This window comes from Sphingobium sp. OAS761, from assembly GCF_024168485.1.
Lineage (GTDB): Bacteria > Pseudomonadota > Alphaproteobacteria > Sphingomonadales > Sphingomonadaceae > Sphingobium.
Genome location: NZ_JALJVY010000003.1, coordinates 280,762 through 338,049 on the forward strand (window position 1 = coordinate 280,762; position 57,288 = coordinate 338,049).

Sequence of the window (57,288 nt, forward strand, 5' to 3'; positions counted from 1 at the left end):
TTCAAGGGAGAAATTGCGCATGTCCCGCTCGGAACTGCGCATCATGCCCCGAGGCATTTTCCAGCCATGCTCAAGATAGAGTTCGCGTGACAGATCGACGAGTTTGAATTTCGTGTGCGAGAGCTGGACCGCCTTCATTTCATCGGCCTTGATCCGGCTCCAGACTGCATGGGCATGTCTGCGCCCTTCCTTCTCGTGGAACACGATGGCGCGCGGCTGGCCGGTAAGGCCGAGTCGTTCTTCCGCTCGGGCAATCGTCCGCTCAAACTCTTCGGTGCTGACCTGCTGATCTATCGGCGGGTTGATGCTGAGCGAGAACAGATGCTGCTTGCAGCGCGTTCCCCGGCTGATCGCATAGCTTTCATTGAGGGCCGAGTGCAGATTGTCGGAGGCGAAGCCCCGCAGTTCATGGACCTGCACATGGTCATTCTCTTCCTTGAGCAGATGCAGCGCCAAATCCTTCGCGCCGCCGCGCTGGTTGCCGACGAGGATCATGGCGCTATTCCGGTTTCACCCCGAGCGCCCGGATCAGATCGTGCCGCATCAGCATGACATCGACGGCGGCCTGCTCCAGTGCGCCGCGCAATTCCGGTCCTGCTTCCAGTGTGCCGGTTCGGATCGCTTCGACGATGGCGGTCAGGTTTTGCTTGATGCCCGACTGGCCCAGCAGGGCCAGAATGCGCGCCAGCGCCACTTGATCCAGCTCTGGGCGCTGGCCCTTCCGGCGAGTGATCCCCGATTTATCGAAAATGCGGGAGCGGACGAAGGCGCTCAGCGTCTGGCCGCCCGCTTCCCGCTCCAAATGCGCCCGTTCCTCGGCGGTCACGCGGATCGAAATCGGGCGGGGCGGCGCTTTACGGCGTTCACGCGGCTTTGCAGCCGGGCCAAATTGGCTGTGGAGAGAAGCCGTCATATGCTTGGCCCCTCAGGATCATTTCTGTTAGTCTTCAGCGCACCAAGGAGAGCTTCGCAATGGGCGAGGTCGGCAAATATGGAGTTTAGAGTCTCTCCCTCCCTGCCCGCCAATTGCCATTACTTTAGCCGATCCCCGGTAGACCAGGCGCTAGGCGCTCAGCCTCACAATGCCGCCGGAACACATTTGCAAACCGTGCAGACCAAATCAGGGGATTAGCCGGCTGGCCGCTTCAAACGAAGCATTCAAAACAGATGGTTTGACAATGTATTATTGGGGCAACCTTTGGGTTTTGAGGACTTTCCAAGCAGAGCTTGGTTATGCCGTTCCGGCAGTTGCTCCTCCTGCAAGCAGTTGATCAAGGTTACAACAGCCACGCGAGTTCACGCATGTATCGGGCGGCGGCCAATGTGTCAGCAGATCGCCCGTCGTGCATCCAAGCTTTGCGCTTGCCCTCGGGCGCGCCGCGGCCCTTGTTCCTACGCCTCACCACCCGTTAGACATTGCGTGCGCATGAAGGATCAATGGATTCGGCTCAGTCGCATCGCCAGTCCGGCACAAATTCGCGAAGCGAGCGTCATGGCAAGGGCGCCGCTTGGGGTTTCGGCAATATGCCAGAGCAGGCTCGCGACACCCACCGGTCGCGCGGCGCGCTTTGCGAAGCTGCGCTGGTATTGCGGTGCGCCTACTCCTTTCAGGTAGCTTTGCGCCGCCGCCTTTCCACTAGCGAGCGCGATGGCCATTCCTTCCCCCGCAAGGGATGGGATGACAGCGGCCTGATCACCCAGGCGATACACACCTTCTTCGGTTTCCTGCGCAATCCATCCGTAGGGAATCGCGCCGATCGTATCGACTGACAGCGGCGCTTCTGCGCAAGCCATGCGGCACGCGAAATGCGGATTTTCCCGCCCCACCGCCTGCAACATTTCCCACGGGTCACCACCCGCATCGGCCAGCGCGGACTTGCGCAGCGCGAGACAGACGTTGGCGCTGCCGCCTTCCTGTAGCACGATGCCGGCATAGCCGCCGGGAAACAGATGCAATTCGATCGCGGCGCCGATCAGCCGTTCGAGTTCTGCCGAAGGGGGCAGGCGAACGCGGACGCCGAGCGCCGGGTTGACCATGTCGCGCGGACGCCTTTCCCCGCGTACATCATGCTTGCCCGTGGCCAAAAAGATCGCAGGGCTCTCCCAGCGTCGGCGCTCGCCTTCGATAATGCCCGGCGCGACGCTTCGTGCGCGATCAATTTCCAGTCGTGCTCCTTTGGCGATTGCGAGTTGCCGAAGCGCGCTGTCGAGACCATGGCGGGAGAGGCCATACGCCTTTTCAGGCAACGCAGCTTCCGCCGTGCGCCGCTTGGCAAAAAGCCGAAGCCGCGTTACCGGCATGGCGCCAAGTGCCGCTGGATCGCAGCCCAGTTGCCGCAATCCCTCGACGGTGCGCCAACTCAGGAATCCACCGCAAATCGCATCGCCCACTTCGGCATCGCGATCGATCAGAATCGGCTCGGACCCGCCTTCGGCCAGCATCAGGGCCGCCATGCTTCCGGCAGGGCCCGCGCCCAGCACGATCGGGCGAGTCATTTAAGGCGCTCGACGCACAATCGGAAAGGGAAACGGCGCTCGACCCTCGCAGCCTCGACGCCCGCTTCGGCGAGAATGGGCGTCCATTCCTCCGGTCGATAGGAACGTGCTATCGATAGTCGCCCATCCTGCCGCACGATCGGGTGCCAGCCCGCCATTCGGGCCAGTATCGGATAGCCGACATAGGCAACGCCATGCCGGTGCAAATCGTTGACGTACCAGCCCTCAGTGGCCTGGCTTTCCATGAAGCGCACGAAGGCCACCAGCTGCTGGCGGGTCATGTGATGTGCGACGAGGCTGGATATAACGCAGTCAAAGCCTTTACCGGCCAAGTCGGCGTAATCCCCGGTGCGATATTCGATCGACTCGCCGATTCGCGTTTTGGCCCTGGCGATTGGCTCGCTGCGTGGATTGAGGTCGATGCCCACCAGCCGCGCCGACTTGCCCCGTTCCCGCGCCCAACGCACTATAGCGCGCAGCATGTCGCCGTCACCGAAACCGACATCCAGCAGCGAGAATTCAACTCGTCGCCCGATCGCCCGTCCTAGAAAGTCCAGCGTCGGACGACGCGCGCCGGTTATCGTATTGACCTTTGCCAAATCGCCCAGGACCGCAGCATAGACCTCCGCGTCGAGCGCAGGATCGTCCATGATTTCATCGGCTTGAGCTCTTTCAGCGAGCATCGCGCCACCCGAAGCGGAAACCTTCCATCGCGAGCCCCGGCCCGAAAGCCAGCGCGACGCCGCTTTCCGGCCGATCTCGCATGAACCGTTCGAGGACAAACATCAGCGTGGACGAGGACATGTTGCCGAATTCGCGGAGCACCGCACGCGAATGATCGAGGCTATGCTCGTCCAGTTCGAGCCCTTCAGCGACCGCGTCAAGAATAGAGCGGCCACCCGCATGCACGGCATAGACCGCGGGCTTGTCACCGTCACTGAGCACGCGTTTGCGTACGTCGTCACGCTTAAGCGCGAGACTGATCCGGCCCGGCACTTTGCCCGAAAGCCGCATCTTGAAGCCTGTGTCGCCGATTTGCCAGGTGATGAGTTCGTCGCTTTCCTCCAGCGCCGCAGTTATTCCGGTTCCGATCGAAAGCCCCTCGCCGCTGCCGCTGACGATCGCCGCGGCCGCACCGTCGCCGAATTGCGCGCCCGCCAGCAACGGCTCGATATCGACAGTCTGCTGATGATGCAGGGTCGACAATTCCACCGTCACCACCAGCACGCGGGAGTGGGGTTGGGAACGAACGATATGGCGTGCTGTCCGCAATGCAGTGACGGCCGCGTAGCACCCCATGAAACCTATCAAAACACGCTCCACATCATCGGCAAGACCCAATCGACGCGCGATGATCTGATCGATCCCCGGGGCGACGAAGCCCGTGCAACTGGCCACTATGAAATGCGTGATCGGGCCGAGTTCCCCCAGCTTCTTGATCGCTGCCAGGGCAAGCTTGGGCGCCTCCTCGGCATAGATTGTCATCCTTTGCGCGGTCGAAGGGGCCTCGGCCGAATAGAAGCCATCTCCTTCGTCGAGCCTGGCATCCCTTTCCGACAGCACCGACCATCGATGGTCGATTCCCGAGCGCTCGGCCATGCGGGCAAATAGCTTTGCGTCGCGTCGCCCTTCCAGCTGGCGCATGGCCCAAGCACGGTAATCCTGTTCAAAATCGCAATCCGGAACAGCGGTAGCAAGCCGGTTAATTATTGCCGTCATTTTGCTGGAAATCCTGGTTTCGATCAGTCAACCGTTTCGATTGGCCATCGTTCCACAACGGTCAACTCCCACGCGCCCCGCCGTCGCTCCCGCTGACAAAGGGAGTATGGCCACAAGTGAAGCTGTACAGGCTTCGTGGCGGATCGATTTGCGCAGCAGTATGGGGTAGGGCCGGTACACAGACATGGTGGATTGGTTTTGACATTCGAGGAGACTTGGCCTCGAATGGTATCGAATGTCAGAACCGGATCACTAGCCAGACTGGCCGGGGTAAAGCAATCGCAGGGACGTCGGAGCATGGCACTGGCGGATAGCGTCCTCGACATGGCGCGCGCGTTCGGCCTTCAGCGATGTGGAGGTCAGCGCATGGCGCCGTTCGCGCTCTATCTCGTCGGCGGTAAATGGCCGCGCGTTGCGTGGTGCGCTGTCTCCGCCAAGGGCGAACACGACGAAGTTCATGAGGTCCGCAAGCTGCTGATTATCGGTAACCCGGCTGTGCGCGACATTGGGCAGGCGGATGAGATAGGCGCGGGCCTGCGGAGTGCACAGGAACCAGCCGACCCGCCCGCGCAGTTCGGGCAAACGGGCAGGCGCCGTGCTACCCCCCACACCATGGCAGCCGCCGCATTGTTCGACATAGTCGGCGCGTGCCTGCACGGGATCGGCGAGGCTATCGGGCACGGTGCCGAGCGGCGGCAGGGCAGCACGAACGGCGGCGGTGCCCAACAGCAGTGCGGACGCGGCCAGTGCCCGTCGTCCCATCGACGACATGGCGCTAGCTCGCCGCGCCGACCATCACGGCGGTGGAGCAATGATAGTCCATGCTGCTGGTACCGAAGCACCAGATGACGTCATTGTTGAGTTGCGGCACGTAAAGCTGTGTCTCGCGGTCGGTATTGTCGCAGAAGCACTGACCGCAGGTCGGCTTGCCGCAGCAATCGCGATAAGCGATCAGATAGGCCTTGCCGTCGTCGGGATTGATGCAGGTGCCGACCCATGACACCGGCGAGGGTTCGGAACCGGGCGGGCAACTGTGGATGCCGCCGCCGCAACAGGTGCACAGCGCCCCGTCGATCGCGCAATAGCGCCAATAATCGCACTTCCCGTCATCCTTCGTCTGGGCCGATCGGGCGAATGCGGTCTTTGCTTCGGGCGACCGGTCGGGCTTGGCCGCTTCGGCGCGGCTGACCGGCAGCAGCGGGAACACCGGCGCGGCGACCAGCGCGGCACCCAGGCGCGACAACAGGGAACGGCGTGAACTGCCCCCGGCAAAGCGCCGCAGCAGCTTTTCCCCCATGGCGTCGAATCCCATCATGACTTGCCCCTTGCTGTGCATTGCGTTCAGGCCGCCTGCGCCTTCAGCCCGCCGATATAATCCTGCACCGTACGCACGCCCATTTCATGCGCGACGATGAGGCTTTCGAGATGTTCGCGGCTGTTGACCAGCCCCTTGGAAAGGATCGTCCCGTCCGCGTCCAGCATCACGGCGAAGGGCAGCTTGGCGACGCCGAACGCCTGCCCCACGTCAGGCCCGTTGACGAAACCATAGCCTTCCAGCCCGTGCTGCGCGATCATCGCGCGTTGCGCGTCCTCCGCGTCGTCGCCCACAAAAGTCAGCGTCACCCGTTCCGCCCGCGCAAAGCTGGTCGCCATGGGTATCACCGCCTTGCACAAAGGACATTGGGCGGACACGAAAAGCAGCAGGCGGAGCGCGCCCGGTGCGGCGCCACCGATCATCACAGACTGCCCGTCGAGCGTTCGGGCGTGGATAGGGGCGGTGACCGACCCTACCGCCGGGCCGCTGGCCGGCGACAGCGCGCCGGCCGGAGCGACGCGGATGTGCAGCACGCCGACCTGGCGCGCCAGCGCAAGCAGCGCGACGCCCATGGCCAGGATGACCGCCCAGGAAAGCATCTGCGAGACAAGAAGCGCGGTCAGCATGAAACTATCTCCGATGGAGCGGTGAGGTGGCAAGGGCGACGATGGACTGGGACAGCCAGACCAGCAGCGCTATCGCTATGCCGCCGGCCGTAGCGGTCAGAAGGTCGGTCGCGCCGAGGGCCGGCGCCGGTGCCAGCGCGGGCGCGAGCAAAGCGGCAAGCACCATGTTGCGCACGACCAGTCCCGCCCCGATGGGATGCGCCAGCGCGCCATGGCCGCAGCCGCAATCGATATGATCGCGGCCGCGCCGGATGTTGATCGCCATCGCAGCGGCGAACAGCAGCAGCAGGGCGATGCCCGCGATCGGCGCGAAGGGGCGCAGGCCAGCGGCAAGAGCTGCGCCGGTCAACAGTTCAGCAAGTGGCAGCAGCAGCGCGGCGACCGGCACCATGGCGACGGGCAGCAGTCTGTAATTGGCGATAATGCCCGGCATCATTGCCCGGTGCCGCCATTGCGCCGTCGCCGCCGCGAGAAAGACGATGCCGATGCCGATGGTCGCCGTCCGCCCGGCGACCGCGAGCAGGGCAGGCAATATCCCGCTCATGATGCCGGTACGGAGATGATGCCGCCGCCGGCATTTTCGATCTTGTGCTTCTCCTCGCCCGTGGCCGCATCCAGAATAACGCCATCGCCCTTTTCGTCATTCAGGAACAGCAACGGCTTGTCGGTCTGCGTCACTTCGACGTTGTTCATCGCTTCTTTCAGCACGAATCGCTTCACGACTTTCTGCGTGGCGAGGTCCACCTGCCACAATTCCGATCCGGACGCCTTGTGCGACCAATATTCGCCCATGTGCATCAGAACGAAAAGCTGGCCGGTCGCGCGGTGCAGCGCAAGCGGCTGACGTCCGCCCGGATACCAGTTGAGTTCCAGCGGCTTGGTTTCGCCAGGGCGGATACCCGCCGCCGCCTGGATCGAGAAAGGCGCCGACACCGTTGGCGTCGGGCCGATCTTCGCCGTGTAGATCTGCCCCGTATAGGTCAGGAAAACGCTTTCCTTCTTCGCCCGATCATAGGCGAAATTGTCGAAGATCGGGTCGTCACTCGCGGCGAAGAAGGGAGCGGTATGCGTGATGTCGGCCTTCGCCCCCCTGACCGCCACGGTGGCGAGCGATCCGTCCGAGCACAGGGCGGAAAAGCCCACGCCGGGATTGGGAATCAGGCTGGCACAGCCGGGGAGCTCGACCGCCGTCACGAACTTGCGCTTGCTCAGGTCGACGACATTGACCGCGGAGGTCGGACTGAAATCATATATGTAACCGAACCGGCCATCGTCGCTGACGATGAAGTTATTTTTGCGCGATCCGATGAGGATGCGGCCGGGCAGAGCAATTTCGGTGACGAGATTCAGCGTCTTGCTGTCATAGACCGACACCATGTCCTGCCGCGTGCCGCGGTCGACCTTGGACCAGATCGTTTCCGAAACATAATAATATCGGCCGTTGGGATCGATCGCCATGTCCGCCAGGCGGCGGGTTTCGACCATCCCCTTCATCTTGCCGGTTTCGCCGTCGAATATGCTGGTCCCCGGCATGTCCCATCCGCCGTCGACGAAGAACCATGTCGGAACCGGCGACGGCAGGGTCATCGTGTCGGATATTTCCGCCTCCACCTCTGCCGGAGGAGGAGTCTGGGCGGCGGCTGCGGCGGTGGCGAACACAATGGCCAGGCCGGCGGCGAAAATGCTGCGGACGGTGCGCGACATGCTGGCTTGTCCCCTGTTGCCTGCTGCGCAAGCGAGGTTGGACATATGTCAAGGATTGGTCAAGAGCCTGAAACGGGTCGGCACAAATTTCCTGTGCGCCGCGAGAAAATCAGGCCGGTTCGACTTCCCGCGCCAGTTCGGCGATGTCGTGCGACGAGGCATTGTGCGCCAGGGCGATCAGCGACTGGACCGCCAGCGCGGTGAAGGCCGGCCGCTTGTGCGCCCAGGGCTTGCCGTGTCCCAGAAACGGGGTGGCGCCTTCCATCGACGCGCTGATGAAAAGGGCCACGGACTGCACATCGTCGGCAGGCAGGCCGGGATTGATTGCCGCGACGCAATCTCCGATCACGCCATGCACCTGTGCGTAGAAGGCGCCCACCCGTTCGGCGACCGCTTCATTATGGTTGGCCAGCGCCCACAGCTCGGTAAAAAGGCGGGTCGTCCGCTTCGACCCGATGTCGTCAAGGCACAGGATGATCACCTGCTTCAACCGGTCGTCGGGGGAAAGATCGGCGCGACTGGCGACGTTCTCCAGCAACTTTCCATATGTGTTGACCAGTTCGTCCAGAAGGATCTGGATCAGCATTTCCTTGCGGGGGAAATGATAGCTGACATTGCCCACTTTCATGTCGCATCGCGTGGCGATCCGGCGAATGGTGAAGCCTTCCGCACCTTCGTCTATGAGCACGTCGAGCGCGGCCTTCAATATGGCGTCGACCGTTTCGGTGCCGCGGATATAAATGCCCGGCCGGGTAGGGGAATCCGTCTTAGTCATTCGTTTCACATATCTTATGCCCATCCAATAGCAGACACAGATGCCATCGGCCACCCTTGGCGTTCGGTATCCTTAACTGGGCAGGGTAAATCTGGTCCGGAACGGAGGCATGCGCCGCTTGCCGGGTTGGGATCACGCGTCTTTCAGGATGAGAGGCAGGCCGGCGGCAATGAAGACGACTTCTTCGGCCACGGCGGCAACAGCCTGGTTGCACCGTCCAGCCTCATCGCGAAACCGGCGCGCCAGCGCATTGTCCGGCACGATACCCAGGCCGACCTCGTTCGCCACGAGCGCGACGGGAACCGGGCATTCGCGCACCACGGCAACAAGGTCACGGATCATCGCCTCCACGTCATGGTCGGCCAGGATCAGGTTGGAAAGCCACAAGGTAAGGCAGTCGACCAGCACGGCGTCGGCGGACCGCCCGGCCCTGTCGATAGCGGCCGGCAGGTCGATGGGCGCGTCCAGCACCGTCCAACGTGGGCCGCGATCCGCACGATGCCGGGCGATGCGTTCGGCCATTTCCGCGTCGAATGCCTGCGCAGTGGCGATGAAGGCCAGTCGCCCGGGCAGCGCCTCGATCCGCGTCTGGGCGTGGCGACTCTTTCCCGATCGCGCGCCCCCCAGGACGAACAACCGGTTCACGCGCCTGCCCGCCCGGCCAGTGCGAGCAACCCGTCAAGGTCCAGATGAGCCTCCAGCCCCGCCGCCAGATCGTCCAGCGCGGCATCGACCAGCGCGCCGTGATCACGCCGGTTGCCGCGCATCCCGATGCGGCCGAGCAGCGCCGCGCGCAGCCCGCCCGACGAGAGCAGGCCATGACAATAGGTGCCCATGACCAGGCCGTCCGACGACAGGCCGCCATCGGGCCGCTCGCCGTCCAGCATTGCGAACGGGCGGTCCTTCGGCGGCCCGGATGTCTCGCCCATGTGCATCTCATAGCCGTCGAACCGGGCATCCAGCGCGATACCCGATATGTGCCTCAGCGTCTTTCGCGGACCCAGCACCGTCTCATGGTGCAACAGGCCCAGTCCCGTCGTCTCTCCCGGTGGTCCTTCGATCCCGAGCGGATCGGCGATGCGACGGCCGAGCATCTGATATCCAGCGCAAATGCCAAGGATCGCCCCGCCCCGACGGTGATGGCCAAGGATGTCGATGTCCCACCCCTGCGCCCGCAAGAAGGCCATGTCGGCGATCGTTGCCTTCGATCCCGGAAGGACGATCAGCGCGGCGTCGGACGGGATCGGCTCGCCCGGAGGAACCATCGCCACCTGCACGCCGCCTTCCGCGCGCAGCGGGTCGAGGTCGTCGAAATTGGCGATGCGCGGCAGCATCGGGCAGGCGACAATGGCCTTGCCATTCCGACTGGCCATGCCACGTTCCAGAATGACGGCGTCCTCGCTGGGCAGGCGGGCCACAGCCTCCAGCCACGGCACGACACCGAAGCCGCGCCAGCCGGTCAGCCGCTCCACGGCGGCATAGCCGTCCTCGAACAATGCGGGATCGCCCCGGAACTTGTTGATGATGAAGCCCCGGATCATCGCGGCGTCGGCAGCGTCGAGCACCGCCCGCGTACCTGCCAGCGCCGCGATCACCCCGCCCCGGTCGATATCGCCGACCAGCACCACCGGTATGTCGACGGCGCGCGCGAAACCCATATTGGCGATGTCCCCCGCCCGCAGGTTGATTTCGGCCGGCGATCCCGCGCCTTCCACGATCACCAGATCGCATCGCCCCGAAAGTCGATGCCAGCTTTCCAGCACCTCTTTCATCAACGCCCCGCGATCCTGACGGAAATTGGCCGCGCCCAACGTACCGCGCACCATGCCGTGGACGATGATCTGGGATGTCCGATCGGCCTGGGGCTTGAGCAGGACGGGGTTCATGTCGGTATGCGGTTCGGCCCGGGCCGCAAGCGCCTGAAGCGCCTGTGCCCGCCCGATTTCGCCTCCGTCGGCGGTGACCGCGGCATTGTTGGACATGTTCTGCGGCTTGAAAGGTAGGACAGTCAGCCCCCGGTTCGACAGGGCACGACACAGGCCGGCGACCAGCACCGACTTGCCGACGTCCGATCCGGTTCCCTGCACCATCAGGCCAGCCATGCCACGCCTCCCACCCCTATCCAGGCCAGTGCGCAGGCACGCAGATATACGCGCCCCGCCCGGTCCATCGCGTCGCCGTCCGGGTCAGCCCCGCTACCGATCCATGCCTTGGGCGACACCTGCCCATCATATTGCACCGGGCCGGCAAGGCGAATGTGGAGCGCACCGGCCATCGCCGCTTCGGGCCAACCGGCATTGGGCGACGCATGGCTGCCATGGTCGCGCCAGGCGACGCGCCAACCGCCCATGCCGGCAAGGCATAGCAGGATCGCACTCAACCGCGCAGGAATGAAATTCGCCCCGTCGTCGATGCGCGCTGCGGCCCAGCCATAGGCACGCAAGGGTTCCTCGGGATGACCGATCAGGCTGTCGGCGGTGTTGATCGCCTTGTACATCCAGAGGCCCGGCAGACCGAGCAGCATCAGCCAGAAAAGCGGCGCGATCACGCCGTCGCAAAAGCTTTCCGCCAGGCTTTCGATCGCGGCGCGCGCCACGCCGCGCGCGTCGAGCCTGTCGGTATCGCGCCCCACGATCTTGGCCACGGCGGTTCGCGCCGCCGGCAGGTCGTTCCGCATCAGTGCCCTTCGCACAGGTTGGAAATGGGCATGAAGGCTTCGTTGCGCCAGCCCCGGCCAGGCGGCGAAGGCGATCGGCAGCCACGCCCACGGCCCGGCAAGCATGCGAGCGGCATATTCGCACATAAGGCCGATGCCGCCGCTGACGATCAGCAGCGCCAGCATGGCGATCGACCCAAGGTAGCGCCGGGTGAGGTCGGCATAATCCGTGCGATTCCAGCGTCGCTCGCCGGCAGCGATCAGCTGCGCGAAGCAGCCTACGGGATGCCCCACCCGCCGATACAACCAGCCCGGCCAGCCTATAGCGGCATCGAGCGCCAGCGCGGTCAGGGCGGCGGCCTCAATCATGCGCCGACCATGCGCTTAGCGCATCGTCCAGCCGTGCCAGGGCGGCCGCGTCGGCGGGCAGCCCAAAACGCAGCACATCGGGCTGCGCGGCGAAGGGACGCGTCAATATATGCGCGCGGGCGAGAATGGCGAACAAATCCGCCGATCCCGCGTCCGTCAGCCGGAACAGCGGACAGGCTCCCCTGGCCGGCAATCCGTGGCGCGCTAGCACGGTGTCGAGCGCCGCCGCGCGCTCGCCCAAGGCGATGCGGGTCCGTCCGATCCAGTCAAGGTCCGCATAGGCGCCACTGCCGAACGCCAGTGCGGCGGAACAGAGGGGCCAATCACCCAGCATCCGTTTTATTTCTCTCAGCAGGTACAGGGGCGCGAGGACGAAACCCAGCCTTGCTCCGGCGAGGCCAAAAAACTTGCCGAACGAACGGGTGACGATCAGGGATCGGCTCTCGCCGACCAGCGCCGCGATGCTGCTATCCGGATGGCAATCGGTAAAGGCTTCGTCGACCAGCAGCCAGCCGCCCGCCCGTTCCTGCTCCTCCAGCACGGCGACCAGCGTCTCACGCGGGTAAAGGCGGCCATCAGGATTGTTGGGATTGGCCAGGATCTGCACTGCAGGGCCATCATGACTGGCGCATGCGCGGTCGAAGGCTTGCGCGTAGCTTCCATAGGTCAAACCGGGAAAGCGGGCCGGCAGGCTGAGAATGCGGGAGAGCGCTCGCAGACCTGCCTCGCTGCCCGGAACGGCGCAGCACAGGGCGGGGTCGACCCCGAAAAAGTCCGCTGCGGTCACCTCCAGACGCCGCAGGGCGTGCGGATCGGGCAAGACGCGCCAGTCCGGACGGATATCGCGGGCGCCCGGCCACGGGCAGGGATTGATTCCCGTCGACAGGTCTATCCAACCGGAAGCATCGCCTCCGAAATGCGCCAGTGCCTCCTCCATCCGGCCGCCATGAACCGCGAACCCCGTCATTGCAGCAGGACCAGCGCCACCAGAGTCGCGGTTTCGACCAGTTCGATGCCCGCGCCATGACCATCGCCCGAAATGCCCCCGATCCGCCGATGAACCCACAGCGCCCAGATTAGCATGGCCGGGACGGCGAGCAGCAATGCGGCGTCGATCCACCATGCGCCAACGCCCAGCAGGCCCATCCAGATCAGGCAGACCACCCGGTTCGCACCGGCGCCAAAGCGGGTGCCCATGCCTTGGTGCAGCGGCGGCAGGATCAGGGCCCAGAGGACCGGTCCGATCCGTGCCGCGACCGGCACGGCGATCAGCGCCGCCGGGGGGATTGTCCCGACTGCCAGACGCAGCAGGACCAGCTTGGCAATGAGTTGCAGGCCGATCGCCGTCACGCCGAAGCTGCCGATATGCGGATCGGCAAGCACCGCCGATATTTTCGTCCGGTCACCATGCGCGGCGCCGGCGGCGTCGGCAATGTCGCCCAGCCCGTCTAGATGAAGCGCGCCCGTGATCGCCACCCAGACCAGAAGGGCGGCCAGGGCTCCCGCCCAGGGATCATGGCCCAGCCCTGCATGTCCGGCGACCGAGACGCACAGGCCGACAACTGCGCCGGCAAGCGGAAACCAGCCGATCGCGCGCGCCATGTCGCGATCGCTCGCGGCAAGCCGGGGCAGCGGCAGGCGCGTGAGGAGTTGGAGGGCAAGGAGCAAAGCGGTCACGCCGGATCGGCCGTTTCGAGGCGTATGATCTGGCCGGACAGCGCTTCTCCGGGCCAGATCCGCACCGACACCAGCGCACGATAGGGCAGGTCGAGCGCCCACACGCCGCGATGATCGATGCCGGTCAGCACGGACAGGGCGGCGCGCACCGTGCCGGCATGGGTGATGAGCAACGTCCCGTCCGCCACCTCGGCAAGGGCGGACCGCACCCGTCGACACAGATCGAACCAGCGCTCCCCGCGTGGCGGCGGGGATGCGTCGGGATCGTCCCAGAAACGCGACAGCGCGCCATTGTCGATGTCATCGGGCGAGAGGCCCTCCCAGTCACCGAAATCCAGTTCGCGCCAGCGCGGGTCGTGATGCAGCGGGACGCTCAGCCGACGCGCAAGAGATGCCGCCTGCGCGCTGGTGCGAAGCAGGTCGGAACTGACGATCCGGCCGATCGGCACGGTCCGGACCCGCCGCAGCATCACCGGACAATCGGCCACGCGTGGCGGTTCGTCCAGATGACCCAGTAACAGGCCGGTCCGCAACGGCGGTCCATGCCGCAGCATATGGATGACGCGCGGGGTCATCGCGCGGACGACACGGCGGCTTCGGCAAATGTCGCCATTTCGTTATGCGCGGCCAGCGCTGATCGCACAAGCGGGACCGCGACCGCCGCGCCCGAGCCTTCCCCCAGGCGCATGTCCAGCCGAAGCAGCGGGTCCAGCCCAAAATGGGCGAGCAGGCGGCCGTGCGCCGCCTCGGCCGAACAATGCGCGGCGAGACAATGGTCGATAAATCCGCATTGCGCCGCCACCAGCGGAGCAATCGCGGCACAGGCGATGAACCCGTCCAGCAGCACCGGGATGCGCAGCAAGCGGGCGGCCAGGATCGCACCCGCCATGGCGGCAATTTCCCGCCCGCCAAGGCGAGCCAGCGCCTCGAACGGGTCCGCGCAACAGGGCCGGTGCAAGGCCAGCGCCTGCTCCACAACCTCTACCTTGCGCGCGACTCCGACGTCGTCGATGCCCGACCCGCGCCCGCACCAGTTCGCAGCATCTCCCCCGAAGGCGGCGGCACAAAGGGCGGCGGCCGGCGTGGTGTTGCCGATGCCCATTTCGCCAACGAACAGCAGATGCGTGCCCGTCACGACGGACGCCGCGCCGGCGTTGAGCGCTGCGAGACAGTCCGCTTCGGTCATCGCCGGTTCCCGGCCGATATCGCCGGTCGGACGATCCAGGTCGAGCGGCACAACCCTCAGGCTGGCCCCGCAGGCGCATGCCAGGGCGTTGATTGCTGCCCCCCCAGCCTGGAAATTGCCTACCATTTGCGCGGTCACCTCTACCGGAAAAGCGCTGACGCCGCGCGCCGCCACGCCATGATTGCCGGCGAAGACGACCGCTTGCACCCGATCCAACAGGGGACGCTGGGTCCGCTGCCAGCCCGCGATGAATACAGCGATGTCCTCCAGCCGCCCCAGCGCACCGGCCGGCTTGGTCAGTGCTGCCTGGCGGGCGCGGGCGGATGCCACAGCATCGGCGTCAGGGCCCGGCAGAGCGGCGAGGGCATCGGCAAAGGCCGACCGATCGGGAAAGCGGATCATGTGCAGACATGTCCTTCTGGCGGAGTGCGGGTGATGAAATGCCCCTTCACGCCGTCCGGCCAGTCGGCATAGCGCACCGCGCCTTCCGCACTGGCGGCATGGCGGACGGCATATTCCAATATGGCCCGCGCGGCGTCGGCGCCGGGAAGGAAATCCCCCAGCACATAGCCGATCTTGCCCGGCGCGCGGATATGGACGGCGCAGTGGCGGGCGCAGGCGAACAGGCAGGGCATGTCCTGCACCGCCACGACCGCGAGTTCCGGTTCCAGCGCCTGCACCGCGCGCATCGTGTCGGTGAGCAGCGCACCGCCGCGCCGCCCCCTTTCATCCTCGCGCGCGTCCGCGCTGAAGCGGCAGGTGGAGCACACCACGACCGCCGGCCCCGCCCCGACTGCGCGCAGCATCAGAACCGGCTCCTGAGGCCGAGATAGAAGGTCCGCCCGAGCGAGCCGTAGCCATTGGCCGTCTGGTAATCCTTATCGGTCAGATTCTCTACGCGGGCCTGAAACGTCAGCCCGTCGATCACGGGCCATTGCATCCGGGCGTCGAACAGCCAGTAGTCTTCCAGCACCCGGTTGCTGCTGGCACTGTCGAAAGTCCTGCCGGCATAGCGCGCGGCAACGCTAGCCCGCAGACCGGACGGCAGTTGGAACCCCGCCTCGGCATTGGCCAGATGACGCGGCACGCGGGCCAGTTGCCGGCCGTAATTGCCGCTGGCGGGCGTGCGATCCTCCGCCGATATCCAGCTGTAATTAGCCTGGGCGAAGAGGATGGACCAGCGTGCCGAGGCGGCAAGTTCGATGCCCTGCGCATGGCTGCGGTCGATGTTCGCATAATAGCCGAAGCGGGTGGTGGTGGTGCCCGGCACATAACAGATGTCGGGCAGCGTCCCGTCGGTCGGACAGTAGGCGAAGTTGATCAGATTGTCGGTATCGCGTTCGAACCAGGTCGCGGACACTGTGAGCAGGTCGCCGATCTTCTGCTCCCCGCCCACTTCCCATCCGCGCGCCTTTTCCGGACCCAGGTTCGCCGCGCCATAGGCGCTGAACAACTGATACAGCGACGGAGCCTTATAACCCTCGCTATAGTTCGCGCGCACGATCGTCGCGCCGTCATTGGGGGTATAGACGGCGCCGCCGCTGGCCACCACATTGCCGCCGAAGCGCGATTGACGGTCGTAGCGCAGCCCGCCGTCGAGTGTCAGGCCCGCGACGGGGGTCAGGCGGAGCTGGCCGTAGACGCTGCTGGTATGGGCCTTGTACGGGGTCCGGGCATAGGCATCCGTGCTGTTGGAAGGCGAGGCGGTGGTCATCCGCTGATCTTCGCGCTCCGCGCCGAACAACAGCTGGACCGCGTCGGAAAAGCGATAGGCGCCCTGATACTCGATCCGGCGGACCCGGCCATGGGCGTCGAAGGTCAGCGGACGGATGCTGCGCGCGGGGTCGTAATTCTCCCGGTCGGTCATGGATTGCAGCACCGCCACGCGATTGGTGAAGCGTCCGTCCAGCAGCGCCATGTTCAGCCCCGCATAACCCGACCATTCGCGGGTCAGGCCATAGCTGTACGAATCGCCCGATGAGGCGTCGAAATCATTGCGGGCGTCCGAATAATATCCCCGCAGGTCGAGCGAGACATTCGGAGCGAGGCGCACTGTCGCGGTACCGCTTGCCGCGTTGCGGCGATAGCCGTCCGCCTCGGTTCCGTTCGCACGCGCCGATATGCCGTCGGTGGTAAAGGTCGACCCCGCCAGCCGCCAGTCGACGGACGCGCTGGTGCCGCCCACTCCGGCGCGGGCCGAAAAGCTATCGTGCGTGCCGCCTTCAACCGCGAAACTGCCCTCCAGCGGCTTTTCGGGCCTGCGCGTGGAAACGTTCACGACCCCGCCAATGGCGTCGCTGCCCCACAGGATCGACTGCGGCCCGCGCAGTATCTCGATGCGCTCGGCATCGTCGAGCAGGAGATTGGCGAAACCGAAGCCGCCAGCGGTGGACGACGGATCGGAAAGACGCATGCCATCCAGCACCATCACGGTCTGGCCACTGTCGGCGCCACGGATGCGCAGCGACGTCGCCATGCCATAGCCGCCGTTACGGGACAGGCTGATACCCGGTGTCCGCAACAATATGTCGGTCAGCGCGACGGGCTGCGCGTCGGTGATCGCGGCTTGGTCGAGGATGGTGACGGTGGACGACACACGGTCCTGCGCGACCGGGGTGCGCAATGCGGTGACGACAATGCCGTCGCCGGGCGCCTCGTCGGCCTGCGCCGGAACGGACAGGGTAAGGAGCAGCGCCGGAGCGGCGGAAAAACGGATCATATGGGGCATGGGACAGGACCCTTCATGCAAACGGCTCATGCCCGCCGGTTGCAGCGCCGCGAAGGGACGGTCCGCGCAGCCCTTCCGTGAACGAACGGGCACGACATCTCGCCCCTCGCACGGCGCTGGCCGGCAAGGCGGTGGCTGTCGTTGCGCGAGGGATGACCTCGCTCTGGAGCGAGGCCCTCGAACACCCGGTGCACCCTGCCCGGATGAAGAACGACCGCGTCAGGCAGGTCTCCTGGCTCGCGGGTCTGGGCCGGTCCGGCCGCCTTCTCAGGACATGACGGTCCCAATGGCGTGATGGCCGGACGGCTCGCCGCTTACAGTTGCAGGGGCAGCCCGGGTCTTTCACCCGGTTCCCTTTTGATCCCGTTTCGGGGAACCTGTCGCGGCGCCGCAACTATCGTGCGGCCTGCCATTGTGCAAGCGCAATATGCTTGCGGTGCACGGCGGCCTACCCTATGGCGGCGGGTGTATCGGGTGCCCGAAAGGGCTTAATCGGGAAGTCCGGACGGCGGCTGACGTCGCCAAGGCCGGCACTGCTCCCGCAACTGTGACCGGTGAGCGCATCGCCACATGCCATTGGGGGCAATCCCCGAGAAGGCGGCGAAACGCGCGGCGAACCGGAAGTCAGGAAACCGGCCCGATGCCGTCGTTCCTTCGCGCGGGCGGGATGAACCGGGCGGACGAGGGCCTCGCTTCAGGGCGGGGACATCCCTTGGCGGACGACATTCGTGTGTCGCGTCGAAGGGGAGCCTGCATCATCATGCTGCATTGCTGAACTGCCGGGGAATTTCCCCACCGGCTCCCGCACGCCGCGCCCGCGCGGCGTCGACGCATTCCTTCAGACCCAGATCCGGAGAACCGACGATGATTCGTTCCGCCGCCCTGCACTCCAGCCGCTTTCAAATGGCGGTTTTCGGCATCCTTGCCGCCGTCATGCTGCTCACCCGATCGCACGCCCTGACGCACATGGTCCATATCCCGAGCACGGCGCTCGCCAGCTATTTCGTGCTGGGTTATTTCATACGCCGCTTCGCCGGTTTTGTCGGCCTGTTCGTTCTCGGATACGCCATCGATGTCGTGTCGATCTCGATCCTGGGGACCTCCGACTTCTGCTACACCCCGGCATACGCCATGCTGATTCCGGCTTATGCGGTGATGTGGATGGCGGGCCGTCGAACCGCGCGCCTGCCCGAAAAGCCAGGATCGCTGCCGGCCGTCACGCTGTTGCTGGCGGGCGCCACCCTGGTGTCGCACCTGTTCGCCAGCGGCGGCTTCTACTTTCTTGGCGGGCGCTTCGCCGATCCGACCATCGCGGGTTTCCTGCCGCGCCTGGCGCGCTATTTTCCCTTCGTCCTGATGTCGAGCCTGTTGTGGTCGGGCGTCGCCGTGGCGTTATGGGCGCTCGTGACGATGGCCCGCCCCGATCTGCGCCGCGCCCGCGCACAATGACCGGGCTGACCGAGGAAGAGCGCCGGCATAAGGAGCGCACGCAGAAGCACAAGGCAGTGGTGGACGCCAAGATCGCCGCCGCGAAGGTCGACAAGGGTCTGGTGCTGGTGCTGACCGGCAATGGCAAGGGCAAGTCCTCCAGCGCGTTCGGCATGGTTGCGCGCACGCTGGGCTATGGCCGGACGGCTGCGGTGTTTCAGTTCATCAAGGGCAAGGCGGACGTGGGCGAAAGGGCCTTTCTGTCGCGCCAGCCGAGCGTCCGCTGGGAAAATTGCGGCGAGGGGTTCACGTGGGAAACCCAGGACCGGCGGCGCGACATCGCCATGGCTCGGGCCGGGTGGGAAAAGGCGAAGCAGGCACTGGCCGACCCGGCGGTCGCGTTGGTGGTGCTGGACGAACTGACCTACCTCGTCAACTACCGCTACCTGTCGCTGGAAGACATATTGCCGCCGATCCTGGCCAGGCCGCCGATGCAGCATGTGGTGATCACCGGTCGTGCCGCCCATGCCGACCTGATCGCGCTGGCCGACACGGTCAGCGCGATCCGCGATGAAAAGCACGCGTTCCGCGCCGGGGTGCGTGCGCAGGTCGGGATCGACCTGTAGGTGCCATTACCGGCGTACATGGAACATGCCGGCGCCGGCCCGACTGGCGTCGGCGCCGGCGTGGAGCCAGGTCGCGACCCGGCTATGTGCACGCGGGCGGAGGGATATCCGTTGACCGGGCGCCACTGGACGTTGAAACTGCGCGGCCTATATAGGGTCGGTCATGATGAAGGATTCCCTCGCTCCCGCCTGCCCCGCCGCTCCGGCGCGCGGAAGGCCGCGCGAGTTCAACCCGGACGAGGCGCTCGCCGCGGCTTTGCGCGTGTTCTGGGAGCATGGATATGAGGGTGCATCGCTCGCGGAACTGACCGAGGCAATGGGCATCGCCAAGCCCAGCCTCTACGCCTGCTTCGGAAACAAGGAAGCGCTTTTCCGGCAAGCCCTCGATCTCTACGAGCGGGAAAAGCTGCGCTATGTCCGTACTGCGCTGCAGGCACCCACCGCGCGCGAGGTTGCGGAACGGATGTTGCGCGGCGCGATCGACAATATCTGTAGCGCGAACGACCCGACCGGCTGCCTGGGCGTGATCAGCAGCATGACTTGCGGAACCGAGGCGCGCGCGGTTCGCGGGGAAATCATCGCCCGTCGGGCCTCGTCGCAGGCCGCGCTCGTCGAGCGGCTGGCGCAGGCCAAGGCATCCGGGGACCTGCCCGCCGACGCCGACCCGGAAGCGCTGGCCGAGTTCCTCACCGCCGTCCTGCAGGGTTTGTCGCTCAAGGCAGCCGATGGCGTCGGACGCAATGTGCTGGAAGGCATCGTCAGGACAACCCTTACGTGCTGGCCGTCGCACTGATCGGCCGCGCCGGAATATTTTTCATTCATTTATAATTCATCTCTTGAAATCGGCCGCGCAGACATAATCTACCGGGCGGTACAGAAGAGATTGACAGTTTCGCTGCATCGCAATATATACCGATCAGTATAAAAGGCGGGAGACTTAGTCTGATCGGTGCGGGCCAATCCATCCGGATCGGCAGGCTGCTCGTTCGAGCGTCACCCGCATTCACGACATTTCATGCGTCGGATTTCATCGAATCCGGCGGGTGCCAACACATCAGTCCCGCCGGATGTCCCTGCTCCGGCGAGCGCCCGCGCTCGCATCCTTTCCCCAGGGATGCGGGCGCGCGCAATACCGATCGGAGGACAGTATGACCTATCACGATACATCGTCCCTGACGGCGACTGCCCGCGTCATGCCGCGCGACGCCCTGCGCTGGCTGAACATGCTGCCCGCGAAGGACAATGCGGCGCAGGCGCTGACCCCCCTGGAATGGCAGGTGATAGACCTTGCCCGGCAGGACGGACTGTCAAGCCTTGAGCCCGGCCGACCCCGGTCGCGTCTGGTGCGCTTCCTGCTCGGTCCGCCGCCGCCCAGCAAGACCCTGGCAGACGCGCGCCTCGAGGCACTTCGGCACCTGGCGGTGCACGGCTGGCATCGTGGCTATGTTGTCCCGCCATCCGCCATTCGCCAGGCGCAGGATGCCGGCTTCAGCGAAGCCCAGATCGGCGACGTTCTCGACCATATCGGCGCGCGCAAGGCCGCCTTGCGGAAGGCCATGACATGAATCGTCCCGTTTTTCCCCATGAAATCAATCCATCACAGGACGTTACGCCGATGAAGCGCAGTCGCCCCGCCACATTTCCGCTCGTCATCGGAGCGGCCGTCGTCCTGGCCGCTGCGGGTGCTGGCTGGGTATATTTCGGTCGCAGCGCGCCAGCCGCGGCCGCCATGCCGGCGCCGACGGTTCAGGCGACATATCCGATTACGCGGCAGGTCACGCAGTGGGACGATTATGTCGGCCGCTTCGCACCGATCCGGTCCGTCGAGGTCCGGCCGCGCGTGTCCGGTGCCATCACCGCCATCCATTTCCGCGATGGCGATCATGTCCGGTCCGGCCAACCCTTGTTCACGATCGACCCCCGCCCCTATCGCGCCGCACTGGCAGAAGCGCAGGCCGACGTCGCGTCGGCCAGCAGCGCGTTGCAGCTCGCGCGGGCGGATTACGCCCGTGTGGCGGGCCTGACCGGTGACGAGGCGATTGCCGATGCCGAAGTGGACGCGCGCCGCGCCCGCGTGCGGTCGGCCTCCGCCGCACTCGCTTCTGCCCAGGCCCGCGTTCGCAGCCGTGCACTCGACGTCGAGTTCGCGACCGTGCGCGCTCCTATTTCCGGTCGGATCTCGGACCGCCGGATCGACGCGGGCAATCTGGTCAGCGGTGAAGGGGGCGCCAACGCCACCTTGCTGACGACGATCAACGCGCTGGACCCCATTTATTTCGACTTCGATGCGTCGGAGGCGCTGTTCCTCAAGGCGCAGCGCGACCGGAAGGAAGGTCGCGCGCCCGCCGCCGTGCAAGTCCGGCTTCAGGACGAGACCGGTTATGCGCATGAAGGAACGCTCGACTTTACCGACAACGGGCTCGACCCCCGGTCCGGTACCATCCGCGTGCGCGCGCGCTTCGCCAATCCCGACGGATTCCTGACCCCCGGCATGTTCGGAAACATGCGTCTGGCGACCGGCGGCACTGTCAAGGCACTGCTCGTACCGGATGCGGCGGTGCACGCGGATCAGGCCCGCCGCATCGTGCTGACCGTCGGCAAGGACGGAACCGTCGCCGCCAAACCGGTAGAGGTCGGACCGCTGGTCGATGGCCTGCGCGTCATACGATCGGGCCTGTCCGCCCAGGACATGGTGGTGCTGTCCAATTTCCAGATGGCTGCCCCCGGCACGAAGGTTCAGGTCCGGCGCGGAACGATCAAGCCCTCGGCCACGCCAAAGCCCGCGACCGACTCCATTCCCATGGCCGCACAGGCAACGCTCGCCAACTGAGCGCCGCCGTTCCGACCAGCCCATGAACAGGGGCCAAACAGATGCGCTTTTCCCGATTTTTCATTGATCGGCCGATCTTTGCCGGCGTGATCGCGGTGATCATCACGGTCGTCGGCCTGCTGGCCTATGTCGGCCTTCCGATCAGCCAGTATCCCGACGTGGTGCCGCCCACCGTCACCGTGTCGGCACAATATCCCGGCGCGTCCGCCGAAACCGTCGCGGAAACCGTCGCGGCACCGATCGAGCAGGAGATCAACGGCGTCGACGACATGCTCTACATGGGCTCCCAGTCGACCGGCGACGGCAAGACCGTCATCACCGTCACGTTCAAGATCGGTACCGACCTGGACGCCGCGCAGGTGCTGGTGCAGAATCGCGTCGCCGTCGCGACGCCGCGCCTGCCCGAGGAAGTCCAGCGGTTCGGGGTCGTCACGCGCAAATCGTCGCCCGACTTTCTGATGGTCGTCAACCTGCAATCCCCGGACGGCAGTTTCGACCGGAACTATCTGTCCAACTATGCCTTGACCCAGGTCAAGGACCGGCTGGCGCGGATCGAGGGCGTGGGTGACGTGCAGCTGTTCGGTGCGCGCGATTTCGGCATGCGCATCTGGATAGACCCGGGCCGTGCTGCGGCGCTGAACCTGACCGCGGGCGAGATCCTGTCCGCATTGCGGGCGCAGAATGTTCAGGTATCCTCCGGCGCGTTGGGTCAGCCGCCCTACGACACGGGCAGCGCCTATCAGGTCGGTGTCGAGATGCAGGGCCGGCTGGCCGATCCCGAACAATTTGCGGACATCGTCGTACGTACCGACGCCGACGGGCGGCAGGTCCGCGTGCGTGACGTCGCGCGCGTCGAACTGGGCGCGCAGGATTACAACATCAACACCTATCTGTCGGGCAAGCCGACCGTCGTGCTCGCCGTGCTCCAGCGGCCGGGGTCGAACGCCTTGCAGGCAGCCCAGGCCGTCCGCGCGGAAATGGATTCGCTTGCGACCAAATTCCCGAGGGGACTGGAATATTCGGTCATCTACAATCCCACCGAATTCATCGGCCAGTCGATCGACGCCGTCTACGAGACGCTGTTCGAGGCGGTGATTCTGGTGGTGCTGGTCATTCTGGTGTTCCTGCAGAACTGGCGCGCCGCGATCATTCCGATCCTGGCGATTCCGGTGTCGCTGATCGGCACTGCGGTCATGCTGGCGGCGCTGGGCTACTCGCTCAACAACCTGTCCCTGTTCGGGCTGGTGCTGGCGATCGGCATCGTGGTCGACGACGCTATCGTCGTGGTCGAGAATGTGGAGCGGTATATCGAGGAGGGCCTGTCTCCGCTGGAGGCCGCGCGCACGTCGATGGACGAAGTGTCGGGCGCGCTGATCGCCATCGTGCTGGTTCTGTGCGCGGTGTTCGTCCCTACGGTGTTCATCACGGGCATTTCGGGCGCCTTCTACCGGCAGTTCGCCGTGACCATCTCTACTGCGACGGTCATTTCGCTGCTGCTGTCGCTCACCCTTTCGCCGGCTCTGGCCGCGATCCTGTTGCGCCACAGGTCGGCACCCGCGCAAGATGCGCGGCGCTGGAAACTGTGGCTGCATGGCGCGGGCGAACGGTTCAACCGGGGCTTTGAACGCCTGTCGGACGGTTATTCGCGGCTGACCCACCGGCTGGTGGTGAGACCGCTGCGCATGATGGCGACCTATGGCGCGCTGATCCTGGCCACTGTCGCCGTTTTCTGGGTAACCCCGGCCGGGTTCGTACCGCAGCAGGACCAGGGCTATTTCCTCGCCGCCGCTTTCCTGCCGCCGGGTTCCTCGCTGGAGCGGACCGACGAGGTCACGCGTGAGATCGCGCAGCGGCTGCTGCCCATCAAGGGCATTCGCGGTGCGGTGATGTTCGCGGGCTTCCATGGGCCCTCGCGCACGGCAGCACCGGATTCAGCCGCCATCTACCTACCCTTCGACAGCTTCGAGGAGCGCAAGAAGCTGGGCGTTACCTATGCCAGCATCATGGCCGAGGCACAAAAGGCCGTCGCCGGCTACGACAAGGCGATGATCCTGCTGCTGCCGCCGCCGACGATCAATGGCATCGTTCCGCCGGGCGGCTACCGCATGATGGTGGAGGACCGCGAGGGCCACAGCTATACCGAGCTGGCCCAGGCGGCCGGCGGCCTGATCGCCAAGGGTAACCAGCAGAAGGACATGACGCAGGTCTATACCCTCTACAACGAGGCTACCCCGCGCATCTTCACCGATGTCGACCGGCGCAAGGCGGAAATGCTGGGCGTTCCCCCGCAGCGCGTGTTCGAGGCCTTGCAGGTCTATCTGGGGTCGTCGTTCGTCAACGACTTCAACCTGCTGGGCCGGACGTTCAGGGTCACCGCGCAGGCGGACGCGCCTTATCGCGGAACGGTGGCGGACATCGCCAATCTGAAGACCCGGTCGGATTCGGGCGCGATGGTCCCGATCGGATCGGTCGCCACCTTCCAGGACAAGACCGGCCCCTATCGCGTCGTCCGCTACAATCTGCGCCGCGCGATCGAGGTCGACGGCAACACGCCGCCGGGATATTCCTCGGGCCAGTCGCTGGCGACGATGGAAAAGATCGCCGACGAAACGCTGCCGGAGGGCTACGCCCATGAATGGACAGGCATCGCCTACCAGCAGGTCACGGCCGGCAACACGGCGGGCATCGTGTTTGGCATGGCGGTATTGTTCGTGTTCCTGGTGCTGGCGGCGCAATATGAAAGCCTGGCGCTGCCGCTCGCGATCATCCTGATCGTGCCGATGTGCCTGTTCGCCGCCATGCTGGGCGTCAATATCCGGGGCATGGACAATAACATCCTGACCCAGATCGGCCTGGTGGTGCTGATCGCGCTGGCGGCGAAGAATGCGATCCTGGTTGTCGAATTCGCCCGCGCGGCGGAAATCGACCGTGGCATGTCGCCGGTGGAAGCGGCCGTCTATGCGGCGCGGACCAGGCTCCGCCCGATCCTGATGACCAGCTTCGCCTTCATTCTGGGCGCGGTCCCGCTGGTCATCGCCAGCGGTGCCGGGGCGGAGCTCCGCCAGGCGCTGGGCACGGCGGTGTTCTTCGGCATGGCTGGCGTCACCGGTTTCGGCCTGCTCTTCACGCCGACCTTCTACGTGGTGTGCCGGGCGCTCGCCGACCGGCTTCGCCGCCAGCGCCCGACGCGCGGCGGGGACGACAGCCCGGCCCTGCAACCGGCCGAATAAGGAGTATCGATATGTTCGCACGCACTGCGATCGCGGCGCTGCTGGCCGCGACGGCGCTGACCGCCTGCACCGCAGGCCCGGACTATGCCCGGCCACGGATACAGGCGGAAGCGGCCGCGCCCTTCATCGGCACGGACAAGTCCGATGCCGTGACGGCCGCCCAGCCGATCGCGCAATGGTGGCGGCAATATGATGACCCGCTGCTCGATCGGCTGGTGGCCGATGCACTCGCCGCCAATACCGACATCCGCATCGCGCTCGCGCGCATCGAAAAGGCGCGATCGTCGCTGCGCGGCGCGAAGTCGGACCGGTCGCCCTCGACCGACCTGCAAGGCTCCGCCACCTATGGCCGCGTACCCGAAAGCCAGGCGCCCGCAGGCGTGGACCGGGAAGGACGTACTGTCGATGCCGGCATCAGCATCGGCTATGAAGTCGACCTGTTCGGTCGGGTCCGCCGGGGGGTGGAAGCGGCGCGCGGCGACTATGAGGCGGCGCAGGCCGATGCCGACGCTACGCGCCTGACGATCGCGGCCGATACGGTGCGCGCCTATTTCGACGCCACCACAGCCTCTGAAAGCGCGGCGGTCGCCCGGCGCACCGTTGCTTTGCTCGACGACAATATGCGCATTACCGGCGCGCGCGAACGGCGCGGTCTTGCCGACCGGATCGACGTCATTCGCGTGATGCAGTTGCGCGAACGGCAGGCGGCGGACATTCCGACCTACGACGCCGCACGCGACGCCGCGCTGTTCCGCATCGCGACGCTGACCGGCCGCACGCCCCGGCAATTGCCAGCCGAACTGACGGGCGCGGTAACGACCCCTGCCCTCTCCTCCCCCTTACCGGTAGGCGACGGCCAGTCGTTGCTGGCGCGCCGTCCCGACATACGCGCCGCCGAGCGCCGGCTGGCCGCTGATACTGCCCGCATCGGCGTCGCCACCGCCGACCTCTACCCGCGCATCACGCTGGGCGGATCGGTGGGCACGACGGCGGTGGGCGCCACCGACATCTTCTCGGGCGGTCCGTTCCGCTGGCTGCTGGGGCCGCTCATCTCGTGGGCTTTCCCCAATCAGGAGGCGATCCGCGCCCGGATAGACAGCGCGACGGCGGACAGTCATGCCGACCTCGCCGCGTTCGACGGCGCGGTGCTGGGCGCGCTGGAGGAAACGGAAACGGCCCTGTCCGCCTATCGCAACGCCATGCGCCGCGAAGTCGTGCTGGGCCAGGCCCGCGACGCGGCCGAGCGCGCCGCCAAGGCCAGTCGTGCCCGCCAGCGTGTCGGCGAGATCGACTTTCTTGCCGTGCTGGACGCCGAACGCACCCTGGCCGCCGCCCAGAGCGACCATATTGCCGCCCGTCGCGCGACCGCCTTTGCCCAGGTCGACCTGTTCCGCGCACTGGCGGGGGGATGGGAAGCGGAATGAGGGCGGCTGGCATCCCCGCCGTCCCCCACGCATGGGATCGATATGTGGGGTCGGCCTAGCCAAGCCCGCAGCGTCGATCCCAAGCCTCAATCATGGTCGCGCCCGCCCGCGCCCATATAGAGTTCGCTGCCGGTTTCCTTGAACAGCCTGCTCATTTCCTCCATGCCCTTGAGCGCGGCGGCCTTGCTGGCTTCGGCCACTTCCGCGCCCGTGAGGCCGGCTTCCAGGAAGCCGTCGGCGGGCTGGTTCTTCCTGGCGGCAAAATCTCGCACTTCCTGCGAGATCTTCATCGAACAGAATTTGGGCCCGCACATCGAACAGAAATGGGCCGTTTTCGCGCCTTCGGCTGGCAGGGTCTGGTCATGATATTGTTCTGCGGTATCGGGATCGAGCGACAGGTTGAACTGGTCGCGCCAGCGGAACTCGAACCGCGCGCGCGACAGGGCATCGTCGCGGACCTGGGCCGCCGGATGGCCCTTGGCCAGGTCGGCGGCATGGGCGGCCAGCTTGTAGGTGACGACGCCGACCTTCACGTCATCCCGGTCCGGCAGGCCCAGATGCTCCTTGGGCGTGACATAGCAGAGCATCGCCGTGCCGTACCAGCCGATCTGCGCCGCTCCGATGCCGCTGGTGATATGGTCGTAACCCGGCGCGATGTCGGTGGTGAGCGGCCCCAGAGTGTAGAAGGGCGCCTCGCCGCAGACCTGCAGCTGCTTTTCCATATTCTCCTTGATCTTGTGCATCGGCACATGGCCGGGGCCTTCGATCATCACCTGAACATCCTGTTTCCAGGCGCGGTGGGTCAGTTCGCCCAGCGTATAGAGTTCGCTGAACTGGGCTTCGTCATTGGCGTCGGCGATGGAGCCGGGGCGCAGGCCGTCGCCCAGTGAATAGGCGATGTCATAGGCCTTCATGATCTCGGTGATCTCGTCGAAATGTTCGTAGAGGAACGACTCCTTGTGGTGCGCGAGGCACCATTTCGCCATGATCGACCCGCCGCGCGAGACGATGCCGGTAACGCGCTTCGCCGCCATCGGAATATAGGCCAGGCGGACGCCCGCATGGATGGTGAAATAATCCACGCCCTGTTCGGCCTGCTCGATCAGCGTGTCGCGGAAAATCTCCCACGTCAGGTCCTCGGCGATGCCGCCGACCTTCTCGAGCGCCTGGTAGATCGGCACGGTGCCGATCGGGACGGGCGAATTGCGCAGGATCCATTCGCGCGTGTCGTGGATGTTGCGGCCGGTCGACAGGTCCATAACCGTGTCCGCGCCCCAGCGGATCGACCAAACCAGCTTGTCGACTTCGGACGCAACGTCTGAAGCGACGGCGCTGTTGCCGATGTTAGCATTGATCTTCACCAGGAAATTGCGGCCGATCGCCATCGGCTCGCTTTCCGGATGGTTGATGTTCGACGGAATGATGGCGCGGCCGCGCGCGATCTCGTCGCGCACGAATTCCGGCGTCACATAATCGGGGATCGACGCCCCCCAGCTTTCGCCGTCGCGGACATATTCGGCCAGGCGGGCGCGACCCAGATTCTCGCGCTCGGCCACATATTCCATTTCCGGCGTGATGATGCCGCGACGGGCGTAGTGCATCTGCGACACGTTACCGCCCGCTTTCGCGCGCAACGGGCGCTTCACGATATTGGGAAAGGGCTGGACACCGCCGGAACGGTCCGGCCCCTTGATGCCGTTATCCTCCGGCTTCACGGTGCGGGCGTCATAGGCCTCCACATCGCCGCGTTCCATGATCCAGTCGCGGCGCAGGGCCGGCAGGCCGGCCATGATGTCGATCCGCGCGTCCGGGTCGGTATAGGGGCCGGACGTATCGTAGACGCGCACAGGCGGTTCGCCGCTGGAGGGCTCCAGGTCGATCTCGCGCATCGCGACCTTTCGTGGCCCGACATGAATCTTGCGCGACCCGCGAATGGGGCCGGTCGTGACGCGCATTTCGGTACGGGCGGGGACGTCTGCCATGTAACTCTCCTTCGGGCGGAGAGAGAATGCGGGCGGTTTGACGGCTCGCTCCCTCCCTACGCCGGTGTCAGCCGGATCAGGTTCAGCGGGTCGCAGCCACATCAGCTGCCTCTCAACCGCCTGTGAGCGGTCCCCCGGGGATGCTGGACAGGATAGGAGCTTGGCGGCACAAGGTCCAGCAGCTTATGACCGATCCCCATCTCCCTGACCTGGGCACCAAGGCCGGACGCAAGGCGTTTCGCCACGAAATGCGCATGGTTGCGGTACGGCCGCGCCGTTGGGGACTGTGGTTTCTGACCGGTGGCGCCCTGCTGATGATATTGCCCTCCGCACTCGACATGCATGATATTTTCGGGTGGTCGCCCAGCCTTTTGGGGATCATGCTGATCGCCGCGGCGTTACCCCTGCTTGTCGCCGGAGCGCTGCTGCGGCGGCGCTACCGGCGGGCGCGCCTGATGCCCGTCAGGGGGGATGGACCGACATGAAAAGGATTTTGAGCTTGGTTTCCGCTGCCCTGCTGACCGGCGCCGGCGCACCGCCGATCGCCCCCGCCGACGACCCATATATCTGGCTGGAGGACTGGACCGGTCCGCGCGCGATGGAGTGGGTGGAAGCGGAGAACAAGGCGACCGAGGCCGCGTTCCGGAACGACCGGCGCTATTCCGGCTATTATGAGCAGGCGCTCGCCATCGCGTCGGCCAAGGACCGGATCGCGATGCCGATGATGATCCACGGACGCATCTATAATTTCTGGCGCGACGCCGACCATCCGCAGGGAATCTGGCGGTGGACGAGCCAAGCCGATTATGCGTCCGACGCGCCCCGATGGACGACGGTGCTGGACCTTGACGCCCTGTCGAAGGCGGAAGGGACGAAATGGGTGTGGAAAGGCGCATCCATCCTCGATCCCGACGAAAAGCGGGCACTCGTCAACCTGTCGGACGGCGGCGAGGATGCCGTCAGCCTGCGGGAATTCGATCTTGGGACGGGACATTTCGTCGAAGGCGGATTCAACATCCCCACGTCCAAGCAGAATGAAGGCTGGCTGGACCGCGACACCATCCTGCTTGCCCGGGACTGGGGCGAAGGCACTCTGACGAAATCGGGCTATCCCTTTGTCGTCAAGACGTTGCGGCGCGGTCAACCCTTGAGCGCGGCGCAGGAAATCTATCGCGGCGAACCGGACGATCAGGTCGGCACATTCCCGATAATCCTGTCGGACGGGTCGGGCAATCGCGCGGCCTTCCTCTACCGCGGCGTGACCTTCTTCGGCAACGAGACCTATCTCGTCACCCCGCAGGGCGTGAAGAAGTTGCCGCTGCCCGCGAAAAGCAACCTGCAAGGCATGGTCGATGGCCAGGTGCTGATCCAGACCAGCGAAGAATGGACGAGCAGCGGCGTTACCGTGCCCGCCGGTTCCCTCGCCGCCGTGCCGCTGAAGGCATTGCAATCGGGCGAAACGCTCAAGCCGCAAATCCTGTTCGCGCCGACCGCGCGTCAGTCGATCGACGGCGTGGCGGCGACCAGGGGGCATGTCATCCTCGCCTATAACGACAATGTGCGCGGCAGGGTGCTAGTGCTGACGCCCGGCGCGCGCGGCTGGACCGGTCGACCGGCGGACCTGCCCGACAACGCCACCATTTCGATCGCGTCGGCGACCGGCAAGAGCGATCAGACTTATCTCGCGGTCGCAGGCTTTCTGGCGCCCACGACGCTCTGGGCGATGGATGCAGCCGACCCGGCCCCGCGCCAGGTCAAGGCGATGCCCGCCCGCTTCGATGCTGCGGGCCTGGTGGTCGAACAGTTCGAGGCGACATCCACCGACGGCACGAGAATTCCCTATTTCATCGTCCATCGCACCGACATGAAGAAGGATGGCGCGACGCCGACGATCATGACCGCTTATGGCGGGTTCGAAGTGCCGATGACGCCAAGCTATGCCGCCATCACCGGAAAGCTGTGGCTGGAACGGGGCAACAGCTTCGTCCTGGCCAACATCCGCGGCGGCGGCGAATTCGGCCCGGCCTGGCACGAAGCCGGTCTCAAGACCAAAAGGCAGGTCATCTATGACGATTTCGCAGCCGTCGCGCAGGATATTTTCGCGCGCAAGCTGTCGTCGCCCGAAAAATTCGGCATCTATGGCGGATCGAACGAGGGCCTGTTGATGGGGGTGGAATTCAACCAGCATCCCGACCTCTGGAACGCGGTCGTGATCCAGGTGCCGCTGCTCGACATGATCCGCTACGAAAAGATTGCGGCCGGCGCGTCATGGGTCGATGAATATGGCAGCGTGTCGGTTCCTGAAGAAAGGGCGTTTCTCGAAAAGATCTCGCCCTATGCCAATATCCGCAGGGGCGTCTCCTATCCTCCGCCCTATGTCTGGACGACGACCAAGGACGACCGGGTCGGCCCGCAGCATGCCCGAAAGTTCGCCGCGCGGCTGAAGGAATATGGCATCCCCTATCATTTCTACGAGGATATCGCAGGCGGCCATTCGGGCGACGCGGACATCGCGCAGGGCGCGCGCCTGCAGGCGATGCAGATGGTCTATTTCAGCCAGCGTCTCGAGGGAAAATAGCCCGATCCGGCGCGGCGACGGCTGGAATCTTGCACGCGAAACGATTTACACATTGCATTGCAGCAAGGCGTGGCGTTTGATCGTGTCATGCTCAAAGCCGCCCTGCACCACCTCACCGCCTACCGCTATAGCCGTCCGATCCGGCTGGGCCCCCAGGTCATCCGGCTCCGCCCCGCGCCCCATAGCCGAACGAAGGTGCCCAACTACGCCCTGAAGATCGAACCGGCGAATCATTTTCTGAACTGGCAGCAGGACCCGCACGGCAACTGGCTGGCCCGGATCGTCTTTCCCGATCCGGTCGATCATTTCAGTATCGAAGTCGACCTGCTGGCCGATCTCGACATCATCAACCCTTTCGATTTCTTCGTCGAACCCTACGCCGAAAATTATCCGTTCGCTTATGACGAGCAATTGAAGACGGATCTCGCCGCATATTTCGACGTGGAGGAACAGGGACCGCTATTCGATGCGCTGGTCGCCGAATATGACGGGCACGAAAGCCGCACGGTCGATTTTCTGGTCGAGGTCAATCGCCGCCTGCAACAGCGCGTGGGCTATGTGATCCGCATGGAAGCGGGCGTGCAGGCGCCCGAGGAAACGCTGGAGATCGGCACCGGCTCCTGTCGCGATTCGGGCTGGTTGCTGGTGCAGCTGTTGCGGCGACTGGGTTTTGCGGCACGGTTCGTGTCGGGCTATTCGATACAGCTCGTCGCCGATGTCGAGCCGCTGGAAGGCCCCAAGGGCGTGACGCAGGACGTCGTCGACCTGCACGCCTGGGCCGAAGCCTATGTGCCCGGCGCGGGCTGGGTCGCGCTGGACGCGACCAGCGGCATGTTCGCGGGCGAAGGCCATATCCCGCTCTGCGCCACGCCCCATTATCGCTCCGCTGCTCCCATCAGCGGCATGGCGGAACCGGCGGAAGTCGATTTCGCCTTCGAGATGTCGGTGAGCCGCATAGCCGAGGCGGTCCGGATCACCAAGCCGTTTACCGACGCGCGCTGGGACGCCGTGATGACGCTGGGCGCGCAGGTCGACGCCGATCTCGCCGCGCAGGATGTGCGCCTGACCACCGGCGGGGAACCCACCTTCGTGGCGGAAAATGGAGGCGATGCCGGGGAATGGAACGGTGACGCGGTCGGGCCGACGAAAGCGGGCTATGCCGACCGGCTGATCCGTAAGCTGCGCGCCGAATTCGCAACCGGCGGCCTGCTGCACCACGGCCAGGGCAAATGGTATCCGGGCGAAAGCCTGCCGCGCTGGGCCTATGCCGTCTACTGGCGCAAGGACGGCGTGCCGCTGTGGCGCGACGCAGACCTGATCGCCACCGACGAACCGCCGCCGGGGGCGCGGACGGTCGGCGCGGACGACGCCCGAGCGTTTCTGGCGGCGATGGCCGGCAATATGGGCTTTTCCGCCGACTATACCCATCCTGTCTATGAAGACCCGGCCATATGGGCGATCAAGGAATCGGACCTGCCGGTCAACGCCACGCCGGACGATCCCAAGATCGCCGATCCGGAAGCTCGAGCGCGGATGGTAAAGGCCTTCTCACGCGGTCTCGACCAGCCGGTAGGATATGTACTGCCGGTGCAGCGGTGGCAGAGCCAGGCGACCACCCCGCGCTGGCAGAGCGAAATATGGCAGCTTCGCCGCGGCAAGCTCTATGCGGTTCCGGGCGATTCCTCGCTTGGATACCGTCTGCCGCTCGGTTCCCTGCCGCATGTGCCAGAGGCTTCCTATCCCTATATTCACCCCCGCGACACCAGCGAACCGCGCGGGCCGTTGCCCGATTTTCGCGCGCAGGTGAGCGAACCCGCCACGCGGGAGGAGACACAGGCCCAGCCTGTGCGGCGGGTCGGCGAGGCAGAGGGCGGTGCCGCGCCACAGCAGCGGGTCGAACAGGTGCTGATAGAGGGCGCGGTGCGCACCGCCGTCACGATCGAACCGCAGAACCATTATCTGTCGGTCTTCCTGCCGCCGGTTCAGATGCTGGAAGATTATCTGGAACTGATCGCCGAGGTCGAGCGGGTGGCCGAGGCGATGCGCATCCCGGTACGGATCGAAGGCTATGCGCCGCCCCCCGATCCGCGACTGGACGTTCTGAAGGTCACGCCCGACCCCGGCGTGATCGAGGTGAATGTACAACCCGCCGCGAGCTGGGACGAGACGGTCCGCATCAGCGAGCGGCTATACGCGCTGGCCCGCGAATGCGACCTGACCGCCGACAAATTCATGGTCGACGGCCGGTCGGTCGGCACGGGCGGAGGCAATCATATCGTGCTGGGCGGGCCCAGCCTCGACGATTCGCCCTTCATCCGGCGGCCCGACCTGCTCAAGAGCTTCATTCTCTACTGGCAGCGGCATCCTTCGCTTTCCTATCTCTTTTCCGGCCTTGTCATAGGGCCGACCAGCCAGGCGCCGCGCATCGACGAGGCGCGGCATGACGGGCTTTACGAACTGGAAATTGCACTGGCACAGGTGCCCGATCCGGTGACGGAGGGCGTGGACAAGCTGCCCCCGCCATGGCTGGTCGACCGGCTGTTCCGTAACCTGCTTGTCGACGTGACTGGCAATACCCACCGCACCGAAATCTGCATCGACAAGATGTTTTCGCCCGATGGTCCCACCGGACGGCTCGGCCTGCTGGAATTTCGCGGTTTCGAAATGCCGCCGGAAGCGAAGATGAGCCTGGCCCAGCAATTGCTGATCCGCGCGCTCACCGCATGGTTCTGGCGCCAGCCGCAGCAGGGCGGCCTGGTGCGTTGGGGAACGGCACTGCACGACCGCTTCATGCTGCCGCATTTTGTCTGGGCCGATTTCCTGGAAGTGCTGTCCGACCTGCACGGCGCGGGCTATGATTTCGACCCCAACTGGTTCGAGGCGCAGCGGCAGTTCCGTTTCCCCATCCACGGCGAAGTGGATGCCGGCGGCGTGGCGCTGGAAATCACCCACGCGCTCGAACCATGGAACGTGCTGGGCGAAACCGGCGCGATCGGTGGCACGGTACGCTATGTCGACAGTTCGACGGAACGGTTGCAGGTGCGTGCGACCGGACTCATCGCCGGGCGCCACGTCATCGCCTGCAATGGTCGCCGCATCCCCATGACGCCGACCGCCGTGCCGGGCGAAGCCGTGGGCGGGGTACGGTACAAGGCATGGGCGCCGGCCAATTGCCTGCATCCCAACCTGCCCGTCAACGCGCCGCTGACCTTCGACGTGCTCGACAGCTGGAGCGGGCGTTCGCTCGGCGGCTGCGTCTATCATGTCGCGCATCCGGGTGGGCGCAATTACGACACGCTGCCGATCAACGGCTATGAAGCGGAATCGCGGCGCAAGGCGCGCTTCCAGGATCATGGGCATACGCCCGGCCCCGTCGACATGCCGCCCGCCGAAATGCCCGGCGAATTTCCGATGACGCTCGATCTGCGCTTCAAGCATCCGGTCGGCTGATGGCGACGGACGCCCTGGCGTCGCCGGTCGCGGGCAAGGGATGGGCCGATGCCTATCTGGCGGCAGCGTCGCGCGGCGATCTGTTCGCGGACGCAACCCCCGCCATGGCGACGCACTGGCATATGATGCTGGAGCGGCTTTCCACGCAGGTTCAGGGCGATCCGGCGGTGCTGGCCGACCATGTCGCGCGTCAGGCGACAGCCCTTGGCATGGCTTTTCGCCTGACCGGGGACGAGCAGGAACGCGCCTGGCCGCTGGGTCCCGTCCCGCTGCTGATCGGGGCGGAAGAATGGACCCATATCGAACGCGGCCTGACGCAGCGCGCCGAATTGCTGGATCGCGTTGTCGCCGACATCTATTCCACCCAATCGCTGGTGCGCGAGGGCAAGCTGCCCGCCAGCATAGTGACCGGAAGCCCGCATTACTGGCGCGTGATGACGGGCACGGCGCCGCCGCACGGCCATTATCTCCATTTCTACGCCGCGGACATCTGCCGCGGTCCCAATGGCGAGTGGCGGGTACTGGCCGACCGGGTGCGCACGCCGGTCGGTGTAGGCTATGCGCTGGAAAACAGGCTTGCCTTGTCGCGTGCCACCGGCGACCTGCTCGGCGCCATGAATACGCGGCGGCTGGCGCCGTTTTTCACCGACCTGCGCGGCGGGCTGGCCGCCGACTGCGTCCGGTCCGAACCGCGCATCGGTCTGCTGACACCTGGGCGGTTCAACCAGAGCTATGCAGAGCAAGCCCATCTCGCGCGCTATCTGGGCCTGCTTCTGGTCGAGGGTGACGATCTGATCGTGTCGGACGGCCGGCTGTTCGTGCGCACGATTCAGGGGCTCAAGCGCGTCGACGGCCTGTGGCGGTGGATGGACACGCGCTTCATGGACCCGCTTGCCTTTGACGGGGGATCGCGCATCGGCGTGCCCGACCTGTATGACGCCTGCGCGCGGGGCGGGTTGATGATCGGCAATTGGCCGGGCGCGGGCGTGATCGAATCGCGCGCGCTGGCCGCCTTCCTGCCCAAGCTCGCCCGCGCGATGCTTGGCGCCGACCTCATCCTGCCCAATATCGCGACATGGTGGTGTGGCCAGCCGCGCGAGCGCGCCTATGTGCGTGACCGGATCGACCAGCTGGTGATCGGTTCCGCCTTCGGCCAGAGCGCGGCCGGACTTGCCGGCGGCCATGGGGTGCCGGGCGCGACCCTGGACGCGACCTCGCGGGCCACGCTGATGGAGGCGATGACGCGGCGACCGATGGATTATGTCGGACAGGAAATGGTGCGCCTGTCCACCACGCCGGCGGTGATAGACGGGCGGCTGGCTCCCTTGCCCTTCAGCCTGCGGGTTTTCGTCGCCCGCGATGCACAGGGCCAGTGGCGGGTCATGCCCGGTGCCTTCGCGCGGCTGGCGGGCCATGACGATATTCGCGCCGCGCTGATGGGGGAAGGCGACATGTCCGCCGACATGTGCGTGGTCGACGCACGGCCGGTGCCGCCAGACAGCCTGCTGGGCGGCGCACCCGCCATCCGGCGGGTCGGTGGGATGTTGCCCGCCAAGGCGGCAGACAATCTGTTCTGGCTGGGACGCTATATCGAACGGACGGAAATGGTGTTGCGGATGATCCGTACCATTGTCGGCGGATCGATCGAGGCCGACCTGGGCCCTTCGCTGGCTTCGCCGGCAATGGCCCGTCTGGTTAACGAACTGGCGCTATGGCACGCCGTGCCCGGGAGCGGCGGGGCGGTGGGATCGCTGTGCGCACAGGCGCTGGGCGACGCGCGACAGCCCGGAAGCGTGCGCGCGCTGATGGGCGTGGTCGCCAATATCGGCGAAGGATTGCGTGACCGGCTGGCGAGCGATTTCTGGCGGCTGGTGCGCCTGCCCCTGCCGCGTTTCGATGAAGCTGCGACGGAGACGCTGCTCGACGCCTCGTCGCGGATGATCGAGCGGATTTCGGCGCTGTCCGGGCTGGCGGCGGAAAATATGGGCCGGACGGAAGGTTGGCGGTTCCACGACATGGGACGGCGGATGGAGCGTGCCATCAATGGCTGCCGGCTCGTCTCGCTGTTTGGCGGCGATGACGCATCGGCGGACGACCTTACCGTATTGCTCGACCTGACCGACAGCCAGATCAGCTATCGCACGCGCTATCTGACCGGCCCGGCGCTGGCTCCGGTGCGCGACCTGGTTGCGCTGGAACCACAAAATCCGCGAGCGATCGTCTGGCAGGCGCAGCGCCTTGCCGACCATATCGCTTCGCTGCCGACGTTGCGGAACGACGGCATGCCCGAAGAGCCGCGCCGCCTGGCCGACGCGCTCGCCGCGCGGCTTTCGCCCCTGACCGGCGACACGCTGACCATGGCGGACATCGCCGATGCCGAACATCGTCTGACGGCCCTGTCTGACGCGATCGGCCAGCGCTATTTCCTGCAGGTGCGCAAGACGCAGAGCACGGACTTGCTGGCATGATCTACCATGTCCGCCATCGGACGATTCTCCATTATGCCGCGCCGGTGCGACTTGCGCGCTTCAATCTGCGGTTGAAGCCCGCGCCGTGGGCGGGACAATGGTGCGCCGACTATCGGCTTTCGGTCGATCCCGCTCCATCGGTCATACAATCGCGGCCGGGCGGCTGGCCGGTCGATGTGGCCCGGCTGGTCATCGAAAGCCCGATCGATACGCTATCCATCGAAACCAGTTTCCGCGCCGGCGTACAAGGCGGCGGAATCACGCCGCAGCCCGACGACCCGACGATAGGCACAGTGGCGAAGGCGGCCCTGATCGACCGGGACATGGGGCCTTCGGCACCGGCCCACTATCTCTACGCATCCAGCCGTGCGCCGCTGCTGCCCGCCATCGGCGCCTGGGCCGGCGACCTGCTGGGGCCGGACCGGCCGGTCATCGTCGCCGCGCTCGACCTTGCGCGGCGCATCCACAGCATGTTCAGCTATCAGCCGGGTGTCACCGACGCGGGCACGCCGGTCGCCGAGGCTTTCGCCGCACGACACGGCGTATGCCAGGATTTCGCGCATGTCATGGTGGTCGCCCTTCGGCTCGTGGGCCTGCCCGCCGCCTATGTCAGCGGCTATCTGCGCACCGATCCCCCGCCCGGCATGGCGCGGCTGATCGGCGCGGACGCGATGCACGCCTGGGTCATGCTGTGGTGCGGACCGACGCGGGGCTGGATCGGTTTCGATCCAACCAATGGCTGCATCACCGGGGACGGCCACCTGTTCGTGGCGATGGGCCGCGATTATGCCGACGTGGCGCCGATGGACGGACTGTTTGTGGGCGGGGCCGGCCAGAGCGTACAGGTGATGGTGGACGTCGCGCCCGAACAGGAAACTGCACTCAGCTGACGGGATCGAACATCAGCCACATGCCCTTGCGCGGGCGCACGGTCAGGCGGCTGATCGGTTCCGGCTTGTAACCCGGCCGCACCGACAGGCGATAGCGACGCAGCGTCGCCGCGATTACCGTCATCACCTCCTGCTGGGCGAAACCTGCGCCAACGCACACGCGCGGGCCGCGACTGAACGGGAACCATGCCTGGCGCGCCATGTCGGCATTGGCCGGATCGTCGAACCGGTCGGGGTCGAAACTGTGCGGACAGGCCCAATTGTCCTTGTTCCGCTGGGTTAGCCAGGGGGCCACGACCAGCATCGCGCCGGGCACGAGTTGCTTGTCGCGCATCTGCATCGGGCACGGCACCTCGCGCGGGAAAAAGGCGAGCGGCGGGTAGAGGCGCAGGGTTTCCTTGAATATGTTGCGCACCAGCGTCATGTCCTTGAGCATCGCGGGGGTCAACGGCGCATCGCCGACGATCCGCGCCACCTCTTCGCGCGCGCGCTGCTGGATATGATCGCATTCCGACAGGATATAGAGCGCCCATGTCATGGTGCTGGCCGATGTTTCGTGGCCCGCCAGGAAAATCGTCGCCACCTGGTCCATCACCGCCTTGAGCGTGAAATGCTCGCCCGTCTCGGGACTCTTCGCCTCGACGAGGGACTGGAGGATATCCTTGTGCGTCACCGGATCGCCCGCATGAAAGGCGTCGTAGCGCGCCTTGACGATGGGCGCGAAAACACCGCGGATGGTTTCGGCCGGGGCGACGGTCCGCCGGTCGAACCAGCCGGTCGGCAGACCGTAGAGCCCAAGCATGGATGAACTGTGCGACATCCTCTGGAACCGGCCGAACGCGCGGTGGATCACCAGCGACCGTTTCGCGTCCAGCGTCTGGCCGAAGAGCGTGCGGAAGATGATATCGGCCGCGACATGCGTCATCATCGGATCGATATTGATCGGCTTTCGCCGGTCCATGCCCGCGATGCGATCCAGAAATGCGTCGACCGCCGCGACCATCATCGGCATCGTCTTGTTCATCGCGGTATGGGCAAAAGCGGGGTTGATCATCGCCCGCTGATTTTCCCAATCCTCTCCGTTGGCGGAAAAGACGCCATTGCCGATCAGGGGCGACAACCCGCGCACCAGTTCGCGATGCTTGGGAAACTCCGTCCCGCCTTTCAGGATGCGCTCCACCAGCGGCAGTTCGTTGGCGATATACATAAGCTGGCCCTTGCCCCTGATCTCGCCCATCTTCATCGTGTAGCTTTTTTCGAACAGCACATGGATCCAGCTGTGCCAGCCGATGAAGAAACGGCGCATCATCGTGCGTTTGTTGCGCGTGGGTTGGGGAAAGGGCGGGGTAAAGAGCGGGTCCGTCATGGCAGGCTCCGAAAGGCGGCGACGGACTCATCGAGCGTAAGCCCTCCGGCGGTCAGGCTGATGAAATCCACCGGCGACAGGCGGTCGCCGACACGCAGATAGTCGAAATGCGCCTCATATTTGTGCGCCCAGCCGCTATGGTTATTTTCCGGCTTGTAGAAGAGGTGAAAGCGCGGCGACATAATGTCGACCCGCGCCACGAAATGATCGGCCGCGAGCAACAGCGGATTGACGCTGAAATAGGCGGCGCCGTCCGGCGGATAGGACAAGTCGACATAACGGAAATGCTTGTCCGCCAGCGCCTTGAGGTCGGCATGATACCATTTCGCGTCGGTGCGCAGCGCCACCACCGGCACCACCTGTCCCAGCCCCACCATCGCGAAATGCGGCGGCAGTGTATCGCCGCGCAGCTCGAACAGCCGGCGCATCACCGACATGCCCAGGATGGTGCCCGCACTATGGGTGATGAACAATATCTCGTTCCAGTCCCCGTCCATCTCCTCCGCCATGCGCCGGGCAAAGGCGTCCAGCCGGGCGTCGAGCGCCTCGCCAGGACCGCTCGCCGCCAAACTATGATGGTAATAGGTGAACCGTAGCAGCCAGGGCACCACCAGCTTGTTGAGCCGCTTGCCCACGGTCAGGGCGCTGATCGCAATGCCGATGAGCGCGGCCGCCCAGAAGGGCAGGACGATCCACAGCAGCAGCGCGGGAATGAGCGCGTAGAGGATGGGCAGCACCACCGCCAGAAAAGGCGGGTAGCAGATGGTGAAGACCGGACCGGGGCGCAGTTTCTTCATGCGGGCGAACTGCATGAAACGGGCGTGACCGACATAGGTGGCGATGGAACGCCAGGCCAGGATCAGCGGATTGCGAATCCACACCTTGCTCACCAGGTCTTCCCAACGGAGATATTCATAGTCGCACGCGACCGCGGCGGCGGCGTTGTCAACGCGCCAGCCCGCCGAAACCGTCGCCCCTGCGGCGCCCGATTGCCGGGCACCGACCACGATCGGGTCGCCGGTCAGCGCGGCATGGCGCGCCGCCTGCTCGCGATAGAGCTGGTGGTAGAAACGCACCCCGCGCGGATCGAATCCGCCCAGATAAAAGACTTTACGCTTGAACTTTTCCACGGCCCCCGCCCTAATTGGCGCATGAGCACGCCCGAACGCGACTATTGCTATTTCATCGACCACCGCAAATACAACCGCAATGTAGGTTGCCGGCGGCATGACAATCTTTACGGCATAAATGGCGGCGGTAGCGAGCGCGATCGCTGGCGGGCCGATATGGAATTTTATCGCCACATGAAAGGCAATGGCGACCCGATGGCGCTGCCGTCCCTGATTGCCTGCCTCACATTTGGCTGGTTCTGCTGGAATTATCATCCCGGCAAGGGTCCCTGGCACGGGCAATTGTTGCGCCGCTTCATCAAAGCGCCCAAGTGAGCGCGATGACACACATGCGCCATGTAACCGTCGGGCCGGTCACGATCGGCAACGACTTGCCCTTCGTCCTGATTTCCGGCCCCTGCCAGATCGAAAGCCGCGACCATGCGCTGTTCGTCGCCGACAGGCTGGTGACGAGCGCGGCGGCGGCGGGCGTGCCCTTCATCTTCAAGAGCAGCTTCGACAAGGCGAACAGGACGTCGGTATCGGGCCGGCGCGGTGTCGGTATCGACGCGGGCCTTGCGATCTTGGCAGAAGTCAGGACTGCGCTGGGATGTCCGGTCCTGACGGACGTACATGAAGCGGGGCAGGTGGAGGCTGCCGCGCAGGCAGTCGATATTCTCCAGATACCGGCTTTTCTCTGTCGCCAGACCGACCTGCTGCTGGCCGCCGGGCGGACCGGAGCGGTCGTGAACGTCAAGAAAGGGCAATTTCTAGCGCCTTGGGACATGGCGGCCGTCGCGCAGAAGGTCGCCTCGACGGGCAATGAGCGCATCCTCCTGACCGAACGGGGGGCGAGCTTCGGCTACAACACTCTGGTCAGCGACATGCGCGCGCTGCCGGTGATGGCACAGGCAGGCTACCCCGTGGTGTTCGATGCGACGCATTCGGTGCAGCAGCCGGGGGGGCTGGGCTCAGCCTCCGGCGGACAACGCGAATTCGCTCCACTGCTCGCCCGGAGCGCGGTGGCGGCCGGTGTCGCAGCCATCTTCGCCGAAGCCCATGAGGATCCGGACAACGCCCCCTCCGATGGTCCCGTCATGCTGCCGCTGGACTGGATCGACCCGATGCTGGCGCGGCTGAAGGCGATCGACGCGGTGGTTAAGGGATAGGTCCCAGCCCCTTAGGGCCGAATTTGCCCGGTGCCACGCACGATCCACTTATAGGTTGTCAGCCCTTCCAACGCGACCGGTCCGCGCGCATGCAGCCGACCGGTGGAGATGCCGATTTCGGCACCCAGGCCGAATTCGCCGCCGTCGGCGAACTGGGTCGATGCGTTCCACATCACGATTGCGCTGTCGACTGCGTTGAGAAACCGTTCCGCCCTGGCCGCATCGTCGGTGATGATCGCGTCGGTATGATGGCTGGCATGGACGGCGATATGGTCGATCGCGCCATCCACACCGTCGACCAGCCGGACCGACACGATTGCGTCCAGATATTCCGTATCCCAATCCTCCTCCGAAGCGGGCTTTACGCGGGCGTCCATCGCCTGCACGCCATCGTCGCCCCGCACCTCGCACCGCGCGTCGAGCAACGCCCGCACCAGCGCGGACGCGGCGGGATAGTCCCGGTCGATCAGGACCGTCTCGGTCGCGCCGCAGATGCCGGTCCGCCGCATCTTGGCATTGACCACCATCTTTTCCGCCATCGCGGGGTCGGCCGCGCCGTCGACATAGCTGTGGTTGATCCCGTCCAGATGGGCAAGCACGGGCACCCGCGCTTCCTCCTGCACACGCGCCACCAGGCTCTTGCCGCCGCGCGGCACGATCAGGTCGACAAACTCTGCGGCCTTGAGCAGCGCGCCGACCGCCGCGCGATCGGTCGTGGGAACAAGTTGCACCACGTCGGCGGGCAGTCCCGCCGCTACGATCCCTTCGACAAGGGCGGCGTGGATCGCACGGTTGCTTTCCCGGGCCTCGCTGCCGCCGCGCAGTATGACGGCATTGCCCGCGCGCAGGCACAGCGCCGCGGCGTCCGCCGTAACATTGGGCCGGCTTTCGTAGATAATGCCGATGACGCCCAGCGGCACGCGCACACGGGTCAGTTCCAGCCCGTTGGGCCGCTCCTGTCGGTCGATCACGCTGCCCAGCGGATTGGCCAATGCCGCAACCTGTTCCACGCCCGCAGCAGTCGCGGCAACGCGGTCCTCGTCCAGTCGCAGCCGGTCGAGCATTGCCGGCGACAGTCCGGCGGCGGCGGCATTGTCCATGTCACGCGCGTTCGCCGCGATGATCGCTGGCGCCTGGTCCCGCAGAGCCTGCGCGGCACGGCGCAGCGCGTCGGCCTTTTGCGCGTCGCTGGCGCCCGCGATGATCGTGGCGGCACGACGCCCCCGCGCGCCCATGGTGGCAATCAGCATTTCCGGGGTTTGGGTCAGGTCGTTCATCGGGGCCTCGCCATACGGTCGGCGACCGCTTAGCATGAAAGACCTTCGCGCCATAGCGCTCTTGGCATGTTTACCGGCGACCGAACCATGGGTCGCTGAATGATCCGGTCACCGGCAGGCAATCAATGTCGCCATGCCCTGCGCTAGGATATTGGCATCGAGTGCACATACCCAAGGCAGGGTAAAAACGGTGTTATCCGCGGATTTGATCGGGGGCCGGCAGGATCGCGTCCGTCAGGCTGCCTGGGCGAGGGCTTCTTCACGGACAGCTCGGAAGGTTCGGCAGGGCGGCAGGTTCCGCCATTCCAGCGAATCGATGATGGTCGGAAACAACGGATCGATCAGACGACGGACGCGACGCGAATATTGATAGATCAGAAACTCGCCGCCTGGCCGCAGCGCTTCATAAGTTTCCGCGCAAATCGCCTCTCCGACTCCGGCCGGCAGAGTCGAAAAAGGTAGTCCTGACAGGACATAATCGGCCTGTCGGTGACCTGCCTCGCGTATGAAGCGCCCGACGTCCGCGGCTGACCCGTGAACCACGCGCAATCGCGGATCGGCGATCCGAGCGTCCAGCCAGGCGACGAAATCAAGATTGAGATCGATCGCCAGCAATGTCGCGTCGGGATGCATGCGTTCCAAGATCGGGCGCGTAAATGTGCCGACTCCCGGTCCATATTCGACGAAAAGACGCGTTTCCCGCCAGTCGACCATGTCCAGCATTGCATCCACCAGCGCCTGAGACGACGGGATGACGGAACCGATCATGCCGGGGTGTTTGAGGAATTGCCGGAAAAAGATACTCCACTGGCTCATGAAGCCGGCGCCCATGGCGCGCTTAGATCCCATATTCTCTTTCTTTTTCAAGGGAATGGAAGTCATCAAAATCCGTCCGTCTAGCTGGTTGGTCCGGCGTCGCAAAATCAATCGCCTCTGGCAAGCGACATCCTGCAATTGAGAGGAAACAACTCGCGGGCGGCGGATGGGTTCATCCCGTGCCGCCGCCCCGCTTCATTTAGTCGCGCTTTCGCAACATGCCGGGCGACACGAAGCCGATCGGATCGATCTGCAACGCGTTCTGCTTCAGCGTCGCCTGGATCTGTTCATATTCACGCTCCATTTCCGGCGTGACGGACGCCCGGGTATCCTCCAGCGCCGCTTCGAAATGCGCCATGGTGACCGCTTTCACGCTGAGCGACTGGCGCAACGCGACAAGGCCCGCGCGCCGGGAGAGATCTTCCAGATCCGCGCCGGTGAAACGCTCGGTCCGACGCGCGAGCAGGTCAAGGTCGACGTCGTTCGCCAAGGGCATCCGTCCCGTATGGATCGCCAGAATACGCCGCCGTCCCGCTTCGTCCGGCACAGGCACATAGACAAGTTCGTCGAACCGGCCCGGCCGCAGCAGCGCCGGGTCGACCAGAGTGGGACGATTGGTCGCGCCGATCACGACCACGGATTGCAGTTCCTCAAGGCCGTCCATTTCCGCCAATATGGTGTTGACGACACGTTCCGTGACCGCGGGTTCCCCAAGGCCACCGCCGCGCGCTGGCACGAGACTGTCCAGTTCGTCGATGAAGATGACCGTCGGCGCGACCTGCCGCGCCCGCGCGAACAGGCGGGCGATCTGCTGCTCGCTTTCCCCATACCATTTGCTCAGCAGATCACTCGACTTGGTAGCGATGAAATTGGCCTGTGCTTCGCGCGCGACCGCCTTCGCCAACAAGGTCTTGCCCGTGCCCGGCGGCCCGTAGAGCAGGAAGCCCTTTGCCGGGCGAATGCCGATGCGGCGGAAGGCGTCCGGGTCCTTGAGGGGCAGTTCCACCCCTTCCTTGAGGCGCATCTGCGCTTCGTCCAAGCCACCGATGTCGGACCAGCCGATATTGGGTGCCTGCACCATGACTTCGCGCATCGCCGAAGGCTGGACCCGCTTGATAGCGGACATGAAATCATCCCGCGTGACGGACAACTCCTCCAAAACGTCCGGAGGGATCGTGCCATCCTCGAGATTGAGGCGCGGCATGAAACGCCGTACCGCCTCGATCGCCGCCTCCCGCGTCAACGCTGCCAGGTCGGCGCCGACAAAACCGTAGGTCATGCGCGCCAGTTCGTTCAGTTCCACGCCTTCTGCCAGAGGCATTCCGCGCGTGTGGATGCCCAATATCTCGCGCCGGCCTCGCTCGTCGGGGACGCCGACAACGATTTCCCGGTCGAAGCGGCCTGGCCGTCGAAGCGCCTCATCAATGGCTTCGGGCCGGTTCGTCGCGGCGATGACCACCAGATTGGTACGCGGCTCCAGGCCGTCCATCAGCGTCAGCAACTGCGCGACGAGACGCTTTTCCGTCTCACCGGTGACATTGCCCCGCTTGGGTGCGATCGAATCGATTTCGTCGATGAACAGGATCGAGGGCGCTGCCTTGGCCGCTTCCTCGAATATCTCGCGCAGCTTTTTCTCCGATTCGCCGTAGGCCGACCCCATGATCTCCGGCCCGTTGATCAGGAAAAACTCTGCTTGCGATTCGTTGGCAACCGCCCGGGCGAGCCGTGTTTTCCCCGTTCCCGGCGGGCCGTGCAGCAAAACGCCCTTGGGCGGATCGACCCCCAGCCGTTCGAACAGTTCGGGATAGCGCAAGGGCAGCTCCACCATCTCGCGCAACTGGTCGATGGTTTCGGCCATGCCGCCTACATCGTCGTAGGTCACGTCCGCGCGTCGTGATTCGCGCGGTTCCTCATATTCGGCGCGCAATTCGACCTCGGTATCCGTGTCGATATGGACCACGCCCTTGGGCATGGTCGACACGACCACCAATCTTATCTCCTGCAGCGCATAGGCTGGCGCCGCCAGCATCTGGCGCAGCTGGGGCGGCATGTCGCCTGGCGCCACCTGCTGCTGACCTGCGGTTGCGATCACATCCCCCGCAGCCAATGGTCGCTGGTAAAAAACGCGCTTCAATGCGTCCGGATTGCCCTGTAACCGGAGATTATTTTGTGCGGGTGCGAAAACAACGCGCTGCGCCGGACGGGACTCGATCTTCGCGATCTGGACGAAGTCGCCCGACCCGACTCCGGCGTTGGCGCGCTGGAGCCCGTCAAGACGAAGCACATCCAGCCCCTCATCTTCCTTATAGGGTCGGACGACCCGCGCCGGTGTGGATCGCTTGCCCGCGATTTCGATGACATCGCCTTCAACAAGCTGCAATTCCGCCATCACAGCTACTGGTAATCGCGCCAAGCCGCGCCCTGCATCCTCCGGCCGCGCGTTGGCAACCTGAATCCTACGTCCGGTTCGTTCCTGATCGGCCACAAGCCATCCCCGTCTTTGTCGTTCCGTAACGAGATAGGAAACGCAAAGCGCGCCGGAAAGCCCCTGCGACCACGATCAGTCGGGATAAAAAAAAGGCCGGCCCGAAGGCCAGCCTGAAAAGTTTATAGGAGAGGATGCCTGAAAGGCCTAATATATATGCAGTGCAGCATCGTTTCTCGCAAGTGCAAAAAATCTAACTCGGTTGCATTTTTTGCATCTTGCCATTTCGGGCGTTTTCCTGCTCACTGTGCAGAGGATGCTTGGAAACGGATCATGCGCCGTTTGATAAAGAGAATTGACGCGGCGCAGCGGATCGGCTTCGGAATTGTGACAGATTATGCGCAGATTGCCGCCCCTTACGGCCCTGGAGGCCTTTGTTCAGGTCGCGCGCCTGGGGTCCGTCAAGGCGGCCGCCGAGGAACTCGCCCTGTCAACTCCGGCGCTAAGCCGCCGTGTCCAGGCCCTTGAACGGTTCATCGGTCGCCCCCTGTTTGATCGCAAGCATCAGGCGCTGGAGATCAACGCCGACGGTCAGCGCCTGCTGGACGACATCGCTCCGGCGCTCGATTCGCTGAGCCAGGCGCTTGAAAATATACAGAGCGGCGGCAATCAACTGCGCCTGCGGCTCGCGGTAATGCCGTTGTTCGCGACGCAGCGACTCTTTCCCCATCTCGGCGCCTTGCGGAGCCAGCATCCGCAATTGCATATCGACATCGAAACGACACCGCATGCCGTGGCGCGGCTGGGTGAGGGGCTTGATGCCGCGATCGTCCTGGCGAAGGATATCGATCCGGCGCTATATGCCCACGAACTGGACAACGACGAGGTCTATCTGATCGGGCGGCGCGCGCTGCTGGAACCGCCGCATGGCCTGGCCTCGCCGGAAGATTTGTCGCAGCATACCGTGCTGCTTCACCGTGACATGGCCATGGCATTCGATTCATGGAAAGAGGCAGCCGCCGTGCCGGACCTGCAGCCGCTCGCCATCGACAATTATGACTCGGGCCAGCTCATGCTGGAAGCCGCGGCCCAGGGGCTGGGTGTGGCGGTGATGCATGCCAGCCATTTCAAGCAGGCTGCCGATCCACGGCTGGTGCGCCTGTTCCCGATTCCCGCCAAGAGCCCCTATCGCTATTTCTTCGTGTGCCGTCCCCGTGCCCTTCAGACGCGCGCGGTCCGTATCTTCCGCGACTGGCTGGTGACCGCGGACGTTTGAGCGGATTCTTCGGGAACATACTTAACCCCGTTGCGCCGACGCCGTTATAGGGGGCATGACCGGGGCAAATCCTTCTTCCGCAAGCCCGCAGCATGGGCTGACCAACCGATTGACGCGTTGGGCAAGAAATCTTTCGGGTAAGGCGGAAGATGAGCCCGTCGCTGCAGAACGACCGCGCCGTGGGACGGCGGCAAACCGCGAGGTCGACCGCCGCCGACAGCTATACGAGGATATCGGCGATTTCCTGTTCGCCCATGATCTGGACCTGACACCGATCAATTTCAGCATCGCCCTGGATTATCTGACCGGGGCCAATGTCGGCGTGGAAAAGGCCATCCGGGCGGTCCTCATGGAGCGCGGCAAGATCACCAACAGCTGGGTGGAAACGGTCGCGGCCGAACAGCGCGCGGACGAGGTCACGCCTGAATCGCTGGCGGCGATGCTCGACAAGGTGGAGGAAAATCTTTCCCAGTTCACCGGCCTGATGCACGAATCCCGCAATTCCGCCAAGGACTATGGCGCCGCCCTTCAGGAACAAGCGAAGGATCTGGCCGCTGGCCAGGACAGCGAACCCGTACTGGCCAAGCTGGTCGGCCTGACCCGGTCAATGGTCGAAAAGACGCGTCAGGTCGAAAGCCAGCTCCGCGAGAACCAGAAGCAGACCCAAGCGCTGAAATCCAGCCTCGAAACCGCCCGGCGAGCGGCCGAGCACGATCACCTGACCGGCCTGCCCAACCGCAGAGCCTTTGAGGGCGTGTTGCGCGAAGAGCTGGTGCTGGCACAGGAAAAGAGCGAGGCGCTGTCCGTTGCCTTCTGCGACATCGATCATTTCAAGGCGATCAACGACACGCACGGTCATGACACGGGTGACCGTGTGCTCAAATTCGTCGCCGGGCTGCTTGCCAAGGCCTCGAACGACCGTTGCCACGTCGCACGCCACGGCGGCGAGGAGTTCGTCATGCTGTTCCGCGGAAAGACCGCTGCGGAAACATGTGAGGCGGTCGACCATGTACGAGCCGACCTTGCGGGGCGGAGCCTGGTCAACCGTACCAATGGCGAACGGATGAGCCGCGTCTCCTTCTCCGCCGGCGTTTCCAACGTGCTGGCCTATGAGGACCCTCGTGCCGCGCTTAAGGCCGCCGACCGGGCCCTGTACCTGGCCAAGGAACATGGCCGCAATCGCGTCTATCTGGCCGCCGAAACCGACTAGAGGATTGATTTTGGCATTCGAGGAGACTTGGCCTCGAACGGTATCGAATGTCGGAATCGAACCATTAGCGACGGCGGACGCCCTTAAAAGTCGGGCTTTTCATAATGGGGCGGCGGGGTGATTACTTCCATCCGTTCCGAAAGCAGCGGGCGAAAGGACGGGCGGGACTTGAACCCCGCATACCAGCGCTTGACGGGTTCGTGACCGGTCCAGTCGATGCCGCCCAGATAATCGGCGACCGACAAATGCGCGGCGGCCGCGATGTCGGCCAGGCTCAGGGTCGCACCGGCCATCCAGCTGCGATGGTCCAGCAGATAATCCATATAATCCATATGGACGTTCGCCCTTTTCATGGCTTCCCGCAAAACTCGCGCATCGGGCGGGGCGCGCTCAATCAGACGTTTCTTCATCCGCTCGTGGAGCAGTGGACCGACCACGTCGCCGTAAAAATTCTGGTCGAAGAAAGCCGTCAGGCGCCGCACCTCCGCGCGTCCGGCGGCGGTGCCGGAAATCAGCGGAAACTTCTCGACGGTTTCCTCGAAATATTCGCAAATCGCCTGGCTGTCGATCAGGACGATGCCTTTTTCCGGATCCTCCATCACCGGAGTCAGGCCGGCCGGGTTCAGGTCCAGAAACTCGTCGCGCATCGCCCAGGGCGATTCGCGTTCCAGATCGTAACCGATCCCTTTTTCGCCCAGCAGCAGCCGGACCTTGCGGGAAAAGGGACATAGCGGAAATTGATAGAGCAGCCACATAGACATTCGCTGTTAGGCGTCGCCGCGGTTCCGGGGAAGCGCCAAATGCACGGAAATATCATGGCATGACCTGCATTTTCGACCGAAAGAATGACGCGTTCGGCTCTTCCGATCCGGCCGAGGCCCCGTTAGAAGGCGCGGCGACCAAAGATTTCGCAGCGGAAAGGATGCCCGACATGTCTGATGATTTCTTCCCCGTACCGGACAATTGGGCCAGCGAAGCGCTGATGGACAAGGCGGCCCGCGCGGCTGACTATGGCCGGTCGATTGATGACGCCCATCGCTACTGGCTGGAACGGGCGGGGCGTCTGGACTGGATGACGGCACCGACCCTGACGAACGAAAGCAGTTTCAACGAGGCGGATTTCGGCATCCGATGGTTCGCCGACGGCGTGCTGAACGTCAGTGTCAACTGCATCGACCGGCATCTTGCGACGCGTGGCGAGGACGTGGCGATCATCTGGGAACCCGATTCGCCCGACGCCGAGCCGCGCCGCTACACCTATCGCCAGGTGCATGAAGAGGTTTGCCGCCTTGCCAATGTGCTGAAGGCTGCCGGCGCCAGGAAGGGGGACCGCGTCACCGTCTACCTGCCGATGATTCCCGAAGCAGCCTTCGCGCTGCTCGCCTGTGCACGGATCGGCGCGATCCATTCGGTGGTGTTCGGCGGCTTTTCGCCCGAAGCACTGGCAGGACGCATCACCGACTGTGATTCGACGCTGGTCATCACCGCCGACGAAGGACGTCGCGGCGGGAAGACGGTGCCGCTCAAGGCGAATGTCGACGCAGCGCTCGGGGATTGTCCCTGCGTCAAGAAAGTGGTGGTCGTCCAGGCGACCGGCGGTGCCGTCGACATGGCCGAAGGACGCGATGTGTGGCTGCACGAGGCGGCCGCGAAAGTCGATGCCGACTGCCCTCCCGAACCCATGAATGCGGAGGACCCGCTTTTCATCCTCTACACCTCCGGGTCGACCGGCAAGCCAAAGGGCGTGCTCCACACGACCGGCGGATATCTGCTGTGGGCCAGCCTGACCCATGAACTCTGCTTCGATTATCGGCCCGGCAACGTCTGGTGGTGCGCCGCCGACATCGGCTGGGTTACCGGGCACAGCTATATCGTCTACGGCCCGCTGGCGAACGGTGCGACCACGCTGATGTATGAGGGCGTGCCCAACTGGCCGACCCCGTCGCGTATCTGGGAAGTGGTCGACAGGCATCAGGTGCACACCCTCTTCACCGCGCCGACGGTGCTGCGCGCCCTGATGAAGGAAGGCGACGCTTTCGTCACTGCGACCAGCCGCGCCTCGCTGCGCCTGCTCGGCACGGTAGGTGAGCCGATCAATCCTGAAGCATGGCGCTGGTATCACCATGTGGTCGGCGAGGACCGCTGCCCGATCATCGACACATGGTGGCAGACCGAAACGGGTGCGGCCATGATCGCGCCGATGCCGGGCGCCACGGACCTGAAGCCCGGGTCCGCCACCTTGCCGATGCCCGGCGTGGTGGCGCAGATCGTCGATGGCGAAGGTCAGGTGCAGGATGGCGCGGCCGAAGGAAATCTGGTCGTTGTACAGAGCTGGCCCGGCCAGATGCGTACGGTCTGGGGCGACCATGACCGTTTCTTCCAGACCTATTTCACTACCTTCCCCGGCAAATACACCACCGGCGACGGCGCGCGCCGCGACGCCGATGGCTATTACTGGATCACCGGCCGGGTCGATGACGTCATCAACGTGTCGGGACACCGCATGGGCACCGCCGAAGTCGAAAGCGCGCTGGTGCTGCACGAAAGCGTCGCGGAAGCGGCCGTGGTCGGCTTTCCCCACGACATCAAGGGTCAGGGCATCTACGCCTATGTGACGCTCAATAGCGGAGACGAGCCGAGCGATGCGCTGCGGTCGACGCTGGTAAAATGGGTCCGGACCGAAATCGGCCCGATCGCGACACCCGATGTCATCCAGTTCGCGCCCGCCCTGCCCAAGACGCGATCCGGCAAGATCATGCGCCGCATCCTCCGCAAGATCGCTGAAGGCGAAGTGTCGGCGCAGGCGCTGGGCGATACCAGCACCCTCGCCGATCCCTCGGTGGTGGAAAATCTGGTCGCCAATCGTCAGGTTTGACGACATGGCCGCACAAGCATGAGGAATATCCGATGGAGCGCTATAACGCGGTTGCCCGCTTCCTGCACTGGCTGATCGCCCTGCTGATCATCGTCAATCTGGTGTTCGGTTTCGCCCATGAAGCCCTGCCCCGCGACTGGGCGGTGATGCCCGTGCACAAATCCATCGGACTGACCGTGCTGGCGCTGACGCTCGTGCGCCTGGGCTGGCGCGCGACGCATCGCGCGCCGGCCCTGCCTGGGGCCATGCCGGGCTGGGAGAAAGGCGTGGCCCATGCCACCCATTTCCTGTTCTACGCCTTCATGCTGATCCTGCCATTGTCGGGCTGGATCATGACCTCGCCGGGCGCACGACCGCTCACCTGGTTCTTCCTCTTCGACGTGCCGAAATTTGCCGTTGCCAAGGACGATGCCATCGTCGGAATCTCGCACGAGGCGCATGAGATATTACCATGGATCTGGGCGGTCCTGATCCTGGTCCATATCGGCGCGGCGCTGCGCCATCATGTCATGCTGAAGGACGATGTGCTGCGGCGGATGCTCTGATCCGCCGCGCCGTCACACCATTTCGCCCGTCAGAAGGCGCGGTAGCGCGCCGGACTGCCCACGCGCCTCGGCCATGAAACGGCCTTTCAGCAGCGACGTGCGCTGGACGGCCGCCAGCCCCGCACGGCGCGCGAGCCTGGGCAGACGGCCGGGTATGTCGAACAGGCGGACCAGGCCGTCCATCGCGATGCTGGTCATCATCGCATCCAGCCCGCGCCATCGCTGGTAACGGGCCAGCAACTGCGCGTCGCCCGGGTCCAGGCCCAGCCGCATGCCATCGACCAGCACCTCGACCAGCGCGGCGACGTCCCGCAACCCCAGATTGAGCCCCTGTCCGGCAATCGGGTGAATTCCGTGCGCGCTGTCGCCTACCAGCGCCAGCCGCAGGTCAGTGATATGGGCGGCATGATGAAAACCCAGCGGATAGGCGGATCGCGGTCCTGCAAGGCTGATTTCGCCCAGGAAACCGCCGATCCGCTTCTGCGCCTCGGCCAGCCAGGCGCGTTCCGACAGTTTCAGCATCGCTGGCGCCTGATCAGTCGGCACGGTCCAGACCACGGCCGATCGCGTGCCGGGCAGCATCGGCAGCAGCGCGAAGGGGCCGCCGACATAGAATATCTCGTAGGCGGTATTGGCATGTGGCCGTTCATGGTCGATCGCGCTGACCATCGCCATATGCTTGTATGTCCAGCGGGTCGTGCGGATGCCCGCTGCCTCCCGCGTCGGGCTGTTGCGCCCCTCCGCCGCGACAAGCAGCGCACCCCGGACAGTGGCCCCGCTCGCCAACGTCGCTTCGACGCCATCGGCGGTGCGCGCGACCCTCGTCGTCCGATCCGGCTGGAACCGCGTAAGGCCGGCCGTGCCGCGTGCCGCATGCTCCAGGGCAACACGCAGGTCGCGATTGGGGAACATGGTCCCCATCACGCCGTCATCCTCGTCCGGCACGAAGTCGAGCGCCCCGGGTTCCAGCCCGTCGCTGACCCAAATGCGGTCGATGGGGCAACCCTTGCCTTCCAGAAAAGGCATGACTCCGATCGCCGAGAGCATGGCGCAACTGGTTGAGGAAATGGCAGACACGCGCCCGTCAAAGCCTGCGGCCGTGGTGTCGACCGGATCGGCGGGGTCGATCACGGCGGTCTTCACACCGTGGTCGGCAAGGGCGATGCCGAGCGTCAGGCCGACCAGCCCACCGCCCAGAATGATGACGTCGAAGCGTTCCATGTCCGCCTAGATAGGCCGTCCCGCCCCGCTTGGGAAGCGATGCCGCGCCCCTTCCGGCCGACTTACAGCTTGCGCACCCATCCCGCCGGATCGGCAACGGTCCCGCGCTGGATGCCGGTCAGTTCGGCGCGGATCGTTTCCGTGACAAGACCGCCATCGCCGTTGCCGATGGTGAAGTCGCCGCCTCGGCTGCGGACCGTGCCGATGGCGGTGACCACGGCGGCCGTGCCGCATGCGAAAGCTTCGCGCAGCCGGCCGCTGGCGGAGTCAGCGCGCCACTGGTCGAAACTGTACAGTTCCTCGCGCACCTCATGCCCCTGCGCGCGAGCCAGGCTCAGGATACTGTTGCGGGTGATACCCGGCAGGATCGTACCCGACAGCGGGGGAGTGATGATCGACCCGTCGTCCATCACGAAAAAGACGTTCATGCCGCCCAGTTCCTCGACCCACTTGTTCTCCGCCGCGTCGAGGAACACCACCTGGTCGCAGCCATGGCCGATCGCCTCCTTCTGCGCGACAAGGCTGGCCGCATAATTGCCGCCGCATTTGGCCGCGCCGGTGCCGCCGCGCGCCGCGCGGGTATAATGTTCCGAAACCCACAGGGTCACGGCCTTCTTGCCGCCCTTGAAATAGGCACCGGCCGGCGACGCAATGACGCAGAAAATATATTCGTTGGACGGCCGCACGCCCAGAAACGCCTCGCTGGCGAACATGAAGGGGCGCAGATAGAGGCTACCTTCGCCCGAAGGAATCCAGTCAGCGTCGATCTTCACCATTTCCGCGCACGCTTCCAGAAACATGTCCTCCGGCAGGACCGGCATCGCCAGCCGTTCCGCCGAGGCCGCGAAGCGACGCGCATTTTCTTCCGGCCTGAACATGGCGATGCTGCCGTCATCCAGCCGGTAGGCCTTCATGCCTTCGAAAATTTCCTGGGCATAATGCAGCACGGCGCAGGCCGGATCGAGCTGGAACGGTTCGCGCGGGCCGACCGCGTGGCTGTGCCATCCCTGCCCTTCGGTGTAGCGGATCGTCACCATATGATCGGTGAACAGCCGGCCAAACCCCGGGTCGGTCAGCAGGATGGCGCGTTCGTCCGCCGATACAGCCTGGCTGTTGCGGGTGACGGTGAAACGCGACGTCTGCTGGGCGTCCATGATGAGTCTCCTTGTGGCTTGGACCGGCCGCCTATGTCACAGTGCGACGGCCGAAACAATGGGTCATGTATGCTGACCCATTTTTCCGATACAGGGCCAGCCGGGATGCGCTGGCCTCTTCCCGCGTCCGCGCGGTGCCGCTATCGCAATGCCCATGCATTTTTTCTCCGACAATGCGACTCCCGTCAGCCCATCTGTTTTCGCCGCGATGCAGGCTGCCGACCGCGAGGATCACGGCTATGACGGCGACGCTTGGACCGCGCGTCTGGACAGCGCCTTTTCTGACCTGTTTGAAACGCCGGTCAGCGCATTGTGGGTGGCGACGGGCACGGCTGCGAACAGCATCGCGCTGGCCTGCCTCTGTCCGCCCTATGGTGCCATCATCGCGCATGAGGAAGCGCATATCGCGGTGGACGAATGCGGTGCGCCCGGCTTCTTCACCCATGGCGCCGGCCTGATGACGCTGCCGGGAGAGGGCGCGAAACTGACGCCCGACGTCGTGAGCGCCCGGCTGAAGACAATCCGGGCCGACATACACCAAAGCCCTGCGCGGGCCATCAGCATCACCAACGCCACGGAATATGGCCTGGTCTATACGCCGGCGGAGGTCGCGGCGCTGGGGATAGTCGCGCGCGACCATGGCCTTGGCTTCCATATGGACGGGGCACGGTTCGCCAATGCGATCGCCCATCTGGGATGCGCACCAGCCGACATGACGTGGCGGGCGGGCATCGATGCGTTGACATTCGGCTGCGTCAAGAATGGCGGGATGGCAGGCGAGGCCTTGCTCTTTTTCGGTCCCGGGCATGCCGCGCGCGCGGCCGAGGCGGCCCGCTGGCGCAAGCGGTCGGGCCACCTTCTGTCGAAGGGGCGCTTTCTCGCCGCGCAGATACTGGCGATGATCGAGGACGGCCTGTGGCTGGACAATGCGCGCGCCGCGAACGCCGCGGCCCGATCGCTGGCGGATGGCGCGTCGGGGCGACTGCTGCATCCGGTCGAAGCCAATGAGGTGTTCCTCCGGCTGAGCCCGCAGGAAGCAGCCGGCCTGCGGGCGCAGGGCTTCGACTTTTACGACTGGGGCGAGGGAGCGGCACGGATCGTTACCAACTGGAGCCAGGACGCGGCATGTGTCGCGCCGCTGGCCCGCGCGCTGAACGCGCTGGCCCATGGCTGAGGCCGAAGAGCGGGGCGGCGTCATCCTGCCCTTTCTTCTCGTCACCCTGATCTGGAGTTCGACCTGGATCGTCATCCGCGACCAGCTCGGCAGCGTGCCGCCCAGCTGGTCGGTCTGCTATCGCTTCCTGCTGGGCGGCATCGTCATGGCGGCCTTTGCCCGGCTGCGCGGCGTGCCGTTGAACATCGGCCGTTCCGGCCTGCTGTTCGCCGGCATTTTGGGGACGGCGCAATTCGTCCTGAATTTCAATTTCGTCTACCGAGCCGAACAATATCTGACATCCGGCGTGGTGTCGGTGATCTACGCCATGTTGCTGATTCCCAATTCGGTGCTGGCCTTCCTTCTTTTTCGCCAGCCGGTCGGTCGCGCCTTCATCATCGGTTCGGCGGTCGCGACCAGCGGCATCGTCATGATGCTGGTGCACGAATATCGCGCCGCGCCGGTCACGCCAGACCAGGTCCTGCTTGGGGCGGGCCTGACGCTTGCCGGATTGATGAGCGCGTCGTCCGCGAACATCATGCAGGGAATGCAGATCGCGCGACGGCTGCCGATGGTGGCGGTGCTGGCCTGGGCCATGCTGATCGGCGCGACGATCGACGCCGCCTTTGCCTGGGCCACGGTCGGTCCGCCGGTGGTGGACATGCGGCCGGGTTATCTGATGGGCATCGGCTGGCTCGGCATTGCCGGATCGGTCATCACCTTCCCGCTCTATTTTCGCCTGATCCAGCGCCTTGGCCCGGGTCGTGCGGCCTACAGCAGCGTGCTGATCCCGATTGTCGCGATGCTGATCTCGACCGTCGTAGAGGGCTATCGCTGGACCGGCTTCGCCGCGCCCGGTGCGCTGCTCGCAGTGGCGGGCATGATCATCGCCCTGCGCGCCAAATCGGCCTAGCGCCGCGCCGCAGGGTCATAGGCGCGCTTGGCAAGATTGACCCGGTCGATGAGGCTGGCGAGCGGCGGCGGCGCGAAGCTGACAGGCGTGGGCACGGACAGGCTGTTAATCCGGTGGCCAAGCGCGATGACGGTGGTTTCGATGCTGTCCATGACGCTTCCCTGTTCGTGGCGCCCCCCGTCTCCTCGCGCTTTTTCGGTTAATAAAGCGTAAGAAATCGGCGGATGTGCGCCGAACCGAATCACCCCTGCGACAGGCAGTCGGCCAGCCCCTGCGCAAAGGTGGAAAAACGCGGTCGCCAGCCCAGCACCCGCTTGGCCCGACCGTTGGCGACACGGCGGTTTTCCGAATAAAAGCCGCGCGCCATGGGCGAAAGCCCCGCCTCGTCCAATGTCCGTAGCGGCGGCCAGGGCTTCGACAGCAGGTCGCACGCCGCTTCGATCACCCGGTTCTGCGAACAGGGCAGGTCATCGGCAAGATTATAGACGCCCGGCGGCCCAGCGAAGGATGCGACGATGCCGCCGACGATATCGTCGACATGGACGCGGCTGAATATCTGCCCCGGCAGGTCGATGCGATGCGCGCGCCCTTCCCGCACCCGGTCGAGCGCCGACCGGCCGGG

At 65.0% G+C, this 57,288-nt stretch carries 51 protein-coding genes and 3 riboswitches (2 of these 54 cut by a window edge); of the genes, 20 read left to right on the forward strand and 31 right to left on the reverse strand.

What is annotated here, in order from left to right; all coding sequences use genetic code 11:
• The 20 genes from J3E64_RS05855 to J3E64_RS05950 form a co-directional block, all read right to left on the reverse strand.
• A protein-coding gene (locus tag J3E64_RS05855) for a relaxase (RefSeq protein ID WP_253340838.1) crosses the window boundary here: on the reverse strand, positions 1-495 show its beginning. The gene continues 921 nt to the left of window position 1, outside the view; 495 of the gene's 1,416 nt are visible here — the first part of the coding sequence; its start codon is at positions 493-495; its stop codon lies off the left edge, out of view.
• Between the two features lie 4 nt (positions 496-499).
• The gene (locus tag J3E64_RS05860) at positions 500-913 is read right to left on the reverse strand and encodes a hypothetical protein (RefSeq protein ID WP_253340840.1); all 414 of its coding nucleotides are present in this window, start codon (positions 911-913) and stop codon (positions 500-502) included.
• Positions 914-1,434: 521 nt separating this feature from the next.
• Positions 1,435-2,496 (reverse strand): NAD(P)/FAD-dependent oxidoreductase, encoded by a 1,062-nt coding sequence (locus J3E64_RS05865; RefSeq protein ID WP_253340842.1) that lies wholly within the window; start codon positions 2,494-2,496, stop codon positions 1,435-1,437.
• Positions 2,493-3,146, reverse strand: a complete 654-nt coding sequence (locus J3E64_RS05870; RefSeq protein WP_253340844.1) for a methyltransferase domain-containing protein — start codon at positions 3,144-3,146, stop codon at positions 2,493-2,495. Before J3E64_RS05870 ends, J3E64_RS05865 begins: the two co-directional genes overlap by 4 nt.
• Before the next feature lie 22 nt (positions 3,147-3,168).
• Positions 3,169-4,215 carry a type III polyketide synthase gene (locus J3E64_RS05875; RefSeq protein WP_253340846.1) on the reverse strand — a complete coding sequence of 349 codons (1,047 nt, stop codon included), beginning with the start codon at positions 4,213-4,215 and terminating at the stop codon, positions 3,169-3,171.
• Positions 4,216-4,467: 252 nt separating this feature from the next.
• A complete protein-coding gene (locus J3E64_RS05880; protein ID WP_253340848.1) occupies positions 4,468-4,986 on the reverse strand; it encodes a cytochrome C in 519 nt (172 codons plus the stop codon).
• A gap of 4 nt (positions 4,987-4,990) precedes the next feature.
• Positions 4,991-5,530 (reverse strand): methylamine dehydrogenase (amicyanin) small subunit, encoded by a 540-nt coding sequence (gene mauA / locus J3E64_RS05885; protein WP_253340850.1) that lies wholly within the window; start codon positions 5,528-5,530, stop codon positions 4,991-4,993.
• Between the two features lie 26 nt (positions 5,531-5,556).
• Positions 5,557-6,156 carry a methylamine utilization protein MauD gene (locus tag J3E64_RS05890; protein ID WP_253340852.1) on the reverse strand — a complete coding sequence of 200 codons (600 nt, stop codon included), beginning with the start codon at positions 6,154-6,156 and terminating at the stop codon, positions 5,557-5,559.
• A gap of 4 nt (positions 6,157-6,160) precedes the next feature.
• Positions 6,161-6,688, reverse strand: a complete 528-nt coding sequence (locus J3E64_RS05895; protein ID WP_253340853.1) for a MauE/DoxX family redox-associated membrane protein — start codon at positions 6,686-6,688, stop codon at positions 6,161-6,163.
• A gap of 8 nt (positions 6,689-6,696) precedes the next feature.
• On the reverse strand, positions 6,697-7,860 hold the full coding sequence (locus tag J3E64_RS05900; RefSeq protein ID WP_253340856.1) for an amine dehydrogenase large subunit: 1,164 nt from the start codon (positions 7,858-7,860) through the stop codon (positions 6,697-6,699).
• A gap of 109 nt (positions 7,861-7,969) precedes the next feature.
• Positions 7,970-8,635, reverse strand: a complete 666-nt coding sequence (locus J3E64_RS05905; RefSeq protein WP_253340858.1) for a TetR/AcrR family transcriptional regulator — start codon at positions 8,633-8,635, stop codon at positions 7,970-7,972.
• 132 nt (positions 8,636-8,767) lie between these two features.
• Positions 8,768-9,280, reverse strand: a complete 513-nt coding sequence (cobU, locus tag J3E64_RS05910; protein ID WP_253340860.1) for a bifunctional adenosylcobinamide kinase/adenosylcobinamide-phosphate guanylyltransferase — start codon at positions 9,278-9,280, stop codon at positions 8,768-8,770.
• A complete protein-coding gene (locus J3E64_RS05915) occupies positions 9,277-10,737 on the reverse strand; it encodes a cobyric acid synthase (protein ID WP_253340862.1) in 1,461 nt (486 codons plus the stop codon). Before J3E64_RS05915 ends, cobU begins: the two co-directional genes overlap by 4 nt.
• The gene (gene cbiB / locus J3E64_RS05920; protein WP_253340864.1) at positions 10,725-11,660 is read right to left on the reverse strand and encodes an adenosylcobinamide-phosphate synthase CbiB; all 936 of its coding nucleotides are present in this window, start codon (positions 11,658-11,660) and stop codon (positions 10,725-10,727) included. Before cbiB ends, J3E64_RS05915 begins: the two co-directional genes overlap by 13 nt.
• Positions 11,653-12,627 (reverse strand): aminotransferase class I/II-fold pyridoxal phosphate-dependent enzyme, encoded by a 975-nt coding sequence (locus tag J3E64_RS05925; protein WP_253340866.1) that lies wholly within the window; start codon positions 12,625-12,627, stop codon positions 11,653-11,655. The genes cbiB and J3E64_RS05925 overlap by 8 nt, the downstream gene beginning before the upstream one ends.
• Complete coding sequence (locus J3E64_RS05930) at positions 12,624-13,337, reverse strand: adenosylcobinamide-GDP ribazoletransferase (RefSeq protein WP_253340867.1); 714 nt, start codon at positions 13,335-13,337, stop codon at positions 12,624-12,626. Before J3E64_RS05930 ends, J3E64_RS05925 begins: the two co-directional genes overlap by 4 nt.
• On the reverse strand, positions 13,334-13,912 hold the full coding sequence (locus tag J3E64_RS05935; protein WP_253340869.1) for a histidine phosphatase family protein: 579 nt from the start codon (positions 13,910-13,912) through the stop codon (positions 13,334-13,336). Before J3E64_RS05935 ends, J3E64_RS05930 begins: the two co-directional genes overlap by 4 nt.
• Positions 13,909-14,925 carry a nicotinate-nucleotide--dimethylbenzimidazole phosphoribosyltransferase gene (gene cobT / locus J3E64_RS05940; protein WP_253340871.1) on the reverse strand — a complete coding sequence of 339 codons (1,017 nt, stop codon included), beginning with the start codon at positions 14,923-14,925 and terminating at the stop codon, positions 13,909-13,911. The genes J3E64_RS05935 and cobT overlap by 4 nt, the downstream gene beginning before the upstream one ends.
• On the reverse strand, positions 14,922-15,329 hold the full coding sequence (locus J3E64_RS05945; RefSeq protein WP_253340873.1) for a DUF1636 domain-containing protein: 408 nt from the start codon (positions 15,327-15,329) through the stop codon (positions 14,922-14,924). The genes cobT and J3E64_RS05945 overlap by 4 nt, the downstream gene beginning before the upstream one ends.
• Positions 15,329-17,251, reverse strand: coding sequence for a TonB-dependent siderophore receptor (locus J3E64_RS05950; RefSeq protein ID WP_253340875.1), 1,923 nt, complete (start codon positions 17,249-17,251; stop codon positions 15,329-15,331). The genes J3E64_RS05945 and J3E64_RS05950 overlap by 1 nt, the downstream gene beginning before the upstream one ends.
• 204 nt (positions 17,252-17,455) lie before the next feature.
• Positions 17,456-17,647: riboswitch (cobalamin riboswitch) on the reverse strand.
• A gap of 59 nt (positions 17,648-17,706) precedes the next feature.
• Positions 17,707-17,907, forward strand: a riboswitch (cobalamin riboswitch).
• A gap of 208 nt (positions 17,908-18,115) precedes the next feature.
• Here J3E64_RS05950 and J3E64_RS05955 point away from each other — a divergent pair.
• The 7 genes from J3E64_RS05955 to J3E64_RS05985 all read left to right on the forward strand — a co-directional run bounded on the left by J3E64_RS05955 (position 18,116) and on the right by J3E64_RS05985 (position 26,789).
• Entirely contained in the window at positions 18,116-18,700 is a 585-nt protein-coding gene (locus J3E64_RS05955) for a hypothetical protein (RefSeq protein WP_253340877.1), read from the forward strand.
• Positions 18,697-19,305 (forward strand): cob(I)yrinic acid a,c-diamide adenosyltransferase, encoded by a 609-nt coding sequence (cobO, locus tag J3E64_RS05960; RefSeq protein WP_253340878.1) that lies wholly within the window; start codon positions 18,697-18,699, stop codon positions 19,303-19,305. The genes J3E64_RS05955 and cobO overlap by 4 nt, the downstream gene beginning before the upstream one ends.
• Before the next feature lie 163 nt (positions 19,306-19,468).
• Entirely contained in the window at positions 19,469-20,098 is a 630-nt protein-coding gene (locus tag J3E64_RS05965) for a TetR/AcrR family transcriptional regulator (protein ID WP_253340880.1), read from the forward strand.
• A 355-nt stretch (positions 20,099-20,453) separates the two neighbouring features.
• Positions 20,454-20,870: a hypothetical protein gene (locus J3E64_RS05970; RefSeq protein WP_253340882.1), complete on the forward strand. Its 417-nt coding sequence runs from the start codon at positions 20,454-20,456 to the stop codon at positions 20,868-20,870.
• Entirely contained in the window at positions 20,867-22,135 is a 1,269-nt protein-coding gene (locus J3E64_RS05975; protein WP_253340884.1) for an efflux RND transporter periplasmic adaptor subunit, read from the forward strand. Before J3E64_RS05970 ends, J3E64_RS05975 begins: the two co-directional genes overlap by 4 nt.
• A gap of 41 nt (positions 22,136-22,176) precedes the next feature.
• Positions 22,177-25,365: an efflux RND transporter permease subunit gene (locus J3E64_RS05980; protein ID WP_253340886.1), complete on the forward strand. Its 3,189-nt coding sequence runs from the start codon at positions 22,177-22,179 to the stop codon at positions 25,363-25,365.
• A gap of 11 nt (positions 25,366-25,376) precedes the next feature.
• On the forward strand, positions 25,377-26,789 hold the full coding sequence (locus J3E64_RS05985; RefSeq protein ID WP_253340888.1) for an efflux transporter outer membrane subunit: 1,413 nt from the start codon (positions 25,377-25,379) through the stop codon (positions 26,787-26,789).
• An 86-nt stretch (positions 26,790-26,875) separates the two neighbouring features.
• Here J3E64_RS05985 and thiC read toward each other — a convergent pair whose 3' ends face one another.
• Entirely contained in the window at positions 26,876-28,771 is a 1,896-nt protein-coding gene (gene thiC / locus J3E64_RS05990; protein ID WP_253340890.1) for a phosphomethylpyrimidine synthase ThiC, read from the reverse strand.
• Between the two features lie 36 nt (positions 28,772-28,807).
• A riboswitch (TPP riboswitch) is annotated at positions 28,808-28,918 on the reverse strand.
• A 38-nt stretch (positions 28,919-28,956) separates the two neighbouring features.
• On the opposite strand from thiC, the gene J3E64_RS05995 reads away from it, so the two are divergent.
• The 5 genes from J3E64_RS05995 (at position 28,957) to J3E64_RS06015 (ending at position 38,157) form a co-directional block, all read left to right on the forward strand.
• A complete protein-coding gene (locus J3E64_RS05995) occupies positions 28,957-29,256 on the forward strand; it encodes a hypothetical protein (protein WP_253340892.1) in 300 nt (99 codons plus the stop codon).
• The gene (locus J3E64_RS06000; RefSeq protein WP_253340894.1) at positions 29,253-31,349 is read left to right on the forward strand and encodes a prolyl oligopeptidase family protein; all 2,097 of its coding nucleotides are present in this window, start codon (positions 29,253-29,255) and stop codon (positions 31,347-31,349) included. The genes J3E64_RS05995 and J3E64_RS06000 overlap by 4 nt, the downstream gene beginning before the upstream one ends.
• An 87-nt stretch (positions 31,350-31,436) precedes the next feature.
• Positions 31,437-34,799 (forward strand): DUF2126 domain-containing protein, encoded by a 3,363-nt coding sequence (locus J3E64_RS06005; RefSeq protein WP_253340896.1) that lies wholly within the window; start codon positions 31,437-31,439, stop codon positions 34,797-34,799.
• Complete coding sequence (locus J3E64_RS06010) at positions 34,799-37,267, forward strand: circularly permuted type 2 ATP-grasp protein (RefSeq protein WP_253340898.1); 2,469 nt, start codon at positions 34,799-34,801, stop codon at positions 37,265-37,267. The genes J3E64_RS06005 and J3E64_RS06010 overlap by 1 nt, the downstream gene beginning before the upstream one ends.
• On the forward strand, positions 37,264-38,157 hold the full coding sequence (locus J3E64_RS06015; RefSeq protein ID WP_253340900.1) for a transglutaminase family protein: 894 nt from the start codon (positions 37,264-37,266) through the stop codon (positions 38,155-38,157). Before J3E64_RS06010 ends, J3E64_RS06015 begins: the two co-directional genes overlap by 4 nt.
• On the opposite strand, the gene J3E64_RS06020 is transcribed toward J3E64_RS06015, so the two are convergent.
• Entirely contained in the window at positions 38,150-39,523 is a 1,374-nt protein-coding gene (locus J3E64_RS06020; protein ID WP_253340902.1) for a cytochrome P450, read from the reverse strand. The genes J3E64_RS06015 and J3E64_RS06020 overlap by 8 nt on opposite strands.
• Positions 39,520-40,653: a hypothetical protein gene (locus J3E64_RS06025; protein WP_253340904.1), complete on the reverse strand. Its 1,134-nt coding sequence runs from the start codon at positions 40,651-40,653 to the stop codon at positions 39,520-39,522. Before J3E64_RS06025 ends, J3E64_RS06020 begins: the two co-directional genes overlap by 4 nt.
• Before the next feature lie 21 nt (positions 40,654-40,674).
• Between J3E64_RS06025 and J3E64_RS06030 the strand changes: the two genes are divergently transcribed.
• Both J3E64_RS06030 and kdsA read left to right on the forward strand, forming a co-directional pair.
• Entirely contained in the window at positions 40,675-40,968 is a 294-nt protein-coding gene (locus J3E64_RS06030; protein ID WP_253340906.1) for a hypothetical protein, read from the forward strand.
• Positions 40,969-40,973: 5 nt separating this feature from the next.
• Complete coding sequence (kdsA, locus tag J3E64_RS06035) at positions 40,974-41,801, forward strand: 3-deoxy-8-phosphooctulonate synthase (RefSeq protein ID WP_253340908.1); 828 nt, start codon at positions 40,974-40,976, stop codon at positions 41,799-41,801.
• A gap of 11 nt (positions 41,802-41,812) precedes the next feature.
• Here the strand turns inward: kdsA and J3E64_RS06040 are convergent, their stop codons facing one another.
• The 3 genes from J3E64_RS06040 to J3E64_RS06050 form a co-directional block, all read right to left on the reverse strand.
• A complete protein-coding gene (locus tag J3E64_RS06040; RefSeq protein ID WP_253340910.1) occupies positions 41,813-43,078 on the reverse strand; it encodes a glutamate-5-semialdehyde dehydrogenase in 1,266 nt (421 codons plus the stop codon).
• A 234-nt stretch (positions 43,079-43,312) separates the two neighbouring features.
• Entirely contained in the window at positions 43,313-43,960 is a 648-nt protein-coding gene (locus J3E64_RS06045; protein WP_253340912.1) for a class I SAM-dependent methyltransferase, read from the reverse strand.
• Between the two features lie 133 nt (positions 43,961-44,093).
• Positions 44,094-46,379 carry a CDC48 family AAA ATPase gene (locus J3E64_RS06050; RefSeq protein WP_253340914.1) on the reverse strand — a complete coding sequence of 762 codons (2,286 nt, stop codon included), beginning with the start codon at positions 46,377-46,379 and terminating at the stop codon, positions 44,094-44,096.
• A 337-nt stretch (positions 46,380-46,716) separates the two neighbouring features.
• Here J3E64_RS06050 and J3E64_RS06055 point away from each other — a divergent pair, with 337 nt between their 5' ends.
• Both J3E64_RS06055 and J3E64_RS06060 read left to right on the forward strand, forming a co-directional pair.
• Positions 46,717-47,595, forward strand: a complete 879-nt coding sequence (locus tag J3E64_RS06055) for a LysR substrate-binding domain-containing protein (RefSeq protein WP_253340916.1) — start codon at positions 46,717-46,719, stop codon at positions 47,593-47,595.
• 55 nt (positions 47,596-47,650) lie between these two features.
• Positions 47,651-48,805: a diguanylate cyclase gene (locus J3E64_RS06060; protein WP_253340918.1), complete on the forward strand. Its 1,155-nt coding sequence runs from the start codon at positions 47,651-47,653 to the stop codon at positions 48,803-48,805.
• Between the two features lie 83 nt (positions 48,806-48,888).
• On the opposite strand, the gene J3E64_RS06065 is transcribed toward J3E64_RS06060, so the two are convergent.
• Positions 48,889-49,560 (reverse strand): glutathione S-transferase family protein, encoded by a 672-nt coding sequence (locus tag J3E64_RS06065; protein ID WP_253340920.1) that lies wholly within the window; start codon positions 49,558-49,560, stop codon positions 48,889-48,891.
• 176 nt (positions 49,561-49,736) lie between these two features.
• Here J3E64_RS06065 and acs point away from each other — a divergent pair, with 176 nt between their 5' ends.
• The gene (gene acs, locus J3E64_RS06070) at positions 49,737-51,680 is read left to right on the forward strand and encodes an acetate--CoA ligase (protein ID WP_253340922.1); all 1,944 of its coding nucleotides are present in this window, start codon (positions 49,737-49,739) and stop codon (positions 51,678-51,680) included.
• A 32-nt stretch (positions 51,681-51,712) separates the two neighbouring features.
• Positions 51,713-52,225 carry a cytochrome b gene (locus tag J3E64_RS06075; protein WP_253340924.1) on the forward strand — a complete coding sequence of 171 codons (513 nt, stop codon included), beginning with the start codon at positions 51,713-51,715 and terminating at the stop codon, positions 52,223-52,225.
• Positions 52,226-52,237: 12 nt separating this feature from the next.
• On the opposite strand, the gene J3E64_RS06080 is transcribed toward J3E64_RS06075, so the two are convergent.
• A complete protein-coding gene (locus J3E64_RS06080) occupies positions 52,238-53,446 on the reverse strand; it encodes an FAD-dependent monooxygenase (protein WP_253340926.1) in 1,209 nt (402 codons plus the stop codon).
• Positions 53,447-53,508: 62 nt separating this feature from the next.
• Positions 53,509-54,600 (reverse strand): branched-chain amino acid aminotransferase, encoded by a 1,092-nt coding sequence (locus J3E64_RS06085; protein ID WP_253340928.1) that lies wholly within the window; start codon positions 54,598-54,600, stop codon positions 53,509-53,511.
• Between the two features lie 154 nt (positions 54,601-54,754).
• Between J3E64_RS06085 and J3E64_RS06090 the strand changes: the two genes are divergently transcribed.
• On the forward strand, positions 54,755-55,774 hold the full coding sequence (locus tag J3E64_RS06090; protein ID WP_253340930.1) for a low specificity L-threonine aldolase: 1,020 nt from the start codon (positions 54,755-54,757) through the stop codon (positions 55,772-55,774).
• Complete coding sequence (locus J3E64_RS06095; protein ID WP_253340932.1) at positions 55,767-56,666, forward strand: DMT family transporter; 900 nt, start codon at positions 55,767-55,769, stop codon at positions 56,664-56,666. Before J3E64_RS06090 ends, J3E64_RS06095 begins: the two co-directional genes overlap by 8 nt.
• Here J3E64_RS06095 and J3E64_RS06100 read toward each other — a convergent pair.
• Both J3E64_RS06100 and J3E64_RS06105 read right to left on the reverse strand, forming a co-directional pair.
• Positions 56,663-56,818, reverse strand: a complete 156-nt coding sequence (locus tag J3E64_RS06100) for a hypothetical protein (protein WP_253340934.1) — start codon at positions 56,816-56,818, stop codon at positions 56,663-56,665. The genes J3E64_RS06095 and J3E64_RS06100 overlap by 4 nt on opposite strands.
• Positions 56,819-56,907: 89 nt before the next feature.
• A protein-coding gene (locus J3E64_RS06105; RefSeq protein WP_253340935.1) for an SDR family NAD(P)-dependent oxidoreductase crosses the window boundary here: on the reverse strand, positions 56,908-57,288 show its 3' portion. It continues 423 nt past the right edge of the window; the window shows 381 of its 804 coding nt (coding positions 424-804); the start codon falls outside the window, past its right edge; it ends in the stop codon at positions 56,908-56,910.

What these genes read in the sequence shown, in the direction of transcription:
- J3E64_RS05860 (WP_253340840.1), bottom strand. Translation starts at nt 913, where the DNA reads ATGACGGCTTCTCTCCACAGCCAATTTGGCCCGGCTGCAAAGCCGCGT.
- J3E64_RS05865 (WP_253340842.1), bottom strand. Translation starts at nt 2,496, where the DNA reads ATGACTCGCCCGATCGTGCTGGGCGCGGGCCCTGCCGGAAGCATGGCG.
- J3E64_RS05870 (WP_253340844.1), bottom strand. Translation starts at nt 3,146, where the DNA reads ATGGACGATCCTGCGCTCGACGCGGAGGTCTATGCTGCGGTCCTGGGC.
- J3E64_RS05875 (WP_253340846.1), bottom strand. Translation starts at nt 4,215, where the DNA reads ATGACGGCAATAATTAACCGGCTTGCTACCGCTGTTCCGGATTGCGAT.
- J3E64_RS05880 (WP_253340848.1), bottom strand. Translation starts at nt 4,986, where the DNA reads ATGTCGTCGATGGGACGACGGGCACTGGCCGCGTCCGCACTGCTGTTG.
- mauA (WP_253340850.1), bottom strand. Translation starts at nt 5,530, where the DNA reads ATGATGGGATTCGACGCCATGGGGGAAAAGCTGCTGCGGCGCTTTGCC.
- J3E64_RS05890 (WP_253340852.1), bottom strand. Translation starts at nt 6,156, where the DNA reads ATGCTGACCGCGCTTCTTGTCTCGCAGATGCTTTCCTGGGCGGTCATC.
- J3E64_RS05900 (WP_253340856.1), bottom strand. Translation starts at nt 7,860, where the DNA reads ATGTCGCGCACCGTCCGCAGCATTTTCGCCGCCGGCCTGGCCATTGTG.
- J3E64_RS05905 (WP_253340858.1), bottom strand. Translation starts at nt 8,635, where the DNA reads ATGACTAAGACGGATTCCCCTACCCGGCCGGGCATTTATATCCGCGGC.
- J3E64_RS05915 (WP_253340862.1), bottom strand. Translation starts at nt 10,737, where the DNA reads ATGGCTGGCCTGATGGTGCAGGGAACCGGATCGGACGTCGGCAAGTCG.
- cbiB (WP_253340864.1), bottom strand. Translation starts at nt 11,660, where the DNA reads ATGATTGAGGCCGCCGCCCTGACCGCGCTGGCGCTCGATGCCGCTATA.
- J3E64_RS05925 (WP_253340866.1), bottom strand. Translation starts at nt 12,627, where the DNA reads ATGACGGGGTTCGCGGTTCATGGCGGCCGGATGGAGGAGGCACTGGCG.
- J3E64_RS05935 (WP_253340869.1), bottom strand. Translation starts at nt 13,912, where the DNA reads ATGACCCCGCGCGTCATCCATATGCTGCGGCATGGACCGCCGTTGCGG.
- cobT (WP_253340871.1), bottom strand. Translation starts at nt 14,925, where the DNA reads ATGATCCGCTTTCCCGATCGGTCGGCCTTTGCCGATGCCCTCGCCGCT.
- J3E64_RS05945 (WP_253340873.1), bottom strand. Translation starts at nt 15,329, where the DNA reads ATGCTGCGCGCAGTCGGGGCGGGGCCGGCGGTCGTGGTGTGCTCCACC.
- J3E64_RS05950 (WP_253340875.1), bottom strand. Translation starts at nt 17,251, where the DNA reads ATGCCCCATATGATCCGTTTTTCCGCCGCTCCGGCGCTGCTCCTTACC.
- J3E64_RS05955 (WP_253340877.1), top strand. Translation starts at nt 18,116, where the DNA reads ATGATTCGTTCCGCCGCCCTGCACTCCAGCCGCTTTCAAATGGCGGTT.
- cobO (WP_253340878.1), top strand. Translation starts at nt 18,697, where the DNA reads ATGACCGGGCTGACCGAGGAAGAGCGCCGGCATAAGGAGCGCACGCAG.
- J3E64_RS05965 (WP_253340880.1), top strand. Translation starts at nt 19,469, where the DNA reads ATGATGAAGGATTCCCTCGCTCCCGCCTGCCCCGCCGCTCCGGCGCGC.
- J3E64_RS05970 (WP_253340882.1), top strand. Translation starts at nt 20,454, where the DNA reads ATGACCTATCACGATACATCGTCCCTGACGGCGACTGCCCGCGTCATG.
- J3E64_RS05975 (WP_253340884.1), top strand. Translation starts at nt 20,867, where the DNA reads ATGAATCGTCCCGTTTTTCCCCATGAAATCAATCCATCACAGGACGTT.
- J3E64_RS05980 (WP_253340886.1), top strand. Translation starts at nt 22,177, where the DNA reads ATGCGCTTTTCCCGATTTTTCATTGATCGGCCGATCTTTGCCGGCGTG.
- J3E64_RS05985 (WP_253340888.1), top strand. Translation starts at nt 25,377, where the DNA reads ATGTTCGCACGCACTGCGATCGCGGCGCTGCTGGCCGCGACGGCGCTG.
- thiC (WP_253340890.1), bottom strand. Translation starts at nt 28,771, where the DNA reads ATGGCAGACGTCCCCGCCCGTACCGAAATGCGCGTCACGACCGGCCCC.
- J3E64_RS05995 (WP_253340892.1), top strand. Translation starts at nt 28,957, where the DNA reads ATGACCGATCCCCATCTCCCTGACCTGGGCACCAAGGCCGGACGCAAG.
- J3E64_RS06000 (WP_253340894.1), top strand. Translation starts at nt 29,253, where the DNA reads ATGAAAAGGATTTTGAGCTTGGTTTCCGCTGCCCTGCTGACCGGCGCC.
- J3E64_RS06005 (WP_253340896.1), top strand. Translation starts at nt 31,437, where the DNA reads ATGCTCAAAGCCGCCCTGCACCACCTCACCGCCTACCGCTATAGCCGT.
- J3E64_RS06010 (WP_253340898.1), top strand. Translation starts at nt 34,799, where the DNA reads ATGGCGACGGACGCCCTGGCGTCGCCGGTCGCGGGCAAGGGATGGGCC.
- J3E64_RS06015 (WP_253340900.1), top strand. Translation starts at nt 37,264, where the DNA reads ATGATCTACCATGTCCGCCATCGGACGATTCTCCATTATGCCGCGCCG.
- J3E64_RS06020 (WP_253340902.1), bottom strand. Translation starts at nt 39,523, where the DNA reads ATGACGGACCCGCTCTTTACCCCGCCCTTTCCCCAACCCACGCGCAAC.
- J3E64_RS06030 (WP_253340906.1), top strand. Translation starts at nt 40,675, where the DNA reads ATGAGCACGCCCGAACGCGACTATTGCTATTTCATCGACCACCGCAAA.
- kdsA (WP_253340908.1), top strand. Translation starts at nt 40,974, where the DNA reads ATGACACACATGCGCCATGTAACCGTCGGGCCGGTCACGATCGGCAAC.
- J3E64_RS06040 (WP_253340910.1), bottom strand. Translation starts at nt 43,078, where the DNA reads ATGAACGACCTGACCCAAACCCCGGAAATGCTGATTGCCACCATGGGC.
- J3E64_RS06045 (WP_253340912.1), bottom strand. Translation starts at nt 43,960, where the DNA reads ATGACTTCCATTCCCTTGAAAAAGAAAGAGAATATGGGATCTAAGCGC.
- J3E64_RS06055 (WP_253340916.1), top strand. Translation starts at nt 46,717, where the DNA reads ATGCGCAGATTGCCGCCCCTTACGGCCCTGGAGGCCTTTGTTCAGGTC.
- J3E64_RS06060 (WP_253340918.1), top strand. Translation starts at nt 47,651, where the DNA reads ATGACCGGGGCAAATCCTTCTTCCGCAAGCCCGCAGCATGGGCTGACC.
- J3E64_RS06065 (WP_253340920.1), bottom strand. Translation starts at nt 49,560, where the DNA reads ATGTGGCTGCTCTATCAATTTCCGCTATGTCCCTTTTCCCGCAAGGTC.
- acs (WP_253340922.1), top strand. Translation starts at nt 49,737, where the DNA reads ATGTCTGATGATTTCTTCCCCGTACCGGACAATTGGGCCAGCGAAGCG.
- J3E64_RS06075 (WP_253340924.1), top strand. Translation starts at nt 51,713, where the DNA reads ATGGAGCGCTATAACGCGGTTGCCCGCTTCCTGCACTGGCTGATCGCC.
- J3E64_RS06080 (WP_253340926.1), bottom strand. Translation starts at nt 53,446, where the DNA reads ATGGAACGCTTCGACGTCATCATTCTGGGCGGTGGGCTGGTCGGCCTG.
- J3E64_RS06085 (WP_253340928.1), bottom strand. Translation starts at nt 54,600, where the DNA reads ATGGACGCCCAGCAGACGTCGCGTTTCACCGTCACCCGCAACAGCCAG.
- J3E64_RS06090 (WP_253340930.1), top strand. Translation starts at nt 54,755, where the DNA reads ATGCATTTTTTCTCCGACAATGCGACTCCCGTCAGCCCATCTGTTTTC.
- J3E64_RS06095 (WP_253340932.1), top strand. Translation starts at nt 55,767, where the DNA reads ATGGCTGAGGCCGAAGAGCGGGGCGGCGTCATCCTGCCCTTTCTTCTC.
- J3E64_RS06100 (WP_253340934.1), bottom strand. Translation starts at nt 56,818, where the DNA reads ATGGACAGCATCGAAACCACCGTCATCGCGCTTGGCCACCGGATTAAC.